Annotated in this window: 46 protein-coding genes and 1 pseudogene; 20 read left to right on the top strand and 27 right to left on the bottom strand. The window is 64.7% G+C overall.

Annotated elements, in window-relative coordinates:
• From GSQ76_RS31515 to GSQ76_RS33000, 3 genes and pseudogenes are all read right to left on the bottom strand, one after another.
• Nucleotides 1-206 (bottom strand): alpha/beta fold hydrolase (locus tag GSQ76_RS31515; RefSeq protein WP_216851366.1); only part of this gene is annotated, 206 nt, incomplete at its 3' end.
• A 59-nt stretch (nucleotides 207-265) separates the two neighbouring features.
• Complete coding sequence (locus GSQ76_RS30295; RefSeq protein WP_158747798.1) at nucleotides 266-4,417, bottom strand: glycosyltransferase family 1 protein; 4,152 nt, start codon at nucleotides 4,415-4,417, stop codon at nucleotides 266-268.
• 816 nt (nucleotides 4,418-5,233) lie between these two features.
• Nucleotides 5,234-5,356 (bottom strand): annotated as a pseudogene (locus GSQ76_RS33000) (glycosyltransferase); the annotation flags it as partial.
• 642 nt (nucleotides 5,357-5,998) lie between these two features.
• Between GSQ76_RS33000 and GSQ76_RS30290 the strand changes: the two are divergent.
• On the top strand, nucleotides 5,999-7,255 hold the full coding sequence (locus GSQ76_RS30290; RefSeq protein ID WP_158747797.1) for a hypothetical protein: 1,257 nt from the start codon (nucleotides 5,999-6,001) through the stop codon (nucleotides 7,253-7,255).
• 67 nt (nucleotides 7,256-7,322) lie between these two features.
• On the opposite strand, the gene GSQ76_RS30285 is transcribed toward GSQ76_RS30290, so the two are convergent.
• The 3 genes from GSQ76_RS30285 to GSQ76_RS30275 all read right to left on the bottom strand — a co-directional run bounded on the left by GSQ76_RS30285 (nucleotide 7,323) and on the right by GSQ76_RS30275 (nucleotide 13,146).
• The gene (locus GSQ76_RS30285) at nucleotides 7,323-9,155 is read right to left on the bottom strand and encodes a CocE/NonD family hydrolase (protein ID WP_158747796.1); all 1,833 of its coding nucleotides are present in this window, start codon (nucleotides 9,153-9,155) and stop codon (nucleotides 7,323-7,325) included.
• A 71-nt stretch (nucleotides 9,156-9,226) separates the two neighbouring features.
• Nucleotides 9,227-10,816 carry an ABC transporter substrate-binding protein gene (locus GSQ76_RS30280; RefSeq protein WP_216851365.1) on the bottom strand — a complete coding sequence of 530 codons (1,590 nt, stop codon included), beginning with the start codon at nucleotides 10,814-10,816 and terminating at the stop codon, nucleotides 9,227-9,229.
• Nucleotides 10,817-10,941: 125 nt separating this feature from the next.
• Nucleotides 10,942-13,146, bottom strand: a complete 2,205-nt coding sequence (locus tag GSQ76_RS30275) for a TonB-dependent siderophore receptor (protein WP_158747795.1) — start codon at nucleotides 13,144-13,146, stop codon at nucleotides 10,942-10,944.
• Between the two features lie 246 nt (nucleotides 13,147-13,392).
• On the opposite strand from GSQ76_RS30275, the gene GSQ76_RS30270 reads away from it, so the two are divergent.
• The gene (locus GSQ76_RS30270; protein ID WP_158747794.1) at nucleotides 13,393-14,544 is read left to right on the top strand and encodes an OpgC family protein; all 1,152 of its coding nucleotides are present in this window, start codon (nucleotides 13,393-13,395) and stop codon (nucleotides 14,542-14,544) included.
• Here the strand turns inward: GSQ76_RS30270 and GSQ76_RS30265 are convergent.
• Nucleotides 14,541-15,224, bottom strand: a complete 684-nt coding sequence (locus GSQ76_RS30265) for a TenA family protein (RefSeq protein ID WP_158747793.1) — start codon at nucleotides 15,222-15,224, stop codon at nucleotides 14,541-14,543. The two genes, GSQ76_RS30270 and GSQ76_RS30265, sit on opposite strands and share 4 nt — an antisense overlap.
• 131 nt (nucleotides 15,225-15,355) lie before the next feature.
• Between GSQ76_RS30265 and GSQ76_RS30260 the strand changes: the two genes are divergently transcribed.
• Nucleotides 15,356-15,763 (top strand): GFA family protein, encoded by a 408-nt coding sequence (locus tag GSQ76_RS30260; protein ID WP_158747792.1) that lies wholly within the window; start codon nucleotides 15,356-15,358, stop codon nucleotides 15,761-15,763.
• Nucleotides 15,764-15,828: 65 nt separating this feature from the next.
• Here the strand turns inward: GSQ76_RS30260 and GSQ76_RS30255 are convergent, their stop codons facing one another.
• From GSQ76_RS30255 to GSQ76_RS30245, 3 genes are all read right to left on the bottom strand, one after another.
• A complete protein-coding gene (locus GSQ76_RS30255; RefSeq protein WP_158747791.1) occupies nucleotides 15,829-16,239 on the bottom strand; it encodes a hypothetical protein in 411 nt (136 codons plus the stop codon).
• Between the two features lies 1 nt (nucleotide 16,240).
• Complete coding sequence (locus GSQ76_RS30250; RefSeq protein WP_158747790.1) at nucleotides 16,241-17,005, bottom strand: ParA family protein; 765 nt, start codon at nucleotides 17,003-17,005, stop codon at nucleotides 16,241-16,243.
• Between the two features lie 484 nt (nucleotides 17,006-17,489).
• Nucleotides 17,490-18,803, bottom strand: coding sequence for an aspartate aminotransferase family protein (locus GSQ76_RS30245; protein WP_158747789.1), 1,314 nt, complete (start codon nucleotides 18,801-18,803; stop codon nucleotides 17,490-17,492).
• Nucleotides 18,804-18,880: 77 nt separating this feature from the next.
• Here GSQ76_RS30245 and GSQ76_RS30240 point away from each other — a divergent pair, with 77 nt between their 5' ends.
• Nucleotides 18,881-19,612 (top strand): GntR family transcriptional regulator, encoded by a 732-nt coding sequence (locus GSQ76_RS30240; protein WP_158747788.1) that lies wholly within the window; start codon nucleotides 18,881-18,883, stop codon nucleotides 19,610-19,612.
• Between the two features lie 6 nt (nucleotides 19,613-19,618).
• Here the strand turns inward: GSQ76_RS30240 and GSQ76_RS30235 are convergent, their stop codons facing one another.
• The gene (locus GSQ76_RS30235) at nucleotides 19,619-20,965 is read right to left on the bottom strand and encodes an MFS transporter (RefSeq protein ID WP_158747787.1); all 1,347 of its coding nucleotides are present in this window, start codon (nucleotides 20,963-20,965) and stop codon (nucleotides 19,619-19,621) included.
• A gap of 79 nt (nucleotides 20,966-21,044) precedes the next feature.
• Nucleotides 21,045-21,998, bottom strand: coding sequence for a LysR family transcriptional regulator (locus GSQ76_RS30230; RefSeq protein ID WP_158747786.1), 954 nt, complete (start codon nucleotides 21,996-21,998; stop codon nucleotides 21,045-21,047).
• A gap of 118 nt (nucleotides 21,999-22,116) precedes the next feature.
• On the opposite strand from GSQ76_RS30230, the gene GSQ76_RS30225 reads away from it, so the two are divergent.
• The 9 genes from GSQ76_RS30225 to GSQ76_RS30185 all read left to right on the top strand — a co-directional run bounded on the left by GSQ76_RS30225 (nucleotide 22,117) and on the right by GSQ76_RS30185 (nucleotide 31,229).
• Nucleotides 22,117-23,121: a peptidyl-alpha-hydroxyglycine alpha-amidating lyase family protein gene (locus GSQ76_RS30225; protein WP_158747785.1), complete on the top strand. Its 1,005-nt coding sequence runs from the start codon at nucleotides 22,117-22,119 to the stop codon at nucleotides 23,119-23,121.
• A gap of 89 nt (nucleotides 23,122-23,210) precedes the next feature.
• A complete protein-coding gene (locus GSQ76_RS30220; RefSeq protein ID WP_158747784.1) occupies nucleotides 23,211-24,095 on the top strand; it encodes a LysR substrate-binding domain-containing protein in 885 nt (294 codons plus the stop codon).
• A gap of 139 nt (nucleotides 24,096-24,234) precedes the next feature.
• Complete coding sequence (locus tag GSQ76_RS30215) at nucleotides 24,235-25,086, top strand: ABC transporter ATP-binding protein (protein ID WP_158747783.1); 852 nt, start codon at nucleotides 24,235-24,237, stop codon at nucleotides 25,084-25,086.
• Complete coding sequence (locus GSQ76_RS30210; protein WP_158747782.1) at nucleotides 25,067-25,912, top strand: ABC transporter permease; 846 nt, start codon at nucleotides 25,067-25,069, stop codon at nucleotides 25,910-25,912. Before GSQ76_RS30215 ends, GSQ76_RS30210 begins: the two co-directional genes overlap by 20 nt.
• A 94-nt stretch (nucleotides 25,913-26,006) precedes the next feature.
• Nucleotides 26,007-27,020, top strand: a complete 1,014-nt coding sequence (locus tag GSQ76_RS30205; protein ID WP_158747781.1) for an ABC transporter substrate-binding protein — start codon at nucleotides 26,007-26,009, stop codon at nucleotides 27,018-27,020.
• 21 nt (nucleotides 27,021-27,041) lie between these two features.
• The gene (gene leuC, locus GSQ76_RS30200; RefSeq protein ID WP_158747780.1) at nucleotides 27,042-28,445 is read left to right on the top strand and encodes a 3-isopropylmalate dehydratase large subunit; all 1,404 of its coding nucleotides are present in this window, start codon (nucleotides 27,042-27,044) and stop codon (nucleotides 28,443-28,445) included.
• Nucleotides 28,446-28,448: 3 nt separating this feature from the next.
• Nucleotides 28,449-29,072: a 3-isopropylmalate dehydratase small subunit gene (gene leuD / locus GSQ76_RS30195; protein ID WP_158747779.1), complete on the top strand. Its 624-nt coding sequence runs from the start codon at nucleotides 28,449-28,451 to the stop codon at nucleotides 29,070-29,072.
• The gene (leuB, locus tag GSQ76_RS30190; protein WP_158747778.1) at nucleotides 29,069-30,190 is read left to right on the top strand and encodes a 3-isopropylmalate dehydrogenase; all 1,122 of its coding nucleotides are present in this window, start codon (nucleotides 29,069-29,071) and stop codon (nucleotides 30,188-30,190) included. Before leuD ends, leuB begins: the two co-directional genes overlap by 4 nt.
• A 37-nt stretch (nucleotides 30,191-30,227) precedes the next feature.
• On the top strand, nucleotides 30,228-31,229 hold the full coding sequence (locus GSQ76_RS30185; RefSeq protein ID WP_158747777.1) for an ABC transporter substrate-binding protein: 1,002 nt from the start codon (nucleotides 30,228-30,230) through the stop codon (nucleotides 31,227-31,229).
• A 92-nt stretch (nucleotides 31,230-31,321) separates the two neighbouring features.
• Here GSQ76_RS30185 and GSQ76_RS30180 read toward each other — a convergent pair whose 3' ends face one another.
• From GSQ76_RS30180 to yghU, 4 genes are all read right to left on the bottom strand, one after another.
• Complete coding sequence (locus GSQ76_RS30180) at nucleotides 31,322-33,577, bottom strand: xanthine dehydrogenase family protein molybdopterin-binding subunit (protein ID WP_158747776.1); 2,256 nt, start codon at nucleotides 33,575-33,577, stop codon at nucleotides 31,322-31,324.
• Nucleotides 33,570-34,628 carry a xanthine dehydrogenase family protein subunit M gene (locus GSQ76_RS30175; RefSeq protein WP_158747775.1) on the bottom strand — a complete coding sequence of 353 codons (1,059 nt, stop codon included), beginning with the start codon at nucleotides 34,626-34,628 and terminating at the stop codon, nucleotides 33,570-33,572. Before GSQ76_RS30175 ends, GSQ76_RS30180 begins: the two co-directional genes overlap by 8 nt.
• On the bottom strand, nucleotides 34,625-35,122 hold the full coding sequence (locus tag GSQ76_RS30170) for a (2Fe-2S)-binding protein (protein WP_158747774.1): 498 nt from the start codon (nucleotides 35,120-35,122) through the stop codon (nucleotides 34,625-34,627). Before GSQ76_RS30170 ends, GSQ76_RS30175 begins: the two co-directional genes overlap by 4 nt.
• A 181-nt stretch (nucleotides 35,123-35,303) precedes the next feature.
• Nucleotides 35,304-36,182: a glutathione-dependent disulfide-bond oxidoreductase gene (gene yghU / locus GSQ76_RS30165; protein ID WP_158747773.1), complete on the bottom strand. Its 879-nt coding sequence runs from the start codon at nucleotides 36,180-36,182 to the stop codon at nucleotides 35,304-35,306.
• A gap of 174 nt (nucleotides 36,183-36,356) precedes the next feature.
• Between yghU and GSQ76_RS30160 the strand changes: the two genes are divergently transcribed.
• On the top strand, nucleotides 36,357-37,676 hold the full coding sequence (locus tag GSQ76_RS30160; RefSeq protein ID WP_254070721.1) for an LLM class flavin-dependent oxidoreductase: 1,320 nt from the start codon (nucleotides 36,357-36,359) through the stop codon (nucleotides 37,674-37,676).
• Nucleotides 37,677-37,690: 14 nt separating this feature from the next.
• On the opposite strand, the gene GSQ76_RS30155 is transcribed toward GSQ76_RS30160, so the two are convergent.
• Nucleotides 37,691-38,272, bottom strand: coding sequence for a flavin reductase family protein (locus GSQ76_RS30155; protein WP_158747771.1), 582 nt, complete (start codon nucleotides 38,270-38,272; stop codon nucleotides 37,691-37,693).
• A gap of 246 nt (nucleotides 38,273-38,518) precedes the next feature.
• Here GSQ76_RS30155 and GSQ76_RS30150 point away from each other — a divergent pair, with 246 nt between their 5' ends.
• Complete coding sequence (locus tag GSQ76_RS30150; protein WP_254070720.1) at nucleotides 38,519-39,856, top strand: LLM class flavin-dependent oxidoreductase; 1,338 nt, start codon at nucleotides 38,519-38,521, stop codon at nucleotides 39,854-39,856.
• A 7-nt stretch (nucleotides 39,857-39,863) separates the two neighbouring features.
• On the opposite strand, the gene GSQ76_RS30145 is transcribed toward GSQ76_RS30150, so the two are convergent.
• Genes GSQ76_RS30145 through GSQ76_RS30135 form a run of 3 tightly spaced genes read right to left on the bottom strand, consistent with a single transcriptional unit; the run spans nucleotide 39,864 to nucleotide 43,096 of the window.
• Nucleotides 39,864-40,817 carry a pyridoxamine 5'-phosphate oxidase family protein gene (locus GSQ76_RS30145; RefSeq protein ID WP_158747770.1) on the bottom strand — a complete coding sequence of 318 codons (954 nt, stop codon included), beginning with the start codon at nucleotides 40,815-40,817 and terminating at the stop codon, nucleotides 39,864-39,866.
• 10 nt (nucleotides 40,818-40,827) lie between these two features.
• Entirely contained in the window at nucleotides 40,828-42,219 is a 1,392-nt protein-coding gene (locus tag GSQ76_RS30140) for an NAD(P)/FAD-dependent oxidoreductase (protein ID WP_158747769.1), read from the bottom strand.
• A 16-nt stretch (nucleotides 42,220-42,235) separates the two neighbouring features.
• Entirely contained in the window at nucleotides 42,236-43,096 is an 861-nt protein-coding gene (locus GSQ76_RS30135) for an alpha/beta fold hydrolase (RefSeq protein ID WP_158747768.1), read from the bottom strand.
• Between the two features lie 89 nt (nucleotides 43,097-43,185).
• Between GSQ76_RS30135 and GSQ76_RS30130 the strand changes: the two genes are divergently transcribed.
• Both GSQ76_RS30130 and GSQ76_RS30125 read left to right on the top strand, forming a co-directional pair.
• Nucleotides 43,186-44,124 (top strand): LysR family transcriptional regulator, encoded by a 939-nt coding sequence (locus tag GSQ76_RS30130; RefSeq protein WP_158747767.1) that lies wholly within the window; start codon nucleotides 43,186-43,188, stop codon nucleotides 44,122-44,124.
• 402 nt (nucleotides 44,125-44,526) lie between these two features.
• Nucleotides 44,527-45,462 (top strand): replication protein RepA, encoded by a 936-nt coding sequence (locus tag GSQ76_RS30125; protein WP_158747766.1) that lies wholly within the window; start codon nucleotides 44,527-44,529, stop codon nucleotides 45,460-45,462.
• 117 nt (nucleotides 45,463-45,579) lie between these two features.
• Here GSQ76_RS30125 and GSQ76_RS30120 read toward each other — a convergent pair whose 3' ends face one another.
• The gene (locus GSQ76_RS30120; RefSeq protein ID WP_158747765.1) at nucleotides 45,580-46,125 is read right to left on the bottom strand and encodes a hypothetical protein; all 546 of its coding nucleotides are present in this window, start codon (nucleotides 46,123-46,125) and stop codon (nucleotides 45,580-45,582) included.
• Nucleotides 46,126-46,204: 79 nt separating this feature from the next.
• Nucleotides 46,205-46,480 (bottom strand): HU family DNA-binding protein, encoded by a 276-nt coding sequence (locus tag GSQ76_RS30115; RefSeq protein WP_158747764.1) that lies wholly within the window; start codon nucleotides 46,478-46,480, stop codon nucleotides 46,205-46,207.
• A 339-nt stretch (nucleotides 46,481-46,819) separates the two neighbouring features.
• Between GSQ76_RS30115 and GSQ76_RS30110 the strand changes: the two genes are divergently transcribed.
• Entirely contained in the window at nucleotides 46,820-48,010 is a 1,191-nt protein-coding gene (locus GSQ76_RS30110; RefSeq protein WP_158747763.1) for a PP2C family protein-serine/threonine phosphatase, read from the top strand.
• A gap of 1 nt (nucleotide 48,011) precedes the next feature.
• On the opposite strand, the gene GSQ76_RS30105 is transcribed toward GSQ76_RS30110, so the two are convergent.
• Genes GSQ76_RS30105 through GSQ76_RS30095 form a run of 3 tightly spaced genes read right to left on the bottom strand, consistent with a single transcriptional unit; the run spans nucleotide 48,012 to nucleotide 51,857 of the window.
• The gene (locus GSQ76_RS30105; RefSeq protein ID WP_158747762.1) at nucleotides 48,012-48,377 is read right to left on the bottom strand and encodes a response regulator; all 366 of its coding nucleotides are present in this window, start codon (nucleotides 48,375-48,377) and stop codon (nucleotides 48,012-48,014) included.
• 2 nt (nucleotides 48,378-48,379) lie between these two features.
• Nucleotides 48,380-51,097 carry a response regulator gene (locus GSQ76_RS30100; protein ID WP_158747761.1) on the bottom strand — a complete coding sequence of 906 codons (2,718 nt, stop codon included), beginning with the start codon at nucleotides 51,095-51,097 and terminating at the stop codon, nucleotides 48,380-48,382.
• A gap of 1 nt (nucleotide 51,098) precedes the next feature.
• Nucleotides 51,099-51,857 (bottom strand): DUF3365 domain-containing protein, encoded by a 759-nt coding sequence (locus GSQ76_RS30095; RefSeq protein WP_216851364.1) that lies wholly within the window; start codon nucleotides 51,855-51,857, stop codon nucleotides 51,099-51,101.
• A gap of 97 nt (nucleotides 51,858-51,954) precedes the next feature.
• Here GSQ76_RS30095 and GSQ76_RS30090 point away from each other — a divergent pair, with 97 nt between their 5' ends.
• A complete protein-coding gene (locus GSQ76_RS30090) occupies nucleotides 51,955-53,715 on the top strand; it encodes a solute carrier family 23 protein (protein ID WP_335904946.1) in 1,761 nt (586 codons plus the stop codon).
• On the opposite strand, the gene GSQ76_RS30085 is transcribed toward GSQ76_RS30090, so the two are convergent.
• On the bottom strand, nucleotides 53,712-54,515 hold the full coding sequence (locus tag GSQ76_RS30085; protein ID WP_158747759.1) for an anti-sigma factor antagonist: 804 nt from the start codon (nucleotides 54,513-54,515) through the stop codon (nucleotides 53,712-53,714). The genes GSQ76_RS30090 and GSQ76_RS30085 overlap by 4 nt on opposite strands.
• 45 nt (nucleotides 54,516-54,560) lie before the next feature.
• Nucleotides 54,561-55,847 (bottom strand): amidase, encoded by a 1,287-nt coding sequence (locus GSQ76_RS30080; protein WP_158747758.1) that lies wholly within the window; start codon nucleotides 55,845-55,847, stop codon nucleotides 54,561-54,563.
• A 135-nt stretch (nucleotides 55,848-55,982) separates the two neighbouring features.
• Here GSQ76_RS30080 and GSQ76_RS30075 point away from each other — a divergent pair.
• Nucleotides 55,983-57,073: ABC transporter substrate-binding protein (locus GSQ76_RS30075; RefSeq protein WP_158747757.1), on the top strand; the 1,091-nt coding region annotated here is incomplete at its 3' end.

Raw genomic sequence — 57,073 nt, 5'->3', positions numbered from 1 at the left:
CCATACTGCGCCGGGTCCGCCGGCACATCGCTCGGCGGGTAACCACGCGCGTTGTAGGTGATGCAGCGATACGACCGGGAAAAATACCGCACCTGCGTTTCCCACTCGCGGTAATCCGAGCCGAACTCGTGTACGAAGATGACCGGATAACCCTGTCCGGTTTCCTCATAATACAGCTTCACGCCAGCCGCATCGACATGGGGCATTCGATCCATCCTCCAATAAGTCTCACAACGACGACTTCGGTCCGGCCCGCGAGTAGCGTCTAGGTCTGGCTTTCAAGCGCGTTTGACGATTGGCGAACCGCATCCTCCTGGCCGCGCCGATTGTCCGCTGCCGTTATCGCCTCGTCGATACCGCCGCCCAAAGCTTCATCTGTTTGCAGCGCGTCGTCGGCAATTGGTTCTTCAGCAACTAGATCGGCCGATGCTGCCGCCTGCGCAGCGGCAGCTTCCGAAGGCTCCGCCGGAGCGTAGACTATGGCCGTCGGATCGTCCGCCAACGACACGACCGTCGAATGCACGTCCTCGACAGCGACGTCCTCCAACGGGGAAATCGCAGTCCCAGCATCCTGCACCACAATGGTCGCCACGGGGGGATCGGCAAGACTCAGATTTTCGACGGCGGTTGGCGCGGGAACGGCCGTGGCAGCATTGGCCCCGGTCTCCTCATCCTCAAATCCGGCCGCGTCGTTGCGCATCTCCGCCAAAATCGTGTCGCGTTTCAAAAGGCTGTCGAACCGTATGCCCGCCGCACGAAACATGTCTCCAGCCTGGCTTAATGTGACCTGGCTATCGGTAACGACCAAACCCCGGACCATCACACCGAGCACTCTCGGGTCGTCATGGAGGCCAAGCTCGCGCGGGGATTTCGGGTCGAGGTGACGCAGCGACAGCTCAGCCTCGGCATCGCCGATCAGTGCCTCGGCGAATTGCTGAAGTTCGATCAACTCCGCCCGGTCGGCGCGAAACACCCACTGGTCGATGACCCGGCCGTTCACCTCCACATCGATTGCGACAGGTCGTTCTTCCGACGCGCCGATGACATGCGCAACAGCGAACATGCGGACATTCCCGGCGAGGTGAGCGGCCGGAACGAAGACGATCTTGCCCTCGTCACCGATGGACCACCGGCCGCTGCGCTCTGGCGGATGCCAACGGCCGGTGGCGATGGAGCGCGGGTCGAAGTCGCAATTGAGCTGCGCGCCGCGCTGGAATGCGATGATCTGCGCTTCGGGGATTCTGACCGCCTGCCGGATCGACAGACTACGAAATCGCAAGCCGAGCAGACGTTCGTCCTTACTTCTGCCCGCCAGGAACGGTGAGAGCGCCTTTTCGATGCCGAAGTCCAGTGCGAGGACACCGTCTTCCTGGATGACGCTACGCGGAATCAGGACCCGGATCTGACCCAACTCGCTTTTGCCCAGTTCCGCGGTGCCGATACCGACCCCATTCGCGGTGATCTGCATGAGCGGCAGCTCACCACCCCGGTCAAACACGCCGAGTTCCGCCGACAGGATTAGGTCCCCATTGATACGGTGGCTGGTGCTACGATCCCACAGGCGCAATCTCATCTGCGCCAGTGCGCCGAAGGACCAGGCGCCATGCTGCTCGGCCTTGTACCATGGGCCACTCAGCACAGCTTCGGCAGCGGGATTGGCCTCGACGCCCTCGGCGGTGAGGAGAAGTGGGGTGCCGAGCGTATAGTCGGGTATCGGAGCAGCGGGAGTGGCCGCCGTCGACACCACCATCCTGATGAGGCTGAAGCCGAATTTCTGGTCGGCAGAACCAATCTTAAGCTGATTGGGCGAGTGTTGATTGCCGGGCACCAGGTCGATCTGCAGGGGTTCGGCCGCGGCCCGAACCTGGCGCGGTATCTGGACGACGATGCGATGCACCTGATTGTCGGTGAATGTCCATTTACCACAATGGGTCGTGTTGACGATGGCCATCAACGTCAACGGATTGGCCTCGGTCGCAGCCGGGCGCAGCCAGAACCCGACGCTGAGATCCGCGTTCGGCGACTCTGGCACCATGAGTGCCAGTCTGGGACGAGTTTTGTCATTGAACACGCCCCAGGCGGAGCTCAATGTCCATTTGCCTTCCAGGAAAGCGCCGGCTTTTGGATCGTTCACGAAGTCATAGACGGCACCGAGCCAAACACGCTGCGGGTCGGCGTGCGTCACACCCAGATAGCTGACCGTGTCGGCGACATTGGCGATCGGTGCAAGGGCGAACCGTCCAACGCCGATGCCAATCGACCGCTGGTCGTTCGTCTTCGAGACCCGCGCAATCGGGGTGAGCGCCGCGTTCTGCAACTCGATCGTCAAGCGTTTGGCGCCGGCCAGAACCTTCATCGGAACGATGGCGTGCCGGATCTGCAGGCCCGGCCGACGGATCTGCCAACGACCGACGGGAACGCCATTGATGACGACATTGACATCATGGCTGCCACCGGGGAACAGCAACGCCTGCGTCTCCATGATCAGGATTGCCTCTTCCTCCATCGGCAGGGTCAGTTCGACCTCCAGCCCCGCCGTGAGGTGGGACGACCACGATCCCCAGCTCTCGCTCAGGTACCAGCCACCGCGCCGATGGCGTGCAGCCTGCATACGATCGGCAAGGCTGATGATGGTCCCGATCGTGTACGGACGAGCCGGTACGGCCTGGGTGGCGTTCAGGAGCAGCGCGTCGATCATCTGCTCCGCCGAGTCACGCCAACCAAAGCTGCGGTAGTTTTCCGCGATGTTGGCTTCGCGCGCCTTCAAGGCAAGTTCGCTGCCGGCGTAGAACTGGATCTTCGTGATCCATTGATTGGGATCCAGCGGGTCCAACAACTCCACGAAATCCGGTGCGATCTCCGGCACCGATGAAGCATTCGACGCCAGGCAGAGCTTGCCGTAACGCAGGCTCTCGGAAACGGGCAGACCCCATCCCTCATACAGCGAGGGATAAACCGATAGTAGGCAACTTCTATACAGCCACGCCAACCCGGCGTCGTCGACGTCGCTCAGCAGCAGCACGTGATCTTTGATCCGGGGATCACCCTTCAACGCATTTGCAACTTCGTGGCCATTCCACGCGACACCACCGACCAACACCAGAGTCGGGCAACGCTTGCCCATCCGCGCCTGCAGTTTGAGCCACACGTCATAGAGCAGTTTGTGGTTCTTGCGCTGATGGATGGCCCCCACGCAGAGGATGAAGCGCTTATCTTCGAGCAGCCCTGCAAAACCCGGCTCCTCGGCGCTCTCGCCCCCGGCATCGCTTAATTCGTCTCCCAAACGGAACATGCCGGGAGACGGGATGAACAGGTTGTAGGTCCGGTCACCGAACGATAGCACGTCATTTCGGGTATTCTGCGAATACACCAACATCTGGTCCGAGTTGCCCAAGAGCGTCGTCAGATTTTGCACAAAGACCGGGGCGTAGTTGTCCGCAAACCAGAATGGAAAGTTTACCGGAATCACGTCGTGGATCAGTGGCGTCAATCGTAGCCGGTAGCGATGCTTGAAAGCGATCAGGCCTTGCGTGTAGTTGGCGTTCTGCATCCAGCCACTGCCGATGACGAGGTAGTACGCCCCCTCGGGCAGGATCAGTTCGCTGGGAGGAACCTCATCGTAATAGGCCACCAAAGCGCTGGTTTGACCAGATTGATAAACCTCGAAGGGAATTTCGATGAAGCAACGCGCCTTGTTGTTCCACGCGACGAGTTGGATCGAGATTGTCCGTGAACTGCTCCGCAGCGCCTCCGCCATGGCAGCTTCGACCCGCGCTATTCCAGTCCAACTTCCTGTATGATTGGCACCCGTTGTCACGTCATACACGATAGCAATGCTTGCATCGGCAGCGGCGGCGATGGTCGCCGGGGCCTCTTTCACCGGCTCCGGCGCGCGCGCGGCATAAACCTGGCGATAAACCTCGATCGTTCGCTCCCGGTGCCGGGTCCAGCTATAGGTCTCGGCAATGAAATTCTTCTGCGCCGCAATGTCGGCCGGCGAGCGGCTCGTCTCATAGGCTTCCAGCACCGCCGCGCGGATCGACCGCACCGAAGCCGGATCGCAATAGCGGCTATAATCACCGAAGTATTCGCTCTCACCAGACTCGTCGCTGATCACCAGGGATGCACCAGACGCGGCAGCCTCAAGCGCTGCGAGCGGAGCCCCCTCCGCCCAACTCGGCAACACCGCCACCCGCGCGGCTGCAAAGGCGGCCGCAAGCATCGGCGAGTTGGGCGGCAAACGCTCGATCGTGTGCACGTTGGGTGTTCGATACGTCTCGATCAGATCGCGATATCGTTGGGAGGCCGTGTGTCCGATCAAGACCAGCGGAATATCCGTGTCGGCCAGGGCGCGCATCAGCATCAACTGGTTCTTGCGCGATTCCTGGCGTGCAACGCACAGCACGAAATCCTTCAACCCGTATTCCGCCTCGAACAGTGCCGGGTCGCCGTGGGCGAAAAGGCTGGTATCGACGGGGTTATGAACGACGGTGCCGTTCGCGGCATGCGCGCCGATGCGCTCCATCCGCAGTTTCTCGCGCTCGGACAGGAAGATGACGTGGTCACTTAACGCCACCATCTCCCGAACCGCAGCAAAATAGCCCGGCGTCGCCTCTGGCAGGAACTGCGCGCCCCGTGCGGCCTCGCATTTATGATAGAACTCTTCCAACCCTGCATCCAAATGCTCCGGCGTCTCACTCGTGGAAAACACCCGCTGCAACTCGGTATCCCAGAGCGGCCGGTACGAGAGGTCGAGGAAAATAGGCGAGAACACCACACCCCGCCCGGCGTTGCGTGCCCGGCGCAGCAGGTCGAGCGCGGTTTTCGGGTCCCACACATTCACGCCGTGCACGATGTCGAAGTCGGTGAACCGCCGGCCAGGATGGCGGGCGATTTCGGCCTCTAACCCGGCGTCCCGCAATTCCTGGGCGAGACGCGGCACCCGGACGGTCGGGCCACCTGGCGACGTAGCTTCCGTGCCGTGCAGGAACAACCCGACCCGCCGTGGCAATGCCGACGCGTCGGCAGACTGCTTGCGGGGGCGGGCGAGTTTGAGCCCGTGGGTGCGGGCAAGACCGCGGAACACCTTGTCGTGTCCCTCAGCCCAGTTTTCCCAGGTGCGGTCCAGTACTGTCTGGCGCAGGGCGCGCTTGGTGGCGACCAGCTCCATCAGAACACGCCGGAGGTCCGCGGCGTCGCCCACCTTGAACTCGACATGGGGAAACTCCGGCACCCAGCCGATCGCCGGGGCGATCACCTCGGTTCCACAGGCTAAAGCCTCGACAACGCACATCGGTCCGCCCTCATACAGCGCAGGGACCAGCACGTAATCGAGTTGACGATAGAAATCCGGCATCGCATCACCCGGCAGTTTCAACGCCGGGCCAGGCCAGCCCTCCCCGGTGAAGGACCACTCGATTTCCGGAATGTCCATTACTTGGGCTACGAGGTGCTCACCCTTCCGACCGGTATGGTATGTTCGCCCTACCACGCCGATTCGGATCTTCGGTGTGAAGTGTTCTAGGTCAACCCCGGGAGAGATGGCAACGACATCCTTGATCCCGCTGTCTTGCAGCATGGAGGCGTAGAGTTGGGCGTGGGTAATGCAGTATTCGACGTCCGCAGCGACCGAGAAGAATTTGTCGTGTGCTTCTCCAGCAGCCTCGAGATGTGCGAAATAACCAACCTCGATCGGCGAAATCCGCCGGCGGCGGCAGGCGAATGTCATGTAATATTGTATGGACGCGGTCGGGTCGATGCCATCGCCGAATCGTACGTAGGGCAACCGGCTGGATATTTCGGTGGCGAGTTTTTCGAGGATCCAGCCGCGATCGGAAGTAACAATGTTAACAAATGACATGCGAACCCATCTCGTTATCTGGACCGAAACCGACGGCTGTGCGGCAGCCAGCCAGCCGCCGCATTTGACGAGTAGCTACGTTACTCGACGGGTCACAATGCGGCAATCCGGTTTACTAACACTGGACCAAACCGTCTAATGCCAAGCGAAGTCGTCTATGAAGATGAGGATATTCTTGTCATCTTCGATCGTGATGAAAATATCGACTGTTTCGTTACTTTTACGGGCGTCGGGGACCATAAACGGAAAGGGTTTGGCCAGGACTTCATCAAAAAAAACCGCTATTCTGGCCTATTCTTCGTCTCGAAATGGAATCATTGGTATCAAACCCAATCGATGCCGGAAGCGCTAACCCGCGCCGTTGCCGTTCTCGATCGGCACAGCTTCAAGACTATTATTGGATACGGCTCATCGATGGGTGGTTATGGAGTGATCTCGAACTCCAGCAGCCTCAAATTGGCGCGCGCTATTCTGGTGGCACCGCAGTTTTCGATCGATGCGGCGAAGGTGCCGTTCGAGAAGCGCTGGCGTGCCGAGGCGAACAAGCTGGTGTTCTCGCGTGACGACATGGCATCGCAGATCAACAAATCGACCAAGAAGTCCATCTTGTTCGACCCGGTGTCCATCGACCGTCTGCATGCCGATCTCTTCGCGCAATTCCCGAATACCGAACTCGTTTCCATCCCCATGGGGGGGCATGTCCCAGCCCGCGTCCTGCAGGACATCGGTCTGCTGCAAACGACCATCATGGGCCTTGCCAACGACAGCTTCGACCGAAAAGCCTTCTTGGCCCGGCTGCATGCAGATCGTCGCAAATCGAAGACATACTGGCATGCCCTCTACGAAGCCGCATCGCCGCGGCGCCCGAACGTCGCGCTATATGCCGCTGAGCGGAGCCTCGCGCTGGCCCCTGCCGAGCCGGTGATGCTGCTCCACCGCGCCAATTTACTCACCCGGGTCCGCAGGTTCGAAGACGCACTTGTTGCGGCTGAGGCGGTTGTGGCAGCGGTGCCGCAGCATCCTGCAGCCTGGCGAGCCTTGAGCACGGCGAACCGGTATCTCAACCGTGCGGCAGAATCGGTTTCCGCGGCCAGGAAGGCCGTCGAGTTACGGCCGAAAGATGCCGACCTCTGGCGCCTGCTGTTGGATGCCGTGATGCTGGCGCAGGATTACGACGAGGCCGTGCGGGTCGGAACGGAGGCAATCAGCCTCGCGCCGCACTACGCCCACACCTATCTGCGAACCGCCCAGGCGCTGCACGAGCAAGGCAAGCTCAGGGCGATCGAGATGCTGGCCAAGGCCGTGGCGTTGGCGCCAGCAAACCAGTCCTGGGCCACTATGCTGGCAGACTGGCGCAATGATCTTGCCGAAAAGCCAACACTCTCTCCCACGTAGGAATGTATGGACCTTCCCACAAGGAAGACCGTTGCCCCCTACACCGTAGTCAAGACCGTCTCTCACCTCACCCCGCTCGGTCCGACACCGATGCTTTCGGCAAAATCGGTAGCATCACACGGCTCGCCCGTTCGGCATCGGCGAATACCGTGTTGGTCGCAATCCGCGTGCGCCGGGAATTGCCGTCCGGCTCACCGGTGTTCGGGTTGACGTCGAATTTCGGAAAGTTGCTGGACGAAATGTCCAACCGAATGCGGTGCCCGGCGGCGAACAGGTTGGCAGTTGGGAATAGCGTCACCCGCGCCCGCACCAACTCGCCGGGTTCGCGCAACCTGGGGTTTGCCGGGTCCTCCGCATAGCGCAGGCGTAGGATGCCGTCCGTCAGGATCATGGCGTAACCCTGCGGATAGTCGGCGCTGGCGGGATAGACGTCGATCAGCTTGGCAGTGAAGTCGGTGTCCGGCCCATTCGTCGCCACGAACAGCTCGGCCTCGATTGGGCCGACGACGCAGGTCGGCTCCGTCAGCGCCGCAGTCTGGAACACGAGCACATCCGCGCGGGAGGCGAGTGGCAAATAGGGCGGCGTGCAGCCGAAGAAAGCGGGGCCTTCCACCTGGTCGAAACTACCGCCGACCGCGACCGGTTCCAGGCTGGTCAGATTGCCGCCGATCGTCGGCACGGGATGGCGCGGATCGTAGTCGAACTGCAGCGGCAGCGCGTCGGCCTGCGGCAAGCCGGGCGCCAGCGAGCCGTCGGCGTGCAGGTAGAACGGGGTAGGCTGCGCCTCCGGCACCGGCCAGTCCGCCGCGGTGATCCAGTGGCCGCCATGGTCCAGCTTGCCCGCTGCCGTTCGCCGCCCACTGCCGCCACCCATCAGGAACAGGCGCACCGCCGGCTCCTCGCTCGCAGCGCCGCGCAACACCTGATCGAAGAAGCGCAGGCGGTAGGACAGCCAATCGCCCGCCCACGCATCGATCGTGGCGTCCGGCCCGAAATCAACGTCGCCGAAAACCGTCACGCTGCGGGCGCCATGCGTCCACGGCCCCAAGATCAATCGCTGCGGCCCCCGCCCGGCGTCTCGCAACCCGCGGTAATTCCCCGTCGCGGTCAGCGGGTACGGGTCGAACCAGGACGACATGTGCACGCAGGCCGCCTGGCTGTAGCGGTCGTGCCACCCCGCCGCCCAGATCCCCAGTTGCTGCCAGAACGCATCGAACGGCCCGTGCTGCCACTGCTCGAACAGATAGGCTTCATAATCCGGATGGTGCCGCAGCGGTGAGTGGCCGGGCTTCCACGGCATGCGGGTGAACCAATCGCGCAGATCCTCCGCCGCGAGCGCTGCGTGCAACACCGGGTCGGCCTTGGCTTCCGGGGAGATTAGGGCATTGTTGAACGCCCAGGTCGCCTGCTTCAGCTCGAACGCGCCAAACTGGCGGATGCCGCCGGTCCAGCTGTTGCAGAACCCGCCGCTGTCCATCACCTGCCCCACCAGGCCGGGCGGCGCCAGGCAGCCCAGCGCGGCTTGCGTGTGCGCGGCGTAGCTGAGCCCCATCGTGCAAATCCGTCCATCGCACCAGGGCTGTTCCACCAGCCAGGCACAGGTATCGAATCCGTCTTCCCCATCCGAGAGATATTTGACGAACCGACCTTCCGAGCCATAGCGACCGCGACAGTCCTGGTAGATCGCGGCGTAGCCCTGTTGGACCAGCAGTTGCGCCACGGCGCTACGACGCAGGGGCGTTGTGTCGGCGGCACTCAGCTCGCTGCGGCTGGTCTCGTTGCGGCCGTACGGCGTTCGCTCCATCACCGCCGGAAACGGGCCCGGCCCTTCCGGCAGGTAGACATCGGTGGCGAGCCGCACGCCGTCTCGCATGGTCACCAAATGCAGGGTCGGCGTCATGGGCATCTCCTCGTGTCGGTCAGACAGCAGCCGCTACGGTCAACGGATGCAACCCCTGCGTCACCGGATTGTTAGGTGCCGCCCGCCGGGTGGGCGAACAGGACGGAGGAATCTTCACTCTCATTCGCCTCGAATCGCACGCCGGGCCGGGCCGCCCAGATCGCCTTCTGCCAATACAGCGGCAGCACGGCATAATCGTGCATCGCCACCGCCGTTGCGTCGGCCAGCAGCGCGTTGCGCTTGGCCTCGTCGAATTCGGCGGAGGCCTGCGCCAACAGCGCATCGAAGTTCGCATTGGAGTAGCGAGTGCGGTTCAGCGCGCCCAACCCATTGACCGGGTCATACGTTGCCAGGATAGACCGCAGCGCCTCCGATGAATCACCGGTGCTGCTGCTCCAGCCAAATAGGAAAACACTATACTTCCGGTCCGTCGCCCCGGGCGCGAACACGTTATAGGGCAGCGCCTCCACCCCCGCCACCTGCAGGCCGCCGCGCGCGAACATCTGCCCCGCGGCCTGCGCCACTTGGGCATCGCCGGGATAGCGGTCGGCGGACGAATGCAGCGTCACCCGGAATCCCTGAGGGTAGCCGGCCTGCTCCAGCAAGTCCTTGGCGTGTTTCAGGTCCAGCGGGCTTGGCGCCAATGCAGCAGTGTAGCCACCCTCACCTTGTGGCACGATCTGCCCGGCCGGCACGGCAGCGCCGCTCAGCAGGCGCGAGGCTATGACGTCGCGGTTGATCATCTCCGACATTGCCTGCCGAACACGGACATCTCTCAGGGGATTATGCGGCAATGCCTGCCCGTCCCGCCCAGTGACGAACGGCGTGTCGTCCCGCGCCGTGTCGAGCGCCAGGTAGATGATGCGGTTGGTGGCCCGGCTGAACACCTTCACCTGGTCGTTATGGTCCAGCTTGGCCGCGTCCGTGGGCGGCACGCTGTCGATCAAATCGACCTCGCCCGTCAGCAGGGCCGCCAACCTGGCGGCGTTGTTGGGGATGAAGCGCAGGGTCACGCGCTGCCAGTCCGGCTTGCCACCCCACCACTTGGCGTTGGCGCTCATCGTCGCGCGATCGTTCGGCACCCAGGACTCGAAGCGGTATGGCCCGGTGCCGATGGCAGCTTTTCCGTTGTTAAACTCGTCATTCCCCACCCCGGCACCCAGCTTGGCAGGCACGATGAAGATCAGCCCTATCTGCTCCATCAGCAACGGCGTGGGCGCCGGCGTACGGACATGCAGCGTCAGTGCATCGACCACCTCCGCCGCGGCCACGTTGCTCACCGCGTGCGTGAACGGGGCGGGGCTTCGATTAATATGGCGCACTCGGTCCAGCGAGTAGGCGACGTCATTGGCGGTGAAGGGCGTGCCATCGTGGAAGGTGACGCCGGGTCGCAGCTTGATCTCCCAAGTCAGCGGATCGAGGGTTTTCCACGATACCGCCAGGGAGGGTTGCAGTTGGTTGGCAGCGGTGAACGCCACCAGGCGCTCGAAAATGCCCGACGCGGTCGCGTTGTTCGGGCCGGTTTGGGAAAAATGTGGGTCGATGGCCGAGTGCTCGGTCGCACGTCCGAACGTCAGTTCCGTCGACGGCCGGCCTTGCGCGCGCGCCAACCCCGCAACGGCCGATGCCGCTGCCGCACCCATGAACATCCGTCGCAACATCGGCGACCTCTCCCCCACCATTTGCGCGAATTTATGCGCCGCGCTCCACGCACGCACAACGCGTAAATTGGCCGGTTCATCGGGAGCGGACCGCACACGGCCGCTCCCCAGCACGACGGATCCCGCTAGAGTTTGAAGTTCAGGGTGAACAGCGCCGCCCGCGCCGCCCCCGTGATGATGTGGCCCGGATGCAGCCCATCATAGTAGGTCTCGTCACTGATGTTGGTGATGTTGACCTGCGCCGTGATGTGGTCGTTGATCGGCGCCTTGGCAAACAGCTGTCCGATCGTATAGCCCGGCGCCCGCTCAATGATCGTCGTGCCCGTGACCGGCAGGGAACTGGCCGTGCGGCTGGAAACGAGGTTGACGCCGCCGCCGACTTCGATCCCATACCACGGGGTTTTGTATTCGATGAACGTGCTGAACGTGTGCTTCGGCGCATTCGGCGGCTGATGCCCCAGTTCGTTTATGTTCGGCGACGCAACGACCTCGGCGTCATTGTAGCTGTAGCCGGCAAAGATCTGCAGTCGCGGCGTGATGTGGCCGGTCACCCCCACTTCAAACCCATACACCCGGTAATCGCCCGCCAGAATGGACGTCGTCGGGTCGACCAGGCTGGTTTCCCGCACATTGGTCATCGCGAGGCGGTAGAGTGCGGTGGTCAAGGACAATTTGCTGTCCAGGGTATCCCACTTGCCGCCGATTTCGTAGTTGGTCGATTTCTCGGGCGCCACCGCCGCAGTGCTCGCCGTCAGGCTCAGCGCCTCTGCCGACGGATCGAAGGACGTGCCGTAGGACGCGTAGACGCTGGCATTCGGCACCGGCTTGTAGACGATGGCGGCGCGCCAACTCGGCATGTCGTCATCGCGCGTCACATGCGCAACCGGTGCCACGATCTGATGGTACGTGCTGTCGTAACGATCGAACCGCCAACCACCAATCACCTGCAGCTTGTCGCCAATCTTGATGGTGTCGGTCGCATACACGGCGTAGGCATTCGCGGTATTGCCCGCGATCGAGGAAACCGTCAGCGGATAGACGCTGGAACTGAGCGTGGTCGGCGTCAGCAGGCTCACGGTTGCCTGCGTCCCAACATACCGCGTCGGGTCCGACGTTTGCCGCGATACTTCGATCCCCGTGACGAGGTCGTGCGAGACGGGCCCGGTCTTGAAATGCAGATTGACGTCGGTGTCGTTATCCAGCGTGGTCTCCCGGCTAGACAGCGCGATGACGTGCTGGTGAACCAGGGTCGAGCTGAGCGGCAGGGTTGCCGGCACGATGTCCTGCGACGCCGTATAACCGGTGATCAGCGGCTCGGTAACGGCAATGCTGCGCTGGTAGCTGCCGTAGCGGAGCTGGTTGGTGACGGTGACATTGTCGTTGAAATCATGCTCGACACGAATTGTGCCGACGTCGACATTGCTGCGGAAATAGTCGCTCTGCGAATAGCCGTAGAAGTTCGACGTATTCACTGGCGCCGGCTTGCCGTTGATCCAGGGTAGACCGTAACTGGGCGTGTCGTAGCTTTGCTGGTGGAAATAGCTGAGCTTCACCCGCGTATCCGTACCCAGGCCGAAGGCGAGTTCCGGCGCCAGTCCGAACCGGCGGTTTTTGGTGTAATCCTGCCCGGCCACGCCGCCATCGTCGATCATGCCGTTCAAGTGGATCGCCGCCCCGGTGACCCCCGGGATGGCGCGATCCATGTCGAAGGTGGTCCGCTTGGTGCCATCCGTGCCGAACGCCACGCTCGCCGTTGTCACCGGGTCCAACTGCGCCTGCTTGGACACTTGGTTGATGATGCCGCCAGTGGAACCACGGCCGAACAGGATGGACGACGGCCCCTTCAGCACCTCCACCGATTCGAGGTTGAACGGGTCCCGGTAATAACTCCCGAAATCGTGCATGCCATCGAGGTAGAAATCGTTCTGCGCGTTGAAGCCACGGATGGACAGATTGTCGCCCTGCTGCCCGCCCTCACCCGCCTGCAGGCTCACGCCGGGCACATCGCGCAGGGCATCGCGAAGCGTGGTCACGCCCTTGTCGTCCAACAATGCGCGCGGCTGCACGGAAATCGACTGCGGCGTATCGAGCAACGGCTGCGTCAGCTTGTCGATCGTCGGCATCGTGACCTGATAGCCACCGGTGGGGTGCGCGACAGCGCCGACCGCCGTCACTGGCGCAAGTTGCGTATCCGGCGCGGTTTGCGCCTCTGCGTGCCGATCGAACCCGGTTGCGGTGGTGCCGATGGCCACCCCCATGGCGGCCCGTGTCACCCGTGCAAGGCGCGGCGCCCTGTCGATAACCGGATTAGCGTCTGCCAACTTACTCATGCGCGGTCCAATTGAGAATGGTTCTCACTACCACCTGTCGCATGATGGTTTCACAGTGTCGAGATCATCAAACCTCCTGACACCTTTCTTTACAATTGGACTGCCTGCACCAAGAACAACCGTTATTGATTCGGAACGTACTGGACATAACGGCGAGGTCTGACACTTCGTTACATCAAGCCCATGGGAGCGGCGTAAACTCTGCGGCGCTGTGTGCGTCTACCAACACAGTCGGAGAGTTCAGGTATGTCCAACGCAGCAATCATCCCTGTGCGCCCACAACGCGACCCACGGATCGATGTCATGCGCGGCCTATCGCTGCTGATGATTTTCGTGGACCACATACCCGACGACCGCCTGAACTGGCTCACCCTGCACAATTTCGGCTTCTGCGACGCCGCCGAGGTGTTCGTGCTGCTGGCAGGTTTTTCCGCCATGCTCGCCTACGGCCGCTCGTTCGAGCGGGATGGCGCGATCAGCGGCCTTCGCCGGATCGCGCTGCGCTGCGGGCGGATCTACCTATTCCAGGTTGGGTTGCTGCTCACCACGCTGCTGGTGGTTTGGAGTTGGAGCAACCACTACCATCTCACCTCCAAGATCCTGGCGCCCATTCTGGACAAACCGGTCGCCGGGCTTGCTCACGGTCTAACGCTACGCGCGCTGCCGAGCTATCTGGACATTCTGCCGCTCTACGTGGTGCTGCTCGCGGTGTTTCCGCTCGTCTATTGGGGCATTCGGCACAACATGTGGCTTGCACTCGGCGTGTCGGCCGCGATTTGGGCGACTGCCGGGCTAGACCACAGTCTAAACCTGCCAAATTGGCTGGACGATGATGGCTGGTACTTCAACCCGTTTGCCTGGCAGTTTCTGTTTGCCATCGGGGCCGTTTTATCGGTGCAAGTGACGGCGAATGGCGGCGCCTTACCCCAGCGTCGCTGGCTCGTCTGGCTCTGCGGCGCCTATCTCGCATTCTGCTTCTTCCAGGCGGCCCCGTGGCACGACTGGCATCTGCCCAACTTCCAGCTGTTTGCGATGGCGATGCCGGACAAGTCGCACCTCAACGTGCTCCGCATCGTGGATGTCCTCGCGCTATTCTACGTGCTGATGAGTTCGGCCTGGGTTCGTTCAGTCGCGAAATCGGCCTTGTTGCGGCCGGTCGATGCGTGCGGTCGCCACTCGTTGGAGGTGTTCGGCCTCGGCTGCCTTTTGGCACTCTTCGGGCGGCTGGTCTTCCGCACCGACGGGGTCAGCATGGCTACGGAATTCGGCGTCAATCTCATCGGCCTTGCGCTCATGTGCGGTGCAGGCCTGTGGCTCGATCATGGTCGCCGCCATTCGTCTGGCTCGACCGGGTTACCGCCCGTCCGCCAGTATTGGGTGCCCGCCCAGCGGCATTAAGGCATGGCGGGGGGGAGACCCGCCCGCCAGCCCATGTCCCAGAATGCTGTCTCCAGCCGCACGGCTGTGTTGAAACTGGCCTGCAAATCCGCCAACCGCATCCCGGCGCCCGATCGCGCCCCTATCCGCTCCAGGGTCGCCTCCGCGCTGCCCGCGGCCTCCTGGTACTCCGCACCGGCATACGAGGCGATCCAGGCCGCATAGGGGTTTGCCGCCCCGCCCCGACCCTGCAGCGCGCTGCCGATTTCGGCATACCCCAGGATGCAAGGCGCAAGGGCCACGTGCAGGTCCAGCAAATCCCCCGCCGTTCCCCGGTCCAGGACGAACCGAGTATACGCGACCGTCTCGACACACTCGGGCTCGGCTTCCATCTCCGGCTCGCCAATGCCCCACTCCGCGCAATAGGCGACGTGCAGCGTCATCTCCGCCAACAGCGCCGCCATGCCGGACGCGGCGGCATGCAGATCCTCCAGCCGCGTGCTCTTATACCCGGCAAGCGCATAGGCGCGGACGAAGTGGATCAGGAATAGATAATCCTGAACCAGGTAGTGGCGAAAAGCCGACTGCGGCAACGAGCCATCGCCCAAACCTCGCACGAACGGGTGATCGACGTAGTCGCGCCACAGCGACCCGGCGCCCCGCCGCAACTGGCCGAACAGGCTCGTGTCATCGTCGGTCATGGCCGATCCTCCCACTATCCCACCCATCCCTGTAACGCTTGCAGCCAGCCCGTTCCATCCCGCCCATCCGGATTGCAGCCGGCCGCCCGATGCGGGAGAGTTGACCATGACAAGGGGAAGGTGGACCGGACATGCATGTCGACGGCCAGTGCCATTGCGGCGCCATCGCCTACGAAGCGGAGGTCGAGCCGGACACGATCGCCATTTGCCATTGCCTGGACTGCCAGCGCCTGAGTGGCGCCGCCTTCCGCTCCAACGTCGCGGCGCCTGCAGCGGGCTTTCGTATCGTGAAAGGCGAACCGCGCCACTACATCAAAACGGGGGAGAGCGGCGCCAAGCGCGTCCACGCTTTCTGCGCGACGTGCGGGTCTCCGGTCTACTCCTCCGCAGTCGACAACCCGCAAGCCTATACGCTGCGGGTCGGCGCGCTCAGCCAACGCGACGCGCTTGGGCATCCGGCGCGGCAAATCTGGGTGAAGCGACGCCTGCCCTGGGTCACCACGCTCGGTTGCGTGGCAGAGATTGACGGCCAATCATAAGCACCGGCTGCCCCTGATGGCTCGCCAACTCATGCGTCCGAACGCACGAACATACTCGTCGGCTATTAGCGCCGTTTCATCTGGGCCGATTGGCGCTTCATGAAAATGCCCGCCTGAACCTCGATGTCACGGTCCCGGATGACTTCCGCGAAGCCATGCCCGGCCAGTGCCTCCAGGATGACGGACTTCATCGATGCCACGGATCGTCGCTCTGGATCATCCCTCCGCCGGGCAACCTCGGCCTGCAAGGCTCGCTTCAGTCGCCGGGGCACCTCGATCGTCAGCCCCTCCATCTGGTCACCAGGATCCTGCGGCGGCGCTATTGCGACCTCTCCCACGAACCCCGACGTCAATACCGATTCGACCCTTGGCTTCGCCCGGCGTGGCGTACTGCGCAGGTTCGGCCTCGGCGGCGCGGGAGCCTCTTCCTCCTCATCCAGGCGGCCCAATTGTGGCGGGATCAGCTTGGTCACCATCTCAGGCCACCTCACTGGCCGCAGATGCGATGGTGGCCAGGGTATCGCGAACTTCCGCATAGACGGCCGCCATATTCTTGGCAGCGCCTCCGTCCGGGTCGTCGAAGACGGGCGCCACCCGGCTGAAGCTGGCCCGCTTGAATGCCGTGCGCTCGAACACAGGAGTATTAAGGCGTGGTAACCCCGCATTCTCCAGTGCGGCCTCCACGACCTTTTCGACCTCTGGCCGGAACCCTGTCGATGCCCGGCTGATGACGATGCGGTAGGGGATCGTGCGCCGGGCGCTTTTGCCAGCCTGCAGCACATGGCGGGCGGTCGAATGGCAACTCTTCAAATCGTCATTCGACGGTTGGACAGGGATCAGAACGAGGTCGGCGTAGTGGATGGCGTGGATCATCGCCACGCTGGCCGATCCCTGCAAGTCGCAGATCACCACGTCCAACGCGTCGGCCAACCCCTGGATGACCTCCCCGATCGAGTCCTGATCGGTCTGGGGCGCCAGCACGATGGCTGCTGTGGGGACCGTTGCGGAATTGCGGTCCCACACCGCCACACTCAGGCCGGGAACATCCTCCCGCGGGTTCCAGACGTCCCTGCCCGCCTCTTTCGCCCGGTCGGCGAAAAACTCGCTGGAGTGCTGCTGGATCAAATCGGCATCGACGATGCCGACGCGATATCCGTCGAGCGCGAAGTGCACCGCCAGGTTGCGGACCAAGGTAGACTTCCCCGACCCACCCTTCTGCCCGGCAACAGTCAACACGGACACTGCATTCTCCGATCTTACGGACGGTCGAACGTTCGTACCAATGAAATCACGGACGGTCAAGCGTTTGAGGAGACCAGGGGCGGGAGCAATCGTGGGCTTGTGAATGAGGTCGATGTCGTGCTTCAGGCGTTCGTGCGTTCGTACTATCGTAGATGTAGACCCTTTATATCAGCAGTGGCATATTGCCAGTGCCTTGAGATACTTAGGCCGGTATGATCGACTGAGAAGTAAGGTTGGCATGGCCGACATCCATCCGAAAGCGCGATAGTCCAGACGCTCGTGCGTTCGGACGATCGGACGCCACGATCATTGTCGCGGCCCACAACTCGACGCGTCTGATATACATGTGACAACTCGATTGGCTGTCATTTCATACGATCGTTCAAAGGCACGAACGCATGATCAATAACACGCCGTCCACCGCGGCCTCGGGGCAGGGCAGGGGGCGCTTGCCTTGAGCAACTCCCTACCGGCCCCGCTCCCATCAATACCCAATCTGGCGCAGCAAAGCGCCCCGGCTTTGAACGAACTCACCCACCGCCGCCACGAATCGCTCCAGATCCGCTGCACCGACCGGTAGGCTCAGCGCCACCATTCCGCGCCGGGCGAGATAGATCCCCGCCTGCAACATGTCGAAGAAGAACAGCTCCCGCAGCCCGTCCTCCTCCGGCGTGGCCGCATACGGCCGCTCGATCGGGCCATTGCGAAAATGCGGCGTCGTCATCGACCCAAGGCCGGTAAAATGCATCGGCAGCCCGGCACAGGCCTCGTTCAGGGCATGGCGCAATGCCTCGCCACGCGTGAACAACGCGTCGGCCATGTCGGCGGTAAAGATCTCGCCCATCGCGACCCGGCCCGCCGCCATGGACAGCACGTTGTTATTAAACGTGCCAGCGTGGGGCAGCTTGCTGGCGAACAGATCCATGACATCCGCCCGGCCGCCGAAACCGCCGAAGCTCATGCCGCCCGCCACGTATTTGCCCAGCGTCGTCAGGTCCGGCACCACACCGACCCGGTCTTGCTGGCCGCCCGCACTCATGCGGGATGTCATCACTTCGTCCAGGATCAGCAGGGCGCCCGCCTCGGATGCGGCCGCGCGTAGCGCCTGCAGGAAATCGGGCCGGGCAGGGATGCAACCACCCCCACCGACCATCGGCTCGATGATCACTGCAGCCAGCCCGGCGGCGTGTTCCCGGATCAGCGCCAGCGCGCCATCCGTGTCGTTGTAATCGGCCAGCACGACGGGGAAGGGGACGGTCACCTGGCTGGTCCCCGCCAGGGGGAAGGTGAGCACGCCGCCATGGTAGCCGCCGCGGAAGGCCAGGATCGTGTCGCGGCCGGTAAAGGCGCGGGCGGCGGTGATGGCCATCAGATTGGCCTCGGTCCCGCTATTGGTGAAGCGCACCAGTTCGATCGATTTAAATCGGTCGCACAGGATACGGGCCAGATGCACCTCCGCCTCGCCCACCGCGGCCAGGTTCAACCCGGCCGACATCGCCTGCGCGATCGCCGCGTGGATGCGCGGCTCCGAATGGCCGAACAGCCCGGCGGTGTATTCGCCGCACAAATCCAGATAGGCATGGCCGTCGATATCCCACAGCCGGCAATCCTCCCCCCGCGCCATGGCGGTGGGGAAGGGGCCATAGGACAGCACGGACCGCGTGTTGCCGCCGGGCATGACAGCCAGGGCTTGGTCGTGAAGGGCCTGGCTTTTGGGGCGGCCTGCGACGTAGGCCGCCCGTGCCTCCGCGACCGAACTGAGGATGTCGCTATTGGACAGCGTGGCGGTGGCACTCATTCGGTTTCGCCCCTGGGTTGGCGTCCGGTATAAGACCGTAGATGCCATCTCGAAACCATAAAAAGTGTGATCACACAATGCTGGACGCGCGGACCGACCCGGCAGAGGCGGGGGAGCCGCCGGGTGGCACCCTGGACGAGCAAGCCTATCGCCGGCTGCGCACCGCCTTGGTGGAGGGCGCGTTCGCCCCGGGGGACCGGCTGTCGATCCGCCGGGTAGCGGTGGCGCTGGGGGTGAGCGCGATGCCGGTGCGCACGGCGCTGCGGCGGTTGGCGGTGGAGCAGGCGCTGGACATCCTGCCCTCCGGCACCGCAATCGTGCCGCGGCTGACCCAGCCTGCCTTCGCCGAACTCGGCGCAATCCGCGCCGAACTCGAGCCACTGGCGATGCGAATGGCCACGCCGAAGCTCACCCCAGCGTTGCTGGATGCGCTGGACCAGCGATTGGCCGAGCACATCCAAGCCCGCGAGCGTAGCGACCCGGAGGCAGTGCTGAAGGCCGATCGCAGCTTTCTGTTCATCGTTTACCAGGCCTGCGAGGCACCGATGCTGCTGCAGTTCATCGAGTCGCTGTGGCTACGGCGCGGCCCGGTGTTCTGGGAGGCACGCTGGTCGCTGCTGAGCCATGGCGGCGTGCGCCATCACCATCGGGAGATTTTGGCAGCGCTGCGCCACGGCGACGCGGCGGAAGCGGCCCTGGCGCTCCGGCAGGAGATTACCAGCGCCACGGCCTTCCTGATGACGCATCTGCAATTCGCGAACGGGCCATCGACCCCAATGGGCCTGGCCGCGCTCGCGCCGGTTCGCTAGCCCGGCCTAAGCATCCGCCGTCTCGGTGACGATGGGCGTCGCCGGGTCCACCAGCACGATCCAGGCGACGGCGCCGGCGATCAGGATCACGGCAGAGATCACGAACGGCATGGTCCATTGGTCGTTCTGCGCAAGCACCCCGAACACGAAGGGGGAAATCGCACCTGCCACGTTGGCCGCCATGTTCATGATGCCGGCCAGCGTGCCCGCATGGGCGCCGGCAACGTCGCTGGGAACGGCCCACCAGGGTCCAGTCATCAACTCCATGAAGAACAGCGACGCGGCCAGGCAGCCGACCGAGGCATAAGCGTTATCCGCCATGGCAGCCGGGATCAACGCGGCCGCCGCCAGCAAGAACGATGGCACCACCACCGCCTTGCGCGCCAGCCCAAGCCGCCCGGTGCGCTTGAAAATCGCGTCCGATAGTAGGCCGCCGCACACATCGCCCGCCATGCCGGCGAGCAGCGGCAGGCTGGCGAACACGCCCATCTGCCCCAGGGACATACCCCGATGCGACACCAGATAGGTCGGCAGCCAGGTCGTGTAGAAGAAGATGCAGTAGGTGTAGGCGGCCGACCCGATGATCAGCCCCCAACTCGTGCGCGATTGGAACAGCGCCCGCCACGGCGTGGCACTGCGCTCCGCCGCCACACTCGGCGCCCCGTCGGCGGCGGAGGCGAGTTCGCTGACAGTGATCGACGGATGGTCGGCCGGACAGTCGCGATACAGCCGCCAGAAGCCGACGGTCCAAACCAGCCCAAGCACGCCGAACACATAGAACACGCCGCGCCATCCCCAGGCGGCGCTGACCGAGACGCTGGCCAGGGGAACGATCGCCGTGGCAAACCGGCCAAACAGATGCGGCGCCCCCTGCACGAACCCGCGCTCGCTACGGCCGAACCACGGCACCAGCGCCCTGGTGCCGCCGGGGAAGGCGGCGCTCTCGAACAATCCGGTCAAGAACCGCACCGCGCAGAAGGCGAAGAACCCGCTGGCCAGCCCCGTCAGCAACGTCGCCAGCGACCACAGCGTCACGCACCCGCTGAGCGTGCGGCGGGGGCCGATGCGATCGGTGAGCCAGCCTGCGGGAATTTGCCCGATCGCCGACGCGATCACGAACGCGCTGAAGATGGCTCCCATGCTGGTCTTGTCGATCTTGAACTCGGCCGCAATCAGCGGCGCCGTCGACGAGATCACCGCCTTGTCGAGGAAGGTGATGAAGAACATCGACGAAATCAGGCCGAGCACGATCCATCGCAGTTTGTTCCTGCGAACATCGAACAGGCTCGGCAGCGCCAAAAGCGCACCGTCCAGAGGTTTTGGCGTCGCGAGGGCATGGGTCTGGGCCGGCATCCGCGATCATCTCCTCCACCGGTCGGGCTCGGGCGCCCGCCGCGGCTCTCTGGCCGTTCCGGTATCGTGACGCGTATGGTTATGCAGACAAGTCGCTTCTTTTCCGTGAGCGATGACTGGAAGTAATCGCAGCTTGGCCGTGCCGGGGCGGCGCGCCCACTTGCTCCAGCAGAAGTGCGGCCATTCGCCCGGCCGCCGGGGACATATAGCCGCCGGGCCGCCGCAGCAGGCCGAATTGGCGGCTGAGGCGCAAATCGGGGCAGTCGAGTTCGACCAATAGGGCGCCGTCGCCGTGCAAATCCCGCCGCGACAGGAATGTCAGCAAATCGGTTCGTGCCACGACGCCACGCAGCAGCGTCTTGGCGCTCACCTCCACCTGCAACGCCGGCTCCGGCAGATTGCGGCTGACGAGGGCGCGCCGCAGCCACGCGGTGGAGGCGAGCCCGGCGGCCGGCAGCATCCATTTGGCCGCCGTCAATGCCTCCGGCGTGATCCGCCGACCGGACAGCGGATGGCCGATGCGTCCGGCGACCACCAAGATGTCCTCTACGATCGGCCAGGCGGCGAATTCCGCCTTATCCGCGCCGGTCAGCGGTGCGACAGCCAGGTCCAGCGCGCCATCGCGAAGCCCTTTGCGCAGGGCGTCGCCAAGCCCGATCGTCACCGCAAACGTCAGTTCGGGTGCCGCAACGAGCAGGCGCGCGAACAGGTCTGGCAGCAGCCACTCCGCCATGGTCGGGCTGCTGCCGAGCCGGATGTGCCCGGTTTCGCCTCGTGCGGTCTGCGCGACTTCGCCCAACGCCTCCGCCACGCCGTTCGACAAGCGATAGGCGTGGGTTAGCAGCGTCTCGCCCACTGCCGTCAGTCGCACGCCGCGGCCTTCGCGATGGAACAGCTTGACGCCCAATTCCGCCTCCAACCGGGCGATGGATTTGCTGAGCGCGGGCTGGCTGCGGCCGACGCGGTCGGCCGCGAGGCGCAACTGCCCCAATTCCGCGCAGGCGGTGAAATAGCGCAGGTCGCGCACGTCCATCGCGATGACTTTCGGTTATGGCATGGTGAGGAAAAGAGATTTGCGTTCATGCACTCGCCAGTCAACAGTCGTCGCAACCCTGGGGCTGCCCCCGGGGATGAAGCAGGCGGGGAATGCCATGGACGGACCAGACAACCTGGCGGGACTGGAACTGGGCCAGGGCGATTGGCGCTTCACCCCCGCCCCGGCCTGGGGCACCGCACTGCCTGCCGAGATCCAGTTGGGCGACGTGGCCGCGATCGCGGTGGACCGGAACGACCGCGTATTCCTGTTCAACCGCGGCAGCCACCCGATGGTGATCCTGGACCGGCACGGCACGTTCCTGGACGCCTGGGGCACGGGCGTCTTCAAAAACCCGCATGGCCTGCATATCGGCCCGGACGACGCGCTGTATTGCACCGACGACGGCGACCACACCGTCCGTAAATGCACCATGCAAGGCCAGATACTTCTGCAACTCGGCACGCCCGCCACACCGGCCCCGGCAATGAGCGGCCAGCCTTTCTGCCGCTGCTGCCACACGGCGCTGTCGCCGGAGGGCGATATCTACGTGGCCGACGGCTACGGCAACGCGCGCATCCACGTCTACGCGCCGGATGGACGGCCGCTGTTCGGGTGGGGCCAACCGGGCACGGAGCCGGGGCAATTCAACCTGCCGCACAATATCTGTTGCGACGATGATGGCTGGATCTATGTCGCCGACCGGGAGAACCACCGCATCCAGGTGTTCGACCGGAAGGGCCGGTACGAGACCCAACTGAACAATCTGCACCGCCCCAGCGCGCTTATGCTGTTCGGCCGCACCTGCCCGGTCTGCATCGTGGGCGAAGTGGGGCCGTATATGAACGTAAACCGGCGCACCCCTAATCTGGGCCCGCGAATCAGCATCATGGCGCATGACGGCACTCTGCTGTCCCGCATCGGCGTTACCCCGGCGGCGGGGCAGGGGCCGGGGCAATTCTACTCGCCCCACGGGATCGCGATGGATAGCCAGGGTGACCTCTATGTCGGCGAAGTCAGCTCCCGCGCGTGGCCGTCCCTGTTTCCCGATACGCCGCCGCCCAATCCTCTGCGCCGGATGCAGAAGCTGCTGCGGGTGCGGGCCACGCCGGGCGCGGTGTGATGCCCGGCGCCGAGCCTTGCTCGCGCTTGCCCCAGGGGGCATTCTAGCGGCCAACAAGGGCAACAAGCGCGGCGGGAATGGCAGGGCCAATGCGGCACGATCTGCTGACACTCAGGCTATTCGTCGCGACCTGTGAAGAACAAAGCATCGCCAAGGCGGCGGAGCGGGAGAACATTGCCGCCTCCGCCGTCAGCAAGCGCCTGTCCGACCTGGAGGCGGTGGTCAACAACACGCTGATCTACCGTCGCAGCACCGGGCTGGAACTGACCGCCGCCGGACAGGCACTGCTGCGCCACGCAAGGGAAATCCTGCGCGACCTGGCGCAGATGGAGAACGAGATGACCTCGTTCACCAACGGCGCCGCCGGGAATGTGCGGATGTACGCCAATTCGTGGGCGACCGCGCTGTACCTCCCGCACGACCTCGCGCGCTTCATGGCCAAACATCCCGACATCCGTATCGACCTGGAGCAGGAGGTGAGCCCGGTCGCCATCCGCGCCCTGAACGAGAACAAGGCCGACCTCGCCATCATGGGGGGCGATTACCTGGTCCCTCAATACGTGACGCTGCCCTACCGGGCGGAGGAGTGGACCGCTATTACCCCGCTTGATCATCCGCTGGCATCGCGCACCAGCATCAAGCTTGCGGACATGCTGCCGCATGATTTCGTGGGCGTGACCCAGGGCAGCGCCATCGACACGCTGGTGATGCGCGAGGCAGCCCGCATCGGCAAGGTCGTGCGGCTGCGCATCCGCGTCACCGGGTTCGAGGCCGTGGGCGCCATGGTGGAGGCAGGGCTGGGCGTGAGCATCGTTCCCGGTAGTTGGGTCGAGCGATATGCGACCAGCATCCGTGTCGCCCGTATGCGGCTGGAGGAAGTATGGGCGCTACGCCGCCTGGTGATCTGCGTCCGCACGCTGGAGGACCTGACCCCGGCGGCGCGGCTTCTGGTGGATCATCTGCGGTCCGGCTAGCGCCAGCACACCACGAGCCGCAGCGTGGATGACGAGCGCGGCATTCCGATCCACGATTTGTGTTGCGACGCCTGCGTTGCCTACTGTCGAGCGATAAAATCAATGCTCGTCGGTAATGGTCGGGTAGGAGGGACAATCCATGTCAGAATCGGCGGTGGATGTGCGGACGCCAGCGACGCCCAGGGCTCAACCCGGCGAAGCGCTGCGATTCGACCGCGTGACCTGCTCGTTCCGGAGCAATTCGGGGGCAGGGCTCTACACTGCGGTGCGCGATGCCAGCCTGTCGGTCGACACCGGTGAATTCGTGTCCGTCGTCGGGCCGACGGGGTGCGGCAAATCGACGCTGCTGAACGTGGCCGCCGGCCTGCTGCGCCCGACCAGTGGCACCATCACTGCCTTCGGATCGTCCTTCGCCGGCCTGAACCGTGACGCAGCCTATTTGTTCCAAGGCGAGTCGCTGATGCCGTGGGGGCGCGCCATCGACAACATCGCGGTCGGCCTACGCTTCCACGGCAAGAGCCGGGCAGAGGCGCTGGAGATTGCCCAGGACTGGTTGGATCGCGTTGGCCTGCATTCTCACGGTGCGCTGTTCCCGCACCAGATGTCCGGCGGCATGCGCAAGCGCGTGGCCATCGCGCAGGCCTTGGCCTTGAACCCGCCGATCATTCTCATGGACGAACCATTCAGCGCGCTGGACATCCAGACCCGGCAGATGATGGAAACCGAACTGCTCGACCTATGGTCGCAGGATCGCAAATCCGTGCTGTTCATCACCCACGACCTGGAGGAGGCAATTTCGCTCTCCGACCGGGTGGTGGTGCTGTCCGCCGGGCCGGGAACGCACCCCATCGCCGAATTCACCATTGACCTGCCCCGCCCGCGCGAAGTTGCCGACATCCGGCTCAGCCCGGATTTCCTGCGGCTACACACCGCGATCTGGGGCGTGCTGAAAGAGGAGGTCCTAAAGGGCTATGCTCAAGGCAAGCGATGAGATCCTGGCCGTCCCGCCGACGGTCATTCCGGTAGAGCCGTCCCGCGCCATCGACTGGATTCCGGCGCAACGTGTCGTCCTGCTCGTCGCGCTGTTGCTGCTATGGTGGGGTCTGGTGCGGCTGGGTGTGCTGGACCCGTTCTTCTTTGGCGACCCGGTGCGCGTGGCGGTCGTCGTATGGAACTGGTGTACCTCCGGCACGATCCTGGTTCACCTCGGCTACACCCTGTCGGAAACACTGCTGGCCTTCGCCCTGGGAACGGTGCTGGGGATCGGCGCCGGCCTGGTGCTGGGGCTGAAGCCAAAGGCCGCGCGTTTGTTCGACCCGTTCATCAAGGCGGCCAACGCCACACCGCGCGTCGTGCTGGCGCCGATCTTCGCGCTGTGGTTTGGCCTTGGGATTTGGTCGAAGGTCGCACTGGGCACGACGCTGGTGTTCTTCGTCGTGTTCTTCAACGTCTTCCAGGGCGTGCGCGAGGTCAGCCCGATCGTGCTGGACAACATCCGCATGCTGGGTGCGTCCCGCCGGGATCTATTGCGCTACGTGTATTTCCCATCCGCCACCAGCTGGGTGTTTTCCAGCCTGCACAACGCAATCGGCATGGCCTTCGTCGGCGCCGTCATCGGCGAGTATCTCGGCTCGGTCAAAGGTGTCGGCTTCCTAATCCTGCAGGCGGAGGGTTCGTTCAACGTCGATGCAGTCTTCGCTGGGATCGTGATCCTGACGATATGCGCCCTCGTGCTCGACCTGGGCGTCAGTTGGATCGAGCGGCGATTGCTGGTTTGGCGGCCGACGCACGGCCAGGCGGATCGAGAGGCAACGTGATGAACCACGATGCGACCGAAGATGGGGGTCTGATACCGTTTTGCACCATAAGAACACAGCGCCACCCAAGGCGCGCACAGAAGGGGACGTCATCATGAGGTTTCGCCATATTGTCGGCGCCGTGCTTGCGTGTGCATCCGTTGCGGCAGCCCGTCCGGCCGCAAGCCAGCCGGCACCGAAGCTGATCCCCGTGCAGATCGGTGCGGCAGCAGCGTCCGCCAGCTACATCGCGCCCTACGTCGCCATCAGCAAAGGCTATTTCCGCGACGCCGGGCTGGATGTGAGCGTCGCGAATTTCCAGGGCGGCGCCAAGGCGATCGAGGGGCTGATGGGCGGCAGCATCGACGCCGTCTCGGGCTCGTATTCCTACAGCATCCTGCTCGCCGCCAAGGGCCGCAAGATCAAGGCGTTCGTGAACTTCCTCCGCTGCCCGGCCTTCGTCGTCGCGGTCGGTAAGGGCAAGTCCGCCACCACGATGAAGGATCTGAAGGGCATGCGGCTCGGCATCACCTCCCCGGGGTCGTCCACGCAGCAGGCGCTGAACTATCTGTTCGTGAAGGCCGGGCTGACGACGGACGATTATACGCCGGTCGCCATCGGTAATACCGCAGGCGCCGTGGCCGCCGTCCGCTATGGCAAGGTCGACGGCCTGCTGCTGGTCGACCCCATTATCTCGATCCTTCAGGACGCCGGCGACATCAAGCTGATCGAGGATATGCGCACGCAACAGGGGAGCATCGCGGGCTTTGGTGGATCCTATACCGAGGGCAGCCTGCTCGCCACCGATGCCTGGATCACCGCCCACCCGGCCGTGGTGCAGGGCCTCACCGACGGCATCGTTCGCGCCGATCGCTGGATTCAGTCTGCCACGCCCGAGGAGGTGACGGCCGCGCTGCCGGCCGAGATCGTCGGCGACGACAAGGCCCTGTTTGCCCGAAGCATCACCAACATGAAGACGTGCTTCTCGCCGGATGGCGCATTCCCCGCCGACGGGGCCAAGCAGGTGATGGACATCCTGGCGACGTCCGACCCAACGCTGCGCGCGGCCAACATCAACCTCGCGGACACCTACACGAACCAGTTCGTGCAGCACGCCCCGGCGAAATAGGCCTGCATGGAGGATCACCCTATGGCCCCGAAAACCATGTTCGCGAAGATTTGGGACGAGCACGTCATCGACGATTTCGGCGATGGCGTCTGCCTGTTGCACATCGATCGTCACTTGCTGCACGACCTCAACGGCTCCCGCGGCTTGCTGGAACTGAAGCGGCGCGGCATTCCTGTGCACAACCCGGAACTCACCTTCGCCACCCCCGATCACGGTGTGTCGTCGGCGCCGGGCCGCGTCGGCATGAATGCCAACGGCACCGAGCTGCTGGAATCGCTGCGGCGGGAGACGACCGACGCCGGCATCCGAATCTTCGACCTCAACCAGCCCGGCCAAGGCATCGTCCACGTCATCGGGCCCGAACTGGGGTTGAGCCTACCCGGTGCGCTCATCGCCTGTGGTGACAGCCACACCTGCACCCATGGCGGCATCGGCGCGCTGGCTTTCGGCATCGGCACGTCGGAAATGGGCCATGTGCTGGCAACGCAAAGCCTGGTGCAGCGCCGGCCAAAGACCATGCGCGTGACCTTCAATGGCAAGCCCGCCCCGCATGTCCTGCCGAAGGACCTCATCCTGCATTTGATCGGCCAAATCGGCGCCGCTGGCGGCACCGGCTACGCGATCGAATACGCCGGCGAGGCCATTCGCGCCATGGGGGTCGAGGGCCGCTTGACCGTGTGCAACCTGTCGATCGAGCTCGGGGCCAAGATCGGCTTCGTCGCCCCGGACCAGACCACGTTCGACTACGTCGCCGGCCGCCGCTTTGCGCCCAGTGGCCCGCTATGGGACGCCGCCCTGGCCCATTGGCGCACCTTGCCCAGCGACCCCGACGCCGTGTTCGATCAGGAAGTGGTGGTCGATGCCGCCGCGGTGGCGCCGCAAATCACCTGGGGAACCAGCCCGGAGCAGGTCTTGGGCGTGGACGGCATGATCCCCGATCCGGCGGCCGAGCCCGACCCGAGCCGTCGCAGCGCCATGCAGGCGGCCCTCGATTATATGGGCCTGGCTGCGGGCACCGCGATCGCTGGCACCCCGATCGACTGGGTGTTCATCGGCTCGTGCACCAATAGCCGCCTGTCCGACCTGCGGGATGCCGCCCGGGCCGTTGGTGGCCGCACCGTGGCGGCCGGGGTGAATGCCTGGGTGGTGCCCGGCTCGGAAACCGTCCGGCGCGATGCCGAGCGGGAGGGCCTGGACCGCATCTTCACCGACGCCGGGTTCCAGTGGCGGGAGGCCGGGTGTTCGATGTGCCTCGCCGCCAATGGCGAGACGGTGCCACCGGGCCAACGCTCGGTCTCCACCTCCAACCGCAACTTCGTCGGCAGGCAAGGGCCGCAGGCGCGCACGCATCTGGCCAGCCCGACTACGGCGGTGGCAGCCGCGCTGACGGGTCGCATTTCCGATATTCGCCAGTTGGGGAGGTAGACTGTGCAAAGCTTCACGATCCTGACCAGCGTGGCGGCCCCGCTGCTGCGCAACAACATCGATACCGACACCATCATCGCCATCCACCGCCAGGTCGGCACCAATATTCGCGGCAAATTGGGCCAATGGTGCCTCGGCTCCCTGCGCTACCGGCCGGATGGCACGGAAGACCCGGATTTCGTGCTGAACCGCGCCCCATTTCGCGGTGCCAGCATCGTGCTGGCGGGGCAAAACTTCGGCTGCGGCTCGTCGCGCGAGGGGGCCGTCTGGGCGCTGCAGGAATATGGAGTCAGCTGCGTTATCGCCCCCAGTTTCGGCGACATCTTTTTCAACAACTGCTTCCAGAACGGCTTGCTGCCGGTGGTGCTGCCGGAGCCGACTGTCATCGCGCTCGCCGCGGAGGCACAGACCGGCGCGGCTGTCACGATCGACCTGGTGGACACCGTCGTCGTAGCGCCCAGCGGCCAGCGCTATCCCTTCACCGTCGAAGCCCGGCGTCGCACCGCCCTGCTAAAGGGTCTGGACGAAATCGGCACCACTCTGGCCGAGGCCGGCCGGATCACATCCTTCCAAACCCGGGACGCCGCAGCCCGGCCCTGGATCTATCACATCGGAGAAGCATCATGAGCGCTGGGTCCAACCAAATGAATGTCGCCGTCATCGGCGGTGAGGGCATCGGGCCGGAGGTCACCACCCAGGCCCGGCGCGTGCTGTCCTGGTTCATCGCCAAGCGCAGCCTGCCGGTGGATCTGACGGAAGCGGCCTACGGGCTGGAGGCATATCGCGCCACCGGCGAGGTACTGCCGCCGGAGAGCCGCAAGGTCATCGACGCCGCGGACGCCATCCTGTTCGGCGCCACCGGCGGCGCGGAAACGAAGGAGGTGCCTATCGAGGCACGCAAGAAGAACACCCTGTTGAAGATCCGCAAGAGCCTGGATCTGTTCGCCAATGTGCGCCCCATCGTCACGCAACCTGGCCTGTACGAGGCCGCCCCGCTGAAGGCCCGCGTGCTGGAAGGCGTCGATTTCGTCATCGTGCGCGAATTGTCCAGCGGCATCTATTTCGGCGAGCCCCGCGGCATCGAAACCCTGCCGGATGGCAGCCGCCGCGGCTTCAACACCACCAGCTACACGACAGCGGAAATTCGCCGGGTCGCCCGCTTCGCCTTCGAATTGGCCCGCACGAGGCGTGGCAAGCTGTGCTCGGTCGACAAGGCGAACGTGATGGAAACCGGCGTGTTGTGGCGGGAAGAAGTGGTCGCCATGCACGCCGCCGAATTCCCCGAGATCGAACTGACGCACATGCATGTCGACAACGCCGCAATGCAGGTGGTGTATCGCCCCTCGCAGTTCGACGTGATGCTGACGGACAATATTTTCGGCGACATTTTGTCCGACGCCGCCGCAGTGGCCGCCGGCTCGCTGGGCATGTTGCCGTCCGCCTCGCTGGGCCCGGTGGATGCGACGGGGCGGCGCCAGGCGATCTACGAGCCGGTGCATGGTAGCGCGCCGGACATTGCGGGCATGGGCATCGCCAACCCGATCGGTTCGATCCTCAGCGTCGCGATGCTACTGCGCATGACGCTCGGGCAGCCGGAAGACGCCACGCTGCTGGAACGCGCGGTCAGCGACGCTTTGGCCGGCGGCGCCCGCACCGCCGATATCGTCGAACCCGGCGCCAAGCCGATGTCGACGAGCGGCATGGGCGACGCAATTCTGGATGCACTCGAGCGCCTGGCGCACTAGCCGCAGCCGGCACACACCAATAGGGGAGGATACAAGAATGGTCCGCACTACCGGAATGCTCGTGGCGGCAATGGCAGCGTTGGCGGCCTTGCCGGCCAGCGCCGCTGGTCTGACGACGGTGCAGATCGCATCGGCGTCTGCATCCGTCAGCTACATCTCGCCATATATCGCTTTGGCAAAGGGCTACTACAAAGACGCCGGCCTCGACGTGTCCATCGCCAACTTCCAAAGCGGCAGCAAGGCGGTCGAGGCAATGATGGGCGGCAGCGTGGATGCGATTGCCGGCGCCTACTCCAATGGCATCCTGATGGCGGCGAAGGGCCAGAAGGTCGAGACATTCGTCAACTTCCTCCGTTGCCCGGGCTATGTTCTAGCCGTGGGCAAGGGGCATGACGCCGTGAAGGGCGTCGCCGACCTGAAGGGCATGACGATCGGTGTGACAGCACCCGGCTCATCGACGCATCAGGCGCTCAGCTATCTATTCGTCAAGGCCGGCTTGAAGGGCGACGATTTCATCCCGGTCGGCATCGGCAACACCGCGGGCGCCGTGGCCGCGGTGCAGTATGGCAAGGTCGACGCAATGCTGGGCGTGGACCCGACCGTCACCATCCTGGAACGGGCCGGCAACGCGCGCACCATCGTCGATCTGCGCAGCGTCGACAGCAGCCGGGCAGCCGTAGGCGGGGCCTATCCCGAGGGCAGCCTGCTCGCCCGCACCGACTACGTCACCAAGCACCCCGCGGTGATCCAGGGGCTCACCGATGCCGTGGTGCGTGCCAACCAGTGGATCGCCAAGTCGACCCCGGCGGAGATCGTCGCTGCCCTGCCGCCGGAGATCGTCGGCACCGATACCGCGCTGTTTGCCGACAACATCGCGAAGATGAAGACCTGCTACTCCCCGGATGGCGTGCTGCCGGTGGATGGGCCGAAGACCGTGCTGGAGATCCTCAAGACCTCCGACCCGACCCTCGGCAGCAACCCGATCGACCTGGCGGCGACCTTTACCAACGCATTTACCGACAAGTCGCCGAAAGGCTGATTTCGCCGTCCGTAGGCCGCTCGGGTAACAGACCCGGGCGGCCTACGGAGGGCAGTTACCTCGCCAAATGGCCGTGGCCTTAATCGCGCCCGCTACCCCATCAAACGGTCCAGCGTGATCGGAAACTCCCGCACCCGGATGCCCGTCGCATGCCAGACGGCGTTCGCGATAGCGCCAGCCGTGCCGGTAATCCCGATCTCGCCCACACCCTTGATTCCCAAGGCGTTGACGTGCGGATCATGCTCCTCCACCAAAATCGCCTCGACGGAGGGTATGTCGGCGTTCACCGGCACATGATACTCCGCCAGGTTCTGGTTCATGATCCTGCCGGACCGGCGATCCGTCAGTGCCTCCTCGTGCAACGCGAAGGACACGCCCCAGATCATCCCGCCGTAATATTGGCTCTGCACCATGCGCGGATTGATGATCTTGCCCGCCGCAAACGCCCCCACCAGGCGCGTCACCCGGATCTGGCCAAACTCCGGATCGACCTTCACTTCCGCAAACACCGCGCCATGGGCATGCATGGCGTAGGCGGATTGGGCCGCCGGGTCGGAGGCGCTGGCGCCGCGCCCCTCGATCTCCGTCAGCCCGGCACGCGCCAGGATGTCGCCATAGCTCTCGCTGCGGCCCTCGTCATCGCGGCGGTGCAGGCGGCCACTGCGCGCGATCACCCCGGTATTGCCCGCGCCGAACAGCGGCGAACGTTGGTCGTCCATCGCCAGATCGGCCAGCTTGGCGATTACGTCGGCCCCGGCACCATGGATCGCCATGCCAGCCGTCGCCGTGTGCGCAGACCCGCCGGCAATCCCCGCATCCGGCAGGTCGGATGACCCGGCGCGGAACTCCACCTGGTCCTGCTCCAACCCCAACCCGTCGGCCGCGATTTGCGCCAGCGCGGTCCACGCACCCTGGCCCATGTCGTGGGCCCCGGTCTCCATCACCCCAGTGCCGTCGCTGCGGAGCACCGCGCGCGCGTGGCCCTGGAACATCAGCGCGGGGAAGGTCGCAGTGCCCATGCCCCAACCCACCAACAATCCGGCCTCGTCCCGCATCTGCCGCGGTGCCAACGGGCGAGTGGCCCAGCCGAACCGCGCCGCACCCTGGGCATAACACTCGCGCAATGCCTTGGACGAGAATGGCTTGCCGGAGATCGGCTCTACGTCCGAGTAGTTCTTCAGTCGGAAGGCCAACGGGTCCATCCCGCAGGCATGCGCCATCTCGTCGATGGCGCTTTCCATCGCGATGCTGCCGGTCGCCTCGCCAGGCGCGCGCATGAATAGCGGGGTGCCCGTGTCCAGGCGAACCGCCTCATGCGAGGTGGCGATGGCCGGGCTGGCGTAGACGGTATGCGCCGTGTCGGCAGCCGGTTCGAAGAAGTCGTCGAACGTGCTGGAGGCCGTTTTGGCGTGGTGGGACACAGCCGTCAGCGCACCGTCGCTGGCCGCACCCAACCGCACCGTCTGCCGTGTCGGCGCCCGATGGCCGACCGGGCCGTACATCTGCTCCCGTCGCAACACCAGTTTCACGGGGCGATCGACCAGCCTGGCGGCCATCACCCCCAGCACCTGCGGGCCGGAGAGCAACCCCTTGCAGCCGAACCCGCCGCCCAGGAACGGGCTGCGGATGTGAATGCCCTCCGGCGCAATCCCGAACAGACCGGCAAGCCGGCCCTGCGCCATGGCCAAGCCCTGGCTGGGCGTGTCGATCGATAGAGTGTCGCCATCCCAGGTCGCCACGATCGCATGCGGCTCCATCGGGTTATGGTATTGCGCCGGCGTCTCGTAGGTCGCGTCCATCCGCAACGCCGCGCCTTTGAGCCCGGCATCCACGTCACCACGGTGCATCTCCGCCGGGTTACCAACGCCGACCGCGGGCGGCGCGAAACTGGCATTCCCGTCCAGCCCCACCCGCGCCGGCTCCGTCACATATGCGGGGGCCAGCAACGCGGCGCCTTCGGTGGCGGATTCCAGCGTATCGGCAATCACCACTGCAATCGGCTGGTTCGGATAGCGCACCCCGTCATTCTGCAGCAGGTCCATGCGGAACATGAACGGGTTGGTCTTGGCGTCCGGGTCCTCCGCCAGCTTGGGCGCGTTGCCCGGCGTCATCACCTGCACCACGCCCGGGTGTGCCATCGCCGCCGCAACATCCAGGCTGGCGACACGACCGCGGGCGATGCTGCTCACCGCCATGACGGCGTACAGCATCCCCGCCGGGTGATGGTCCGCGGCATAGCGCGCCGCCCCCGTCACCTTCAGCACGCCGTCCATCCGGGTCAACGGCTGGCCGATGCTGGACCCTTGGCGGGTATGCGTCTGGCCCTGGATCGATGTCATCTCAACCATGCTGGCTTGCTCCATCTGGCGCCGCAAATGGGGAGGCGGGCAAAGCGGGCATCCGCGACGGCGTGCCGGCCGCCGCCAGGATCAGCGCCCGGGTGACGATGCGCCGGGCGAGTTCGATCTTGAACTCGTTATCGCCCGAGGGTTTGGCATCTACCAACGCCACCCCCGCCGCGCCGCGGAACAGCGCCGGGTCGGGCAAGGCGCCCACCAGCACCGCCTCCGCCGCACGGGCACGCCACGGCTTCAGCGCAACGCCGCCCAGGGCGATCCGTGCCTCGGCGATACGCCCGCCTTCCATGCGCAGGGCCGCTGCCGCCGACACGACGGCAAACGCATAGGACGTGCGGTCACGAACCTTCAGGTAACGGGCATGGCTGGCGAACTCGGCCGCCGATGGCGGCAGGCGCACCGCCACGATCAGCTCGCCGGGTTCCAGCACGCTCTCCTGCTCCGGCGAGGTGCCGGGCAGGCGATGGAAATCCTCCAGCGTCACGTCGCGGCGCCCATTGCTGCCCTCGACTTCCACCACTGCGTCCATTGCCACCAGCGGGACGCAGAAATCGGACGGATGGGTGGCGATGCAACTCGGGCTCCAGCCGAGCACGGCATGCGTCCGCGTCTCGCCACCGACCGCGTCGCAGCCCGCGCCGGGGTCGCGTTTGTTGCAGGCGCTGGCGGTGTCGTAGAAATAGGCGCACCGCGTCCGCTGCAGCAGGTTGCCGCCCACTGTCGCAGCGTTGCGCAACTGGCCCGAGGCGCCGGACAACAGCGCCTCCGCCACCGATGGGAAGCGCCGGGCAAAGCCCTCGTCATGGGCCAATTCCGCGTTGCGGATCAATGCGCCGATGCGCAAACCGCCATCCGGCAGGTGCTCGATATCGGTCAGGCCCGGCAGCCGGCCGACATCCACCAACCGGCTGGGGCGCACGACGCCGCCCTTCATCAGATCGACCAGGTTGGTGCCGGCAGCCAGATAAGCGGCTCCCGGAACGGACGCGGCGGCGACCGCCTCCGGAATGGTGGTGGGCCGCAAATATTCGAAATTGTTCATGCCACTTGCTTTCGGTTGGCAGCATCCAGCGCTTTTTGGGCCTCCAGCACGGCCTCGGTAATGCCGGCATAGGCCCCGCAGCGACAGAGATTGCCGCTCATGCTTTCGCGCACCCGCTCCGGATCGCTGCCGACCTGGCCCTCCGCGATCATCCCGATCGCACTCATAATCTGGCCGGGCGTACAGAAGCCGCATTGAAACCCGTCATGCGCGATGAAGGCCGCCTGCACAGGGTGCAGCGTGTTGCCATGCGCCACGCCCTCGATCGTGAGGATGTTGGCGCCATCGTGGCTGACCGCCAGCGCCAGACACGAATTCATCCGGCGGCCATCGACCAGCACGGTGCAGGCGCCGCATTGGCCCCGGTCGCAGCCCTTCTTGGTGCCCGTCAGGTCCAGCCGCTCTCGCAGCAGGTCCAGCAGGGTGACGCGAGGGTCATCCAACTCCAAATGGCGTTCGACACCGTTGACGGTGAGGCTGAGTGGTAAGGTCATGACATGCTCCGAAAGAGCGAATAATACGAAGAGGCAGGCAGCAACATTCCGCGCGCCGGCATCGAGCAACACAGGCCGCATGGCATCATACCCCAGGATGCCATCCGCCATTGCATGACTATACGGAGGCATCCTCCGTTTATCAAGCGAAACTCTGCCCCCGTGCGAGGGCAGAGCGGGTTCAGCCGGCGGGGGCGAGCTTGTCCTGGGTCTTGGTCACGAAATCACCGGCATCGTGCCGTTCGTGCAATTGGCTGGACGGCGCGCCATTCACCCGATTGACCATGCGGCCGCGCTGCACCGCCGGGCGGGCGCCGATCGCGTCGGTCCAACGCATCACGTTCTTGTACTCGGTCACCTGCAGGAATTTCGCCGACTCACCATACAGGTTGCCCATCGCCAGGGCGCCATACCAGGGCCAGACCGCCATGTCGGCGATGGTGTATTCGTCACCCCCCAAATAGGTCGTCTCCCCCAGCCGGCGGTCCAGCACGTCGAGTTGGCGCTTCACCTCCATGGCAAACCGGTCGATCGCGTATTCGCTCTTGAACGGGGCGTAGGCGTAGAAATGGCCGAAACCGCCGCCCAGATACGGCCCGCTGCCCATCTGCCAGAACAGCCAGGACAGGCATTCCGCCCGGGCCGCCGGCTCGGTCGGCAGGAATGCGCCGAACTTCTCCGCCAGGTACACCAGGATCGACCCGGACTCGAACACGCGGATCGGCTTGGGCCCGCTGCGATCCAGCAGCGCCGGGATCTTGGAGTTGGGGTTCACCCCCACGAAGCCGCTGCCGAACTGGTCGCCGTCGCCGATGCGGATCAACCAGGCGTCATACTCCGCCCCAGCGTGGCCGAGCGCCAGCAGCTCCTCCAGCATCACCGTCACCTTTACGCCATTGGGCGTGGCCAGCGAATACAGCTGCAGTGAATGGCGGCCGACTGGCAGCGCCTTCTCATGCGTAGGCCCGGCGATTGGCCGGTTGATGGAGGCGAAACGGCCGCCATTCTCCTTGTTCCACGTCCACACCTCGGGCGGGGTGTAGTCGGCTTGCTCGGTCATCGGCGGTCTCCGAAGGAATGCAATGTGGCCAGGTGAATTTGGGGCGCGGCAGCCACAATCCAATGCGCCGCAGAACTTTCATCAAAGGTTCCACCCGCCACGATCCTGCACTAGCGTCCCGTTCCGCTGCACCGCAGCAACCACGGGGAAGGGCAGGCCGCGATGATGCACCTGATGACGAGCCTGATCGGCCTGGGCAGCCACCTTGCCGGGTGGCGCCACCGCGACGCCTGGTCCGCCACGACGATGAGCCTGCCCAACGCCATCCACATCGCCAAAACGGCCGAGCGCGGCAAGTTCGACATGCTGTTCCTGGCCGATGGCAACGCCGTGCGCCAGATGGACGACCCCATCCTGTTCGCCGCCACCAGCCGGTCCGACCGTCCCGCCGCGTTCGAGCCGCTGACCCTGCTGGCCGCCCTGTCGCAGCACACCAGCCATATCGGCCTATTTGCCACCGCCACCACCACCTATGACGAGCCCTACCTCCTCGCCCGCCGCTTCGCCTCGCTGGACCATCTCAGCGGGGGCCGGGCCTGCTGGAACATCGTCACCGGCTCCTACCCCGGCGATTCCGTCAATTTCGGCCGCGCCACCCACGTCCCCCGCGCCGAGCGCTCCGCACGCGCCCGCGAATTCGGCGAGATCTGCAAGGGCCGGTGGGAGAGCTGGGCGGAAGACGCGTTCATCGAGGACAAAGCCACGGGGCGCTTCCTGGACCCGGCAAAGGTGCAGCGGCTGGACCATGTCGGCAAACACTTCTCCGTCCAGGGCCCCCTCAACATTGCCCGCCCCATCCAGGGCTGCCCCGTCCTATGCACCGCCGGCCAGTCCGAGGAAGGGCGCGAACTTGCTGCCGAGCACGGTGAAGCCATCTTCTCCGTCGCCTTCACCAAGGCCGAGGCGCAGGCCTTCTACGCCGACCTGAAGGGCCGCATGCCGAAATTCGGCCGCGACCCGGGCCAGCTGAAGATCATGCCCGGCGTGACCATCTACGTCGGCCGCAGCGAGGCGGAAGCAGACGAGCAGTATCGCGAACTGCAGGAACTGATCTTGCCGGAGTTAGGCGTCGCCTACCTGTCGAAATACTGCCGCATGGATCTATCGGGCTACCCGCTGGATGGCCCGTTGCCCGACCTGTCCGGCGAGGTGGAAGGCGTCGCCAGCTACCGCAAATCCATCGCCGAGTTGGCGGAGACCGAGAACCTCACCATTCGCCAAACCTACGAGCGTGTGGTGCCGTCGCTCGGCCACGTGCTGTTCAAGGGCAATCCGGTGCAAATCGCCGACCAGATGGAGGATTGGTATCGCGGCCAAGCCTGCGACGGCTTCAACGTCGATATGCCCGTGGTACCCCGCTCGCTGAACGATTTCGTCGAACTGGTGGTGCCAGAACTTCAGCGCCGGGGCATCTTCCGCACGGAATACGCGGGCGGCACGCTGCGCGAAACCATGGGCCTGGCCCGGCCGGCCCGGAAATTGCGGCACGGGTGAAATGCAATGAACCCTCAATCCTGAAACTGCTTCCAAAGCACCATCCGCTCCCGCAGATCGATCACCCTGCCATCCACGGTAAACGTGCCGTCGCCGTTATGATGCAGCGTCCGGCGCTCCTTGCGGTCGCGGTTGATCCAGATCCGCACCACCTCCAGGATGAACAGATTATATTTGCCGGCCAGCGCATCATCCGCCACCCGGCATTCGAGGTTGGCCAGGCATTCGCCGATCAGCGGCGCCGTTACGCTCTGCGCGGGCAGGACGGTCAAGCCGAACCGCTTGAACTTATCGACCTCCCCGCCTGAACAATTGCCGATATCCACCATGGTCGCCGCCATATCGACCGTAGGGATGGCGATGACACACTCCCCCGTCGCGGTAAGCGCCGCATGACTATGGTCCCATGGCCCGATCACGCAGCCGATCAGCGGCGGGGCATGCTGCACGACCATGTGGAATCCCATGGTCATCACGTTCGGCCGGTCGCCATCCACCGTCGTCACCAGCACGATCGGCCCCGCCTCCAACAGCCGATAGGCCTTGTCTGCCGGAAACGCGTCGAACCCGGGGACGGATTTTGCCTTGCGCGCCATCGCTAGCGCAGCCGCGGCGGATACGTCAGGCCGCCCTGCGCTTGCACCGCATCCAGCGTCGCCAGCCACATCGCGAACCAGGACCATCTCAGGGACATCACAGGCTCCGCCACAGCAACGAGGCGGACCCTAGGGCGCGCCGATGGGCTACGTCGACGGGGCGGCAGGGCAGTAGTACTTCCCAAGCCCGCTTTCCCGGCGCAACCTCGCCCCGCGAGTGACGGGCCATTTGGAAGGAAAACCGGGGTGTCGAAGTCGAGTGAGCGTCAGATCCATTTGGCCGCCTTCAATTACGGAGGCATGTACGGCCAGTCCTGGCGACACCCGGCGGTCGATTCCACCATGGATTTCAGCCTCGCCTATCAGACGGAATACGCCCGCACCGCCGAGCGCGGGCTGCTCGACGCGATCTTCATGGCCGATGAGAGCAGCCAGGCGCGGCCACCCAGCGAGATGGACATGCTGAAGCGCATGTCCAGCAGCACCGCCTTCGAACCGATCACCCTGATGACCGCACTGGCCGCCCGGACCGAGCGGATCGGCCTGATGTTCACCGCCAGCTCCACCTACTACGAACCCTACAATCTGGCCCGGCTGGTCGGCTCGCTGGACCACCTCAGCGCGGGACGGGCGGGCTGGAACCTGGTCACCTCCAACAACGTCAACGAAGCGCCGAATTTCGGCCGCCCCATCCCGCCCCATGCCGAGCGCTATGCCCGCGCGCGGGAATTCTACGATGTGGTCACCGGCCTATGGGACAGCTTCGACGACGATGCGTTCCGCCGGGACAAGGAATCTGGCGTTTTCTTCGACCCCGACAAACTGCACGCCGTGAATTTTCAGGGCAAATATTTCCAGGTGCGCGGCCCTCTGCGAATGGCCCGGCCGCCACAGGGCCATCCCGTAATTGCCCAAGCCGGCGCATCGGAACCGGGGCGGCAATTGGGGGCCGAGACGGCCGACGTGATCTTCTGTGCCGCGCAGTTCATGAACGATTCGCAGGCCTTCTTCGCCGACATCAAGGGCCGTGCCGAACGGGCCGGCCGTCAGCGGGACGATGTGAAAATCCTACCCGGCGTTTCCATCATCTGGGGCAGCACCATGGCGGAGGCGGAGGACAAGTTCGACGCCATCAGCAAGATGTGGCCGCTGGAGATCGCGATCCAGGGCATCACCGGCGGGATCGGCCTGGACATCACCCAATACGATCCGGATGACCTGTTTCCGGAACTTCCGCCCTCCAACGGAATCCAGGGCCACCAGCGCGCTATTACGGAGTTTGCCAAGCGCGGCAACCTCACCATCCGGCAGACCGCGCAACGCCTGGCCGCGTCGATCAAGCACCGCACGCTGGTCGGCACCACGCAGATGATCGCCGACGACATGGAGGCCTGGTTCCTTGGCGAGGCATGCGACGGCTTCATCCTCATCCCGCCCTACCAATTGCAAGGCCTGCAGGAATTCATCGAGCACGTCGTGCCCGAGTTGCAACGGCGCGGCCTGTTCCGCACCGCCTACACGGGCCGGACACTTCGCGAGCATCTCGGCGTTCCCCGCCCACCCAGCCGCTACGCGAGCGCGTAGGCCTGCCCTACGCCTGAGCCGGCCACGTGCCCGTCAGCACGGTGCTGGGCGACCAGTCATTGGCGAAGCTCCAACGCATTGACATCGCACCGGGGCGGCGCACGATCTGGCGCGGGTGGAACCGCCACAAGCGCTCCGCGCCTTCGAACCCCGCCACGTCCGGCCCGTCCAGAACCAGCGCCGCGTCCCCCGTCATCTGCAGCAACTCCCCGGTGGTGAACTCCACGAACACCAGCCCGGCCTTCCCCGTCAGCAGCATATTGCCCAACGTGGAGAAGAACCGGTTCCCCGAGAAATCCGGGATGGTGAGCGTCCCGTCCGGATCGACGCGGACGAAACCCGGCCGGCCGCCGCGATGGGATACATCGACCTGGCGCTCCCCCCCGGGCAGATCCGCGTAGCTGGCGACGAAGAACGTATCCGCCTCGATCACGATTTGGATCGCGGCTCCGTCCAGCCGATCCAGATAAGTCGGGGGTGACGCCGTAGCATGGGCGAAGCGGGGCTGCCGCCCCTGAATGTATTTCGGGCAGTTGCCGAAGGCCTGGCGGACCTCGATGTCGAACCCGGTGGAATCGCTACGCCGCACCACGCCGTTCAGCCGGTTGCGCCGCCGGGTGGTCAGGTCGATGCCCAACAGCCCGACCGCTTTGCCGTCCGACAGCCCCGGTTCCGCCGGGTCATCGGGCTGGGCGGGGATCGCGGCATGCAACTGGCTGGCGTCCGGCGCACTCAAAAATCCACGCGGCGCCGCCCGCAGCGTGGCCCACGGGTTATCCGCCCCGTCCACGCTTCCCAGCACGACGAACGGCAGCAGCGGGTAGAACAGGCGATGCTGCTCGGTCAATGCCGGGCGGATCGCGCGCCGCCCAACCCGGTCCATGGCCTCGGCAACGCCCTCGTGCCGTTGCAATGCCAATTCACCGTCATGCCAGGGCGATACGACATCGTCATCCAACATAGGAACCTCCTCACCGCGACGACGACCTGGGCCCAATCCCCGCGAACAACATGTTCAGCCCCTCGGCCAAGGTCGGATGGGCCAGAATACCGTCCCGCAATGCGGTGAACGGCAACTGGCCCAACATGGCCATCTGCACCACGGCCATCACCTCCCCAGCCTGCGCGCCCAGCATCCCGAAACCCAGAATGCGATCGCTATCCGCTGCCACAAGCGCCTTCATGAACCCCTTCCGCTCCGACAGCGTGCGGGCCCGCGGGATCATATCCATCGGCAACTTTGCCAGGCGATAGGATATGCCTCGCTGCTTGGCCTCCTGCTCGCTCATTCCCACCCGGGCAAATTCCGGGTCGATGAACACGCTGTATGGAATCAGGCGATCCGTCGTACTGCGCGATCCGCCAACGATGCCGCTTTTGGCCACCCGATAATCGTCCAGCGCCACATGCGTAAACATCGGGCTGCCCGCGACCTCCCCCATCGCCCAGATACCCGGCGCACTCGTCTGCAAATACGGATCCACCGCAATGAACCCGCGTGCGTTCACCGCAACGCCGGCGATGTGCAACCCAATATCGCGCGTCATCGGTTCACGCCCCGCCGCCACCAACACATGGGAGCCGGTGAAGCTGCGCCCGTCCTCCATTGCCACCGTCACACGATCGCCGGAGCGCCCTGTCACCATGGCCACCCGCGCGTTCAACGCCAACTCGATCCCGTCGGCGATGAATAGATCCTGGATCGCCTCGGCCACGTCGTCATCTTCGCGCGCCGCCAGATGCGGTCCCCCTTCGATCACCACGACCTTGCTACCCAGATGCGCAAACGCCTGCGCCATCTCCATCCCGATATAACCGCCGCCGATCACCAGCAGAGTGGATGGCAGCACGTCCAGCAGCAGCGCCTCCACATGGGTCATCGGTGACGCCGCCCGCAACCCAGGTATCGCCGGGATCGCGGCCTTCGTGCCGAGGTTGAGGTAGATGCGTTCGCCTGTCACCCGGCGCACCCCCTCACGCGTCGCAACCTCGATCACCCGGGGCTCAACGAAGCGGCCCCAACCCAGGATCAGATGCAGCCCGCTCGCCTCGAAGGCGTGCTGGTGGTATTCGACCATACCGGCCACCACGCCCGCCGTGCGGGACGCGACTTGCCGCATATCGATGCGAACCTCCCCGGTATGCACGCCAAACTCCGACGCCCTCGCAACCGTCGCCGCGACCTGGGCGCTGCGCACCAGGGCCTTGGTCGGGATGCAGGCGATATTGATACAGGAGCCGCCGATCAGCCCTCGTTCCACCATCGCCACCCGCTTGCCAGCCTTCGCCTGGTCCATGGCAAGCGTCTTGCCTGCCTTACCGCCGCCAAAGACGACGATGTCGTAGGTTTCGATGTCCGCCATGACCGTAGCTCCCCCGCTAGATGCCGTGTCTTTGCAAAAACCGCTGGATCAACACGGCGATGTCCGTCGCATGGGTTTCCAATGCGAAATGACCGGTGTCCAGCAGATGTATCTCCGCATTGGGCAAATCCCGCCGGTATGCCTCGGCCCCGGCCGGCAGGAAGTGCGCATCGTTCTTGCCCCATGCCGCCAGCAAAGGCGGCTGATGTTTGCGGAAATAGGCCTGGAAATCGGGGTAGCGCTCCGGGTTGCTGCGATAATCCAGGATCAGGTCCAACTGGATCTCCTCGGCACCCGGTCGCGCCATGTACGCGATATCCAGCGTGTATCCATCCGGCGACACCAGGTTGCGATCCGCCCCATTGAAATACTGCCAGTCGCGGATCGTGTCCGGCGCCAACGACACGCGCACGGCCTCCCGATGCTCGCCCGTCGGCTCCCGCCAATAGGTCTGCCAGGGTCCCCAAGCGTCGGAGAATCCCTCCATATACGCATTGCCGTTCTGGCTGATGATGGCGCTGACCCGCTCCGGATACCGTAGCGCCAGTCGCAGCCCCACAGGCGCGCCGTAATCGAAAATATACAGCGCGTAGCGGGAGAGCCCCAGCGCATCGACGAACCCGGCTATCACCTCCGCCAGGGAGTCGAAGCTGTAGGTGAACGCACCGCGCGCCGGCGCGACGGTGTTGCCGAATCCCGGCAAATCCGGCGCAATAACGCGATAGCGGTCCGCCAGCAGCGGGATCAGGTCGCGGAACATGTGGCTTGCGGTCGGGAAACCATGCAGCAACAGCAACACTGGGGCATCGGCCGGCCCGGCCTCCCGATAGAACACGCTCACGTCGCCGACAGCCTGAGTACGAAATACTGGGTGCATAGAAGCCTCCTCATCAACGCCATATTGGGCGTTGCAGCCGAAGGCGTAATGCGCATAGTTGAGAAGGGTTGATTGCAGGATCTGCAACGATGGATCGGTTGGACGCCATGCGGGCTTTCGTCGCCACGGTGGATCACGGCTCGCTTGCCGCCGCGGGGCGCCGCCTTGGCCACTCCGCCGCATCGGTTACCCGGGCGGTCGCCTTGCTGGAGGCGCGGCTGGGCATGCAGTTGCTGCACCGGAACACCCGCGCCCTGCACCTCACGCCGTTCGGTGACACCTACCTCGCCACCTGCCGCAACGTCCTGGACACATTGGACACCGCAGAGCGCGGCGCCGAAGCCGAGCAGACGAAACCGACCGGGCTGCTGACGCTGACCGCGCCGCTGATGTTCGGCACATTGCACGTCCGCCCGGTGCTGGACGCGTTCCTGGATGCCAACCCGGCCGTGCAGGCGCGGCTTTTGCTGCTGGACCGCGTGGTCCACCTGGTGGAGGAAGGCATCGAACTCGCCGTTCGCCTGGCGCATCTGCCAGACTCGGAATTGCTCGCCATTCGCCTGGGGGAGGTCCGGCGCGTCGTGTGCGCCGCCCCCACCTACCTCGCCCGGCACGGCACGCCATCCAGCCCGGCCGAGCTACGTGAACACGCCTGCATCGTGGAAAACAACGCTGCGGATGCGGACACCTGGCGGTTCGCGCCTGGTTCGGACCGTGCCGAAAGGCCGGCGCTATCGGTGCAGCTTCGCCCTCGCCTGATGCTCAACTCCGCCGCCGCCGCAATCGATTCCGCCATCGCGGGGCATGGCATCACCCGCGTGATGTCATACCAGGCCGCAACTGCGGTGGCCGCCGGGCACTTGATCGTGCTGCTGCAGCGTCATGAAGTGCCGCCGCTGCCGGTTCACCTGGTCCAGCCACCGGGGCGCACCGCCACAGCCAAGCTGCGCGCGTTCCTGGACTTCGCCGCCCCCCGGCTACGCAGCAACCTGCTGCAGGCCAGCCGCGACATCGGTGAAACGCGCTGACCCGACGTCACCTGGCGACGTAGACTGGCATCTGTCGGGAGGCGAGGCACTCGATTCGGGAAATCGCCTCGTCCTCCCGCCCGCGATCGCCGACTCGGCTGCGGGTAAATCGCCATATAATCAACGGCTGGCATCTTTCGGGGGGCAAACTGGCGTGTACCGGGTTCGGAGACTGGCATCTTTCGGGGACCTTTGAAGGAAGCTATGGCCTTACAATCATTTAGCGTCAGTAGGTTAGAAACTTCATCAACAGGAGTCTGTCGGGACTTACTATAAGGACTAATAGCTTAGCGACTATGGTGGGTACGACCGACCACGCAGGCATGCCCGATAGATGCCAGGATGACAGTATGGCCGGGCACCGTCATCTTCTGCCCATCGATGTAGAAAGCAGCCGGCGACATGGGTGAGGTGCACAAGCTTCTGGAACTCTACGGCAAACCCAAAGTGCTGCAGATGGATCTAGACCGCCAGATCGTGGACGCCGCCGCCGGTTACATGGGCAGCGAAGACGGCGAGGTCGGCTACCTGTATAGCGGCTGGGCGCAATCGAGCCTGCCGCACAAGCGCATTGCCGACGACGCGGTGTGGCAAGTGCGAACCGACCACGTGTCGCTGATGGTGCAACCGGGCTTCCGCCCTACGGCGACTGGCGATGCCATTCCGGTGGGCGTTCCCTACGGCTCCCGCGCCCGGCTGATTTTCCTATATTTGCAATCCGAAGCACTAAAGTCGAACAGCCGTGAGGTTCCCCTGGGTAAGAGCCTCCATGCCTGGCTGAAGCGACTGGACATCTCGGTCGGTGGCACATCGATGGCGGCCGTGCGCGACCAGGCGGAGCGGATCAGCCGATGCCGGATGTCATTCCAGATCAAACAGGGCAGCCGCACCGGGCTGGTGAACCAGAACGTGCTGGACGCGTCCATGTTCGTCGAAGACGACTCGGCTCAGGGCGCATTGTTCATCGAGACCGCCAAACTGTCCGAGTTGTTTTTCGATCAACTGAAGCGCCACCCGGTGCCCGTCGAGGAAAGTGCGGTTAAACAGATCGCCAATAATAGCCTGGCCATCGACGTCTATTGCTGGCTCGCCTATCGCCTGCACAGCCTGTCCGAGCCTAAACTGGTCACCTGGAAGAGCCTGCATCTCCAATTCGGCCGCGGCAGCCGTCGAATGGATCATTTCCGTGCATATTTCCGCAAGGTGCTGGAACTATCGATGGCAGTCTACCCGGGCGCACAAGTGGCGACCGACGAGCGGGGCGTGACCCTGATGCCAAGCCGTCCGCCGGTGTCTGCCCGCTCCACCCTGTCCACGACGCGAAAGCTGCGGGCCTGACCAGCGTCTCCCGATAGATGCCAGCAGGGCAGTAGATAGCTTTTACCTAAGCGTGGCCCGGACAATAAAAAAGGCGGCGACCAGATTGGTCACCGCCCTTGCCGCCATAAAAGCTGACTATTCTTCGGCGAGATGGTCTTCAGAGGCTGGCTCGGCAGTGTCCGCCTCTGGGCCTTCTGGCTCGGAAACAGCCTCGTCCCACACGGGGGCTGCGCTGGCCTTCGATGCCTTCGGCTTGCGAGCGACCGGCGGCTTGGCTTTCGGCGCCGCAGCAGCCTCTAGATCGGCAACCTTGGCTTCCAATTCCGCAATATGGGATGCAGCGGCCTTGGCAGTCTTGGTAGCCTCCCGGGCCTTCGTGCGCAGGGTCGCGACCGTCTGTTCCAGCTTGTCGACCTGGGCGCGCAACTCGTCCTTGCTCACCTTGACGGCCGGGGTCACCGCAACGCGCTTTGCGACGGCCGGGGCCTTGGCAGCCTTGGCAGGCGGCTTGACGGCGACGGGGCGGGCAGACTTGCGAGCTTTCGCGGCGGCGATGACGGGCGTTGCAGCCTCCATCTTCGCGGAGCGTTTCGTCGCCGTCTTCGTTGTGGCGGCGCGGGCGGCTGGCTTGGCCTTCGCGGCCGGCTTCTTCGGGGGGGTGGGTTTGGCGACGCGCGCCATGATGCTAATCCCTGTTGTCGGCTTAGGTGGAGAACTTGCCTTTACGGCAAGTCTCCGCATCGTGTCTTTAGCAAATCAATCAGCTAGCGAGAGCGTCCTTAACCTGCTTCGCCGGGCTGAACGCCATCTTGCGCGAAGCTGCGATGTCCATCGTGGCGCCTGTGGCAGGATTGCGGCCCTGACGTGCCGGCACGTCCTTGACCTTGAACTTGCCAAAGCCGGGTAGATTAACCTCGTCACCCTTCTTCGCGGCCTCGATGATGCCGGCGAACACGGCATCGACCGTCTTTTTAGCGACGGTCTTTTCGACCCCAGCGGTGCTGGCAACATGATCAATCAGGTCGGCTATCTTCATTCTGATGTTCCTTATGGTGGCGCAGATGGGCCAGAAAGCACGGGATTGCCCCGATGTCACGGTGTTCCGGCCCTTTTGCGCAGTTTTGATAGCGTGCGCCAGTCCACGCTTGCCGGGCCTGAACGTGGCCAGCGCAATTTAGTTGCGACGCCGCCGGGGCTGGCTATCAGTTTAGGCCTAGAACATCGAACGGCCCATGGCATATCGTTGCAGCAACCAAGACTAGCCGGCCAGAGGAACGTTCTATTTGCAACCCGCAAAACGCTGAAGATAGTTGGTGCAGCCGATAACTGACCGGATCTGGAACAGTGCATAGCGGGTTTGAGGAAGGGACTTTTCTTGGCGATTAACACGATGGCCCGCCTGTTGGTTGTCGATGACAATCCCGATAATCGTGACGTGCTTGCCCGCCGGTTGCGTCGGCTGGGTCACACCGACGTCGACATGGCCGTCGATGGACGGGAGGCGCTGGATGCCATCACCCGTCAGGCCCTGGCCGGCGCGCCGTACGACGCCGTGCTGCTGGACGTCATGATGCCACGGATGAACGGGGTGCAGGTGCTGGAGGCGATCGCAGCCGACACACGTGTGGCCCAAACGCCGGTCATCATGATCTCCGCCGCGACGGAGGTTGAGACCGTGGTGCGCTGCATCGAATTGGGCGCCGAGGATTACCTCCCGAAACCCTTCAACCCAACCCTGTTGCGGGCACGCCTGGGCACGGTGCTGGAGAAGAAGCGACTGCGGGACGAGGTCGCGCGGCAATTGCTACGCCTGGAGAACGAGTTGGCAGAGGCGCGTCAGCAGCAACTCAGCATGGTCCCCGACGCATTCCCGCCGCCCGATCCCGCACACCCGGCAGTCGTGCACGCCGTCATGTTTCCGGCACGCGAAATCGGCGGCGACCTGTATGATTGTTTCGACGCCGCACCCGGCGTGTTGTGCATCGCTATCGGTGACGTGTCGGACAAGGGCGTACCAGCCGCCCTGTTCATGGCCCGTACTCGCAGTCTGCTGCGTGCCTCGGCGCTGCAGCACGCGGCTGCCACGGGCGCGCCGCCCGCGCCATCCGAACTGGCCGCCGTGTTGAACGAAGAGCTGTGCAAGAATAATCCAGCCGGCATGTTCGTCACATTGCTGGTCGGGTTCTTCGAATGCGCAACGGGGCGGCTTTGCTTCGTGAATGCCGGGCATGTCCGCCCCTGTCGCTTGGCGAAGGGCGAACCGGTCCGCGAGATCGTCACCCGGCCGGATCCACCACTCGGCATCCGGCCGGGCCTCGTCCACGCCAATCACGAAATGACGCTCGCGGTTGGCGAGGCCATCGTGATGATGACGGATGGCGTGTCCGACATGGCCGACCCGGATGGTGAGCTTTACGGCACTCACCGGATTATGCAGCACCTGACCGATTTGCGCGACGCCATGCCGGACCAGATCACCACCGCGCTGACCGACCGGCTGCGCATCTTTGCCGCCGGCACGCCGGCCGCTGACGATGTGACAGTGCTGGCGCTGCGCCGCCTATAATTCAGCGCGCGAGTTGGGTCGCGATCTTGCCTAGCAGGCGCGGCAGGTCCAACGGCTTGGTGTCGTAGTCGTCGCACCCGGCCTGTATCGCCCGCTCTCGATCGCCGGACATTGCGTGCGAGGTCAGCGCGATGATGCGTAGCCCGGCGGTATCGGGGCTGGCGCGGAGTTGCCGCGTCGCCTCCCAGCCATCGATCACCGGCAGGCTCAAATCCATCAGCACGATGTCGGGCTGCTGCGCGCGGGCCATGTCGATCGCCTGTTGGCCATCGATTGCGATCGTCACCTCGTGCCCATTGCGCAGCAAGCGGCGGGACAGCATGTCGCGGTTCATCTCGTTATCTTCGACCAGCAGAATGCGCGCCATGGTCAGGCAGTCTGTCTCGCGGTGGTCGCCAGTGTATCGCGCAGAACTTCAGTCAGGCCCAAATGCCCGCTTTGGCCCTTGGCGATAACGCGCTGTGTCATGCTGGCCAACGCCTCTCGTTCGGCTTCGGTCAAGGTCTTTGCCGTCAGCACCAGAACGGGGATGCGCCGCCAGCTTTCCCGTTCGCGCAAATGCCGCATGAACTCGAATCCATCCATGACCGGCATCAGCAAATCCAACAGGATCAGTTGCGGCGCCGGGTTCGCCTCCAGCCAATCCAGCGCCTCGCGGCCATTGTTGGCGATGGCGGCGCGCAGGCCCATGCGCTCGACCGTGCGCTCGCTCAATTGGCTGACAGCCGGGTCGTCGTCCACGATCAAGATCGACGGATGCGACACGGCGGCACAGTGTTCCCGCAGCGCCGCAGCCAATTCGGCGCGGTCCACGGGTTTGGTGAGCACGGCCGCAGCCCCGAGGGAAAATCCCAACCCGCGATCTGCCGTCATGCTCACCAGAACCACCGGGATCGGCGCCAAATTCGGATCTGCCTTCAGCGATTGCAGAACGGACCAGCCGTCCATTTGCGGCATCATGATATCGAGCGTGATTGCATCCGGACGATCGCGTTGCGCCACCTCGATCGCTTCGGCACCGGAGCTCGCGTAGATGACGCGATACCCTTCCCGCGCCAGATGCGCGCCGATGATACGGCGGGACGTCGCTTCGTCGTCAGTCACCAGGATGGTCGCCAACGCCTCCGCCAAGGACACGCCCGCCGGTTCGGCATCCGGCGGCGTCTTTTCTGCTAGCACGATGGTGTCCTGCGCCGGCGCCTCCGGCAGGGACAGGGTGAAGGTGGATCCTTCATTCGGCACGCTCTGAACGGTCACGTCGCCGCCCAGCATGCGGGCGAAGCTGCGGGTGATGACCAGGCCCAACCCGGTGCCGCCATATTTGCGCGTGGTCGAGGTATCGGCCTGGTTGAAGGCCTGGAACAGCCGCGCCCGCTGTGCCTCCGTCATGCCGATACCGGTGTCGCGCACCACGAACTGAATCATGCCGGGCACGGCATCGTTGCGTCGCACATCGGCGGAAACTCGACCGTCTTTGGTGAATTTGCTGGCATTGCTCAGCAGGTTCAACAGCGATTGCTTCACCTTGGTCACATCGCATTGCATGGTGGTGATGTCGCCGGCGCAGGTGACGCGCAGCGCATTGCCGTTCTTGGCAGCCAAAGGCTGCACCATCAGCCGCACATCTTCCATGAGTGCCGGCAAGCCGATGGTTTCGATAAAAACCTCCATCTTGCCGGCCTCGACCTTCGACAGATCCAGGATGTCGTTGATCAGCCCCAGCAGATGGTTGCCGGCACTTTCGATCTTGTTCAGGTCGGCGCTGGCGCTGGTGTTTCCCTCATCCTCCGCATCCTCCTGAAGGATCTGGCTGTAACCGATGATGGCGTTCAACGGCGTGCGCAATTCGTGGCTCATATTGGCCAGAAATTCGCTCTTGACCTGGTTGGCCTGCTCGGCCTCGCCCCGCGCACGTTCCAACTCCACCTCGCGCTGCTTGATGTCGGTGATGTCGGTGTAGACCGCGACGATGCCGCCCTCATGGGTGCGCCGTTCGGTCATTCGCACCCAGCGTTGGCCGAAGCGGAGCTCCATGGCCGGGCTCTGCGTCTTGCGCCGTCGCAGCCGCCCGGCGATCCATGCTTCTGGATCATGGCCGATGCCTTCGACGATGCCGAGTGCGATGGCGTCGCGCAGCACTTGCTCGAACGTCTTGCCGGGCACGGCGACGGCCCCCAGGCCTTCGTGGAGGGAGAGGTAGGTGGCGTTCTGGAGGACCAATTTGTCCGCCGGGTCGTACAGGACGAATCCCTCCTGAATGCTGGCGATCGCGTCAGCCAAAATCAGCCGTTGCGAGTCGGCTTCGGCCGCGAGGCGCTGGCGTTCGCGCTGGCTTTCGCGAAACAGCACCATGGCGCGGGTCATCGCCCCCAATTCATCCTCGCTGCTGGGCGGCAAGGGGGCATCCAGATCCCCGCGGCTCGTGGCCTCGATGGCGGTGACCAGCCGGCGCAAAGGTATCAATATGGATCGCAGCACCAGCACCGTCAGCAGCACGCCCAGCACCAAGGCGGCGGCCACCACGACCAATGAGACCTCGCGCGCGGTGGCACTGCGTTCGATGACCAGGGCGCGGGCGGCCTGGGCCCGGACGGCCAGATCAGCCTCCAGCCGGCCCAATTCCGCGTCCACTTGCTGCCCGTGCAGCCTTGCCTCGGCGACCAACGAGTTGCCGACGATGCGCTGATCCGCGGTGTAGGCGTCCACGGCCTTCTGCGCCGCGTCGTCGAACGCCCCGGCCTCGGCGCGAACCTTGGCCGCAACCTCCGGCTCCCGTTCCGCCAACGCGGCCAGGCGGTCCTGCAGGCGCTGCCTGGCCTCGGCGGCATTGCGTTCGGACATGGTCAGCAAGCTGACGGCAAGGTCCGTCATCCAGTACCGCAGGCCGGCGAAGGCGTCGTGCACCTCCCGCGTTGCACCGATCAGCGTGACCAGTTGGTCCGATTGCAGCGCTGCGTCGGAGGCCCGGTTCAACGCGCGGCTTAGATATAGATTGGTGCCGACCACCATCGCGACCAGCGTGATCGATAACAGCACCAGCCGCGCCTGGATCGACCAACGGTTCAGCAAACCGCCGCGTCCCGCCATGCTAGTGCAGCAGCTTAATGCTGATCACGCCACCTAGATCGCCCAGGGACGCCCCTTCCATGGGGTAGCCGGTGATGTCGGTCTGTCCCTTCGGGCTGCCATGGCACGACAGGCAGGTGGCGACATAATATTCCGGCACGGCGATGCGGAATATCATGTGGCCGCCTTGGTCGGCCCGGCTTTCCACCGATTGCCCGGCAGGCCAGCCCGGCGCCAGGAATTTGGTTTTGATGATGTCGAGTTCCCACGCATCCGGGCGGGATTTGCGGTTGCGCACCAGATCGGGCGGGGCTGTCACGCGCATCTCCGCCTCGCCATTGGCGATGTGGGAAAATGCCTCCCCTACCAGGCGGGAGAACACGGCGGGAATGAAGCCCTTGAAGCCGGTGCCCTGTGCATCGATGGAGAGTTGGTTCGCGTCCATGACCGATTTGATCGCCTGCATTTCGTCATTCAGCAACCGGCCGGCGCGGGATGCTGGGTCGATGCTGCGCGGGTCGACCCCCGTGGTGTGCTGGTAGATTTCGACCGTACGGGCCAGCACGGTCGCACCGTCCAGCCCCTTCGGCCCAAGCGCCGGGTCGTTGATGCGGTCCTGGCTGCTGGATATGACGGCGCGGCCGGCGCGTAGCATGGCGGCAAGGCTGTCGGCGATCTGGCGGTCCTCATCGGCCTGGGACCACGCCACGCTCGAACTCGCCACGGCCAAGATCATTGCCAGAGCGGCCAGGGCGAGAGCGGCCAGGTTTCCGAATCGCAATGCCTACCCCTCCAACAATACGCCAGCGTATCGCATCCGATTCGATCCTGCATCAGGAACTCGCGGCGATCATCGCGTGCCGGGCGGCTTTACCAACATGGGCGCGACCGGCAGTAAGGATGTGGATCGCCGTGGAGATCGACGTCGTATGAGCAAGCCGGACAATATCATCTATGGAACAGAGGATCGGCTCCCTGTTCCCATCTTGCTTGCCCTGGCTCTGCAACACGTTACGATTCTCTCGATTTATCTCGTGTCCCCGGTCGTCATCGCCAGCGCGGCGGGCTTCCCCATCGGGCAGGCCCGGGACCTGATCTCGCTCACCATGGTCGGGCTGGCGATTGCAACTGTGCTTCAGGTTGGGCGGCTGGGACCCATCGGCTCGGGGCTGCTGGTGATCCCCACCTCGTCCAGCGGCTACGTGCCTGGTTGCATCATCGCCGCGCGGGAGGGTGGGTTGCCAGCCGTGACCGGCCTGTTGGTCGTATCCTCTTTGATCGAGATCGTGCTGGCCCGCTTTCTCCGCCGTCTGCGTGGGCTGCTGCCGGCCGAATTATCCGGGCTGATCGTGCTGGTGACCGGGCTCGGCATTGCGCAGACCGGGATGGATGACGTGGTCGGGGGCATCACGGCCGAGGCCGGAATCGATTGGTTACCCTCCCTGTGCGTTGCTGCCGGCACGTTGACGGTGATGGTGGCGTTGAGCATCTGGGCCAAGGGTCCGTGGCGTACACTTGGGGCCATCGTCGGCCTGGCCTGCGGCTATGTGGCCAGTCTGCAACTGGGGCTGGTCGACCCTGTGTCGCTGGACCAGTTGGCAATGGCGCCCGTGCTCCGGTTTCCTGCGTTGAGGCTCGAAGTCCCCAGCTTCGGATGGGATCTGGTGTTGCCAACCATCGTGACCGGCCTTGCGGGCACGCTCAACACGATCGGCGCGCTGACCGCGGCGCAGCGGCTGAACAATGCCGACTGGCGGCGGCAGGATATGGAAGGGTTGTCGCGCGGGTTATTGGCCGACGGGATCGGCACGATCATCGGTGCAATGATCGGCGGGGCAGGTGTCGCCGCCAGCGGATCCAGCGTCGGGTTGACGGCGACAGCACGGGCGACCAGCCGGTCGATCGGCTACGCGGCGGCGGTCGGATTTCTGGCGCTGGCGTTCATTCCGAAATTCGCCCTGTTGGTGCTGGGCGTTCCCCGGCCGGTGCTGGGGGCGGCGCTGATCTATCTATCGTGCTCGCTACTGGTCAGCGGCGTGTCGATCATGACATCCCGCCTGCTGGATAACCGCAAGACGTTCGCGCTGGGCATCGCCTTTGCCTTCGCCGTCGCCACCCCGGCGCTGACCCGGGCAGGGGCGGTCTTGCCGCTGTGGATGTCGCCGGTGATCGCGTCGCCGTTGCTGGCCTCCGCACTGGTGGCAATCATGCTGAATCCAATCCTACGCATCGGCATCCGGCAGCAGGTTGTCTTGGACATCCCCGATGGCGGGTTGCCGCATCAGACGGTCGCGACGTTCATCGAACGGGCCGGCGCGGCCTGGGGTGCCCGGCGCGAAGTGATCGATCAGGCGCAGGGGCCGATCGCCGAATGCCTCGATACGCTGGTGGATGGTGGGTTGGCCACGGGTCCCAGCCGGCTGGCGTTGGGGTTCAACGAGTTGCAGCTGGATGCCAGGATCAGTTGGTATGGCACCAAGCTGCCACTATCGAAAACGCGCCCCACGAAGGCGGAGTTGCTGGCAGACGACGACGCGGCGGCCCGCATGGCCGGCTATCTGCTTGGCCGCCTGGCCAGCCGGGTCACCAGCCGGGAGTCGGGCGGGGTGGCGGAGCTGCACCTGGTGTTCGACCACTAGAGGGCCGCTTGGCGCAGCGCCTCGTCCCGTGACCCGGCGATGGAGAACATGTCCAGGAAGCCACCAACCTCGAACAACTCCAGCGTCAGCCCTTGCAGGCCGCACAGCACCATCTTGCAATTCTGATCGCCGGCTTGCTTGTCGACCCGCAGCAGCGATCGGAACCCGGCGCTGGTCATGTGGTCCAACTGCGCCAGGTCGACGACCATGGAGCGGTAGCCCTTGTCCAGCAGGCGCTGCAGCCGCTGCCCCAGTTCGGGCGCGTTGACGCTGTTCACCTTGCCGGCCACGTGAACGATCGCCGCACCAGCGGACTCGGCTTCCAGTATTTCCAACGCGCAATCTCCTTCGATCGGCTGGGGTAACCAGCCTTTGGACATCGTAAGATCGTTACGGCCACCGTGCCGGGCGAACTGCAGCTCGTCCACCAACGATCGGACGAACAACAGACCGACCCCACCGATCTGGCGCGCCACGATCCGAGCCTGCGAGAGCGCGGGTCTGACGCTGGTCGGGTCGAATGGTGGACCGTCATCACTTACACGCAGTTCAATGCGTGCCGTATTAACTGTCACAGTCAGCCAAATATTCCGTGTGCCCTCCGACACACCGGCGAGGCCGTGGGAGATGATGTTCGTCAGCACCTCGTCCATCGCGACCTGCAACCGCGCGATAGCCTCCGACGGCACGGTGAATTCCTCGCCGGTTGCCTCCAGCCATGCCTCTGCCCGTTCGATCTCGGGCATGGCATTCACCAGCGTCAGGGACGCCCGGCCATCGTGCACGCGTGGTTCATCCATGCTGGACCGGGCCGAGGTTCTACGGCGAAATCCGCGCGTTTGCCGTCAAAGTGCGACGTGTTCCAGCCAGGCCGCGATTTCCAGCAGGCGGTGGTCGGTGCTGCGCTTGCCGACCACCTGCACACCGATCGGCATGCCATTCGGTCCGGTATGCCCCGGCAGGGTGACACAGGGGACGTGCAGCGCCGTGAAGGCGGCATTGAACACGGCGGTGCCCGTCTCCTTCAGGCCTAGTGGGGCTTCGCCGGGGGAGGCGAGGGTCAGCAGGATGTCGATGTCGTCGAACACGGCGTCGAACTCCAGCCGGCACCGCTCTGCCAGGCGGCAATTGGCGGTGTAGACCTCGTGCGTGCAGGCCTCGCCGTCCTGGATGCGGCCCAGGCGCAGGTCGGGGCTGATGCGATCGCGATGAAAGCTTTTTTCCCAGGCCAAGCTGCGGGCTCCTTCCCAGGCGGAGATCCAGCGAACGGCGTCATTCAATGCGCCGAAATGCGCTGGAAGTGACCGATCGGCGACCAGCGCACCTGCCTTGGACGCGGCGTTGGCGACGGCGTCCAGCGCCTCAAAACTGCCGGGTCCGGCCTGGGAGGCGAATGGCGTCCGGTACACGCCGATCCGCGGCGCCGGCACGTTGCCGCGCTGCAGGTTCATCGGACGCGTGTCGGTCAGCACCGCGCGGTATAGCGCGATATCCTGCAGCGAGCGGGCGTAGATGCCGATCGTGTCCAGCGTGCCGGAGGTCAGCTTCGTGCCAGCGTAGCTGATCTCACCCCAACTGCCCTTGAACCCGTGCACGCCGCAAAACGACGCCGGCCGGATGACGGAGCCGGAGGTCTGCGTGCCCAGCGCCAACGGCACCATCCCCGCCGCTACCGCAGCAGCCGAGCCGGAGGACGAGCCGCCGGGCGTGCGCGCCTTGTCGTGCGGGTTGGTGGTGGGGCCGGGGGCGCGATTGGCGAACTCGCAGGTCACGGTCTTGCCCAGCACGATCCCGCCCGCGACCCGGCTGAGCGCGACCACGCTGGCATCTTGCTGCGGCACGTTGTCGGCGTAGATCGGCGAGTTGTAGCGGGTCGCCAGCCCGGCGGTGGCGATGATGTCCTTGAACCCCAGCGGAATGCCGTGCAGCGGTCCGCCATGCCCGGCGGCGTCCAGTGCGCGGGCAGCCTCGCGCGCGCCGTCTGCATCCAGTTCGGCGAAGGCCTGGACCACTGGTTCGCGTTCCGCGACGCGGGCGAGGAAGGTCTCCACCAGATCCAGCGCGGTGAGCTTGCCGGCGGCAATGGCGGCCGCGGCGGCCGTCGCGGTTGGCATTTTGGTCGGGTCGGTCATTGCTTGGGGCTCCGTGTCTTGCCGCGACTGTGCCAATTTGCAGGCAAGGCGCGGTCGCGGGCGATCCTAGTCCGTTCTGTCCAGTCCTGCACCCGGCTTTATCGGGTGTGTATTTCGTTGATCGAGGAGTTGCAGATGATCGGACGACGCCCTTTCATGGCCGGCCTGGCCAGCGTGAGCGCCAGCCTAAGCCGCCCTGCCCTGGCTGCGTCCGGTGACAGCCGCACCCTGCGCGTCATCCCGCAGGCGAACTTGACCAGCCTGGACCCGGTTTGGACCTCCGCCGTGGTGACGCGCAATCACGGCTATATGGTGTACGATCAGCTATTGGCCGTCGATGCCGGGTTCACGCCGCGGCCGCAGATGGTCGCTGGTTGGACGGTCGAGGATGACGGGCTGACCTGGCGGTTTACGCTGCGGCCCGGGTTGCGCTTCCATGATGATGAACCGGTGCGGGCGCAGGATTGCGTGGCCTCCATCCAGCGGTGGTGGGCGCGCGACACGCTTGGCCAGATGCTGAAAACGGCCACCAACGAGGTCATGGCCGTCGACGATACGCAATTCGTGTTCCGGCTGCGCAATGCCTTCCCGCTGCTGCCGTTTGCGTTGGGCAAATCCTCGCCGAACCCGCTATTCGTCATGCCGGAGCGGATTGCGAAGACCGATCCGTATGAGCAGGTGAAGGACCCCGTGGGCTCGGGCCCGTTCCGCTTCGTGGCGGATGAGTGGAACCCGGGCTCGCGCGCCGTATGGACGCGGTTCGGCCAATACCAGCCACGCAATCAGCCGGTGGATGGGTTGGCAGGCGGCAAGCGCGCCAATGTCGAACGGGTGGAATGGACGGTGATCGCGGACAGTGCCACGTCGGCGAATGCGATGATCGCCGGGGAGCAGGATTACTGGGAATATCCGCTGCATGATCTGCTGGGCATGCTGCAATCGGCGCCCGACATCGTGGTGGGCCAGCGGCTGTCGGAAGGCACCTATGCGGAGGCGCGGCTGAACCATCTGCAGCCGCCCTTCGACAATCCGGCAACACGGCGCGCCCTGCTGATGGCGGTGGACCAGGCGGAATACATGGAGGCCGTGGTCGGCGACGATCCTTCTCGCTGGGGGCGGTGCGAGAGTATCTACAATGACAAAGGCCCGTTCTACAGCGAGGCTGGCAACGCCCTCCTCCGCACCCATAGCGTCGAGAAGGCGCAGGCGGCGCTGGCGCAGAGCGG

The organism is Acidisphaera sp. L21 (assembly GCF_009765685.1).
Taxonomy (GTDB): Bacteria; Pseudomonadota; Alphaproteobacteria; order Acetobacterales; family Acetobacteraceae; genus LMUY01.
The sequence above is the reverse complement of the archived record's forward strand: the minus strand, read 5'-3'. Positions and strand labels throughout refer to the sequence as shown.

What these genes read in the sequence shown, in the direction of transcription:
- GSQ76_RS30130 (WP_158747767.1), top strand. Translation starts at nt 43,186, where the DNA reads ATGGATCGGTTGGACGCCATGCGGGCTTTCGTCGCCACGGTGGATCAC.
- GSQ76_RS30120 (WP_158747765.1), bottom strand. Translation starts at nt 46,125, where the DNA reads ATGGCGCGCGTCGCCAAACCCACCCCCCCGAAGAAGCCGGCCGCGAAG.
- GSQ76_RS30155 (WP_158747771.1), bottom strand. Translation starts at nt 38,272, where the DNA reads ATGGCGCGCAAGGCAAAATCCGTCCCCGGGTTCGACGCGTTTCCGGCA.
- GSQ76_RS30140 (WP_158747769.1), bottom strand. Translation starts at nt 42,219, where the DNA reads ATGGCGGACATCGAAACCTACGACATCGTCGTCTTTGGCGGCGGTAAG.
- GSQ76_RS30160 (WP_254070721.1), top strand. Translation starts at nt 36,357, where the DNA reads ATGACGAGCCTGATCGGCCTGGGCAGCCACCTTGCCGGGTGGCGCCAC.
- GSQ76_RS30240 (WP_158747788.1), top strand. Translation starts at nt 18,881, where the DNA reads ATGCTGGACGCGCGGACCGACCCGGCAGAGGCGGGGGAGCCGCCGGGT.
- GSQ76_RS30290 (WP_158747797.1), top strand. Translation starts at nt 5,999, where the DNA reads ATGCCAAGCGAAGTCGTCTATGAAGATGAGGATATTCTTGTCATCTTC.
- GSQ76_RS30260 (WP_158747792.1), top strand. Translation starts at nt 15,356, where the DNA reads ATGCATGTCGACGGCCAGTGCCATTGCGGCGCCATCGCCTACGAAGCG.
- GSQ76_RS30115 (WP_158747764.1), bottom strand. Translation starts at nt 46,480, where the DNA reads ATGAAGATAGCCGACCTGATTGATCATGTTGCCAGCACCGCTGGGGTC.
- GSQ76_RS30100 (WP_158747761.1), bottom strand. Translation starts at nt 51,097, where the DNA reads ATGGCGGGACGCGGCGGTTTGCTGAACCGTTGGTCGATCCAGGCGCGG.
- leuC (WP_158747780.1), top strand. Translation starts at nt 27,042, where the DNA reads ATGGCCCCGAAAACCATGTTCGCGAAGATTTGGGACGAGCACGTCATC.
- GSQ76_RS30145 (WP_158747770.1), bottom strand. Translation starts at nt 40,817, where the DNA reads ATGTTGGATGACGATGTCGTATCGCCCTGGCATGACGGTGAATTGGCA.
- GSQ76_RS30105 (WP_158747762.1), bottom strand. Translation starts at nt 48,377, where the DNA reads ATGGCGCGCATTCTGCTGGTCGAAGATAACGAGATGAACCGCGACATG.
- GSQ76_RS30280 (WP_216851365.1), bottom strand. Translation starts at nt 10,816, where the DNA reads ATGTTGCGACGGATGTTCATGGGTGCGGCAGCGGCATCGGCCGTTGCG.
- leuB (WP_158747778.1), top strand. Translation starts at nt 29,069, where the DNA reads ATGAGCGCTGGGTCCAACCAAATGAATGTCGCCGTCATCGGCGGTGAG.
- GSQ76_RS30180 (WP_158747776.1), bottom strand. Translation starts at nt 33,577, where the DNA reads ATGGTTGAGATGACATCGATCCAGGGCCAGACGCATACCCGCCAAGGG.
- GSQ76_RS30275 (WP_158747795.1), bottom strand. Translation starts at nt 13,146, where the DNA reads ATGAGTAAGTTGGCAGACGCTAATCCGGTTATCGACAGGGCGCCGCGC.
- yghU (WP_158747773.1), bottom strand. Translation starts at nt 36,182, where the DNA reads ATGACCGAGCAAGCCGACTACACCCCGCCCGAGGTGTGGACGTGGAAC.
- GSQ76_RS30090 (WP_335904946.1), top strand. Translation starts at nt 51,955, where the DNA reads ATGGGCGCGACCGGCAGTAAGGATGTGGATCGCCGTGGAGATCGACGT.
- GSQ76_RS30205 (WP_158747781.1), top strand. Translation starts at nt 26,007, where the DNA reads ATGAGGTTTCGCCATATTGTCGGCGCCGTGCTTGCGTGTGCATCCGTT.
- GSQ76_RS30245 (WP_158747789.1), bottom strand. Translation starts at nt 18,803, where the DNA reads ATGAGTGCCACCGCCACGCTGTCCAATAGCGACATCCTCAGTTCGGTC.
- GSQ76_RS30185 (WP_158747777.1), top strand. Translation starts at nt 30,228, where the DNA reads ATGGTCCGCACTACCGGAATGCTCGTGGCGGCAATGGCAGCGTTGGCG.
- GSQ76_RS30230 (WP_158747786.1), bottom strand. Translation starts at nt 21,998, where the DNA reads ATGGACGTGCGCGACCTGCGCTATTTCACCGCCTGCGCGGAATTGGGG.
- GSQ76_RS30085 (WP_158747759.1), bottom strand. Translation starts at nt 54,515, where the DNA reads ATGGATGAACCACGCGTGCACGATGGCCGGGCGTCCCTGACGCTGGTG.
- GSQ76_RS30125 (WP_158747766.1), top strand. Translation starts at nt 44,527, where the DNA reads ATGGGTGAGGTGCACAAGCTTCTGGAACTCTACGGCAAACCCAAAGTG.
- GSQ76_RS30265 (WP_158747793.1), bottom strand. Translation starts at nt 15,224, where the DNA reads ATGACCGACGATGACACGAGCCTGTTCGGCCAGTTGCGGCGGGGCGCC.
- GSQ76_RS30270 (WP_158747794.1), top strand. Translation starts at nt 13,393, where the DNA reads ATGTCCAACGCAGCAATCATCCCTGTGCGCCCACAACGCGACCCACGG.
- GSQ76_RS30220 (WP_158747784.1), top strand. Translation starts at nt 23,211, where the DNA reads ATGCGGCACGATCTGCTGACACTCAGGCTATTCGTCGCGACCTGTGAA.
- GSQ76_RS30225 (WP_158747785.1), top strand. Translation starts at nt 22,117, where the DNA reads ATGGACGGACCAGACAACCTGGCGGGACTGGAACTGGGCCAGGGCGAT.
- GSQ76_RS30285 (WP_158747796.1), bottom strand. Translation starts at nt 9,155, where the DNA reads ATGACGCCGACCCTGCATTTGGTGACCATGCGAGACGGCGTGCGGCTC.
- GSQ76_RS30210 (WP_158747782.1), top strand. Translation starts at nt 25,067, where the DNA reads ATGCTCAAGGCAAGCGATGAGATCCTGGCCGTCCCGCCGACGGTCATT.
- GSQ76_RS30255 (WP_158747791.1), bottom strand. Translation starts at nt 16,239, where the DNA reads ATGGTGACCAAGCTGATCCCGCCACAATTGGGCCGCCTGGATGAGGAG.
- GSQ76_RS30175 (WP_158747775.1), bottom strand. Translation starts at nt 34,628, where the DNA reads ATGAACAATTTCGAATATTTGCGGCCCACCACCATTCCGGAGGCGGTC.
- GSQ76_RS30170 (WP_158747774.1), bottom strand. Translation starts at nt 35,122, where the DNA reads ATGACCTTACCACTCAGCCTCACCGTCAACGGTGTCGAACGCCATTTG.
- GSQ76_RS30135 (WP_158747768.1), bottom strand. Translation starts at nt 43,096, where the DNA reads ATGCACCCAGTATTTCGTACTCAGGCTGTCGGCGACGTGAGCGTGTTC.
- GSQ76_RS30235 (WP_158747787.1), bottom strand. Translation starts at nt 20,965, where the DNA reads ATGCCGGCCCAGACCCATGCCCTCGCGACGCCAAAACCTCTGGACGGT.
- GSQ76_RS30215 (WP_158747783.1), top strand. Translation starts at nt 24,235, where the DNA reads ATGTCAGAATCGGCGGTGGATGTGCGGACGCCAGCGACGCCCAGGGCT.
- GSQ76_RS30080 (WP_158747758.1), bottom strand. Translation starts at nt 55,847, where the DNA reads ATGACCGACCCGACCAAAATGCCAACCGCGACGGCCGCCGCGGCCGCC.